At 64.9% G+C, this 56,518-nt stretch carries 55 protein-coding genes and 1 riboswitch (2 of these 56 running past the window's edge); of the genes, 25 read left to right on the top strand and 30 right to left on the bottom strand.

The annotated features are described in order from the left end of the window. The 4 genes in view from ABZ677_RS09790 to uraD are tightly spaced (at most 10 nt apart) and all read right to left on the bottom strand, a layout consistent with a single transcriptional unit that may run on beyond the window. On the bottom strand, positions 1-961 hold the 5' portion of the coding sequence (locus ABZ677_RS09790) for a nucleobase:cation symporter-2 family protein (protein ID WP_230596477.1). Its footprint begins 443 nt before the window's first position; 961 of the gene's 1,404 nt are visible here — the first part of the coding sequence; it begins with the start codon at positions 959-961; the stop codon falls past the left edge of the window. Between the two features lie 10 nt (positions 962-971). Continuing rightward, positions 972-1,862: a factor-independent urate hydroxylase gene (gene pucL / locus ABZ677_RS09785; RefSeq protein WP_094635000.1), complete on the bottom strand. Its 891-nt coding sequence runs from the start codon at positions 1,860-1,862 to the stop codon at positions 972-974. A gap of 5 nt (positions 1,863-1,867) precedes the next feature. Then, positions 1,868-2,206 carry a hydroxyisourate hydrolase gene (gene uraH, locus ABZ677_RS09780; protein WP_358368783.1) on the bottom strand — a complete coding sequence of 113 codons (339 nt, stop codon included), beginning with the start codon at positions 2,204-2,206 and terminating at the stop codon, positions 1,868-1,870. Next, positions 2,199-2,693 carry a 2-oxo-4-hydroxy-4-carboxy-5-ureidoimidazoline decarboxylase gene (uraD, locus tag ABZ677_RS09775; RefSeq protein ID WP_358368779.1) on the bottom strand — a complete coding sequence of 165 codons (495 nt, stop codon included), beginning with the start codon at positions 2,691-2,693 and terminating at the stop codon, positions 2,199-2,201. The genes uraH and uraD overlap by 8 nt, the downstream gene beginning before the upstream one ends. 278 nt (positions 2,694-2,971) lie before the next feature. Here uraD and ABZ677_RS09770 point away from each other — a divergent pair, with 278 nt between their 5' ends. Genes ABZ677_RS09770 through allB form a run of 7 tightly spaced genes read left to right on the top strand, consistent with a single transcriptional unit; the run spans position 2,972 to position 10,411 of the window. Continuing rightward, the gene (locus tag ABZ677_RS09770) at positions 2,972-3,367 is read left to right on the top strand and encodes a gamma-glutamylcyclotransferase (protein WP_032385160.1); all 396 of its coding nucleotides are present in this window, start codon (positions 2,972-2,974) and stop codon (positions 3,365-3,367) included. Positions 3,368-3,379: 12 nt separating this feature from the next. Continuing rightward, entirely contained in the window at positions 3,380-4,204 is an 825-nt protein-coding gene (locus tag ABZ677_RS09765; RefSeq protein ID WP_358368775.1) for a TIM barrel protein, read from the top strand. Between the two features lie 9 nt (positions 4,205-4,213). Further along, positions 4,214-5,110, top strand: a complete 897-nt coding sequence (locus tag ABZ677_RS09760) for a 2-hydroxy-3-oxopropionate reductase (RefSeq protein WP_094740392.1) — start codon at positions 4,214-4,216, stop codon at positions 5,108-5,110. A gap of 1 nt (position 5,111) precedes the next feature. Next, positions 5,112-6,911 (top strand): glyoxylate carboligase, encoded by a 1,800-nt coding sequence (gene gcl / locus ABZ677_RS09755; RefSeq protein WP_358368772.1) that lies wholly within the window; start codon positions 5,112-5,114, stop codon positions 6,909-6,911. A gap of 2 nt (positions 6,912-6,913) precedes the next feature. Then, a complete protein-coding gene (locus tag ABZ677_RS09750; RefSeq protein WP_358368770.1) occupies positions 6,914-8,065 on the top strand; it encodes a glycerate kinase in 1,152 nt (383 codons plus the stop codon). After that, positions 8,062-9,105: an allantoicase gene (gene alc / locus ABZ677_RS09745; RefSeq protein ID WP_358368767.1), complete on the top strand. Its 1,044-nt coding sequence runs from the start codon at positions 8,062-8,064 to the stop codon at positions 9,103-9,105. The genes ABZ677_RS09750 and alc overlap by 4 nt, the downstream gene beginning before the upstream one ends. Next, on the top strand, positions 9,056-10,411 hold the full coding sequence (allB, locus tag ABZ677_RS09740) for an allantoinase AllB (RefSeq protein WP_358368765.1): 1,356 nt from the start codon (positions 9,056-9,058) through the stop codon (positions 10,409-10,411). Before alc ends, allB begins: the two co-directional genes overlap by 50 nt. On the opposite strand, the gene ABZ677_RS09735 is transcribed toward allB, so the two are convergent. The 7 genes from ABZ677_RS09735 to ABZ677_RS09705 form a co-directional block, all read right to left on the bottom strand. Beyond that, positions 10,408-12,717 carry a DUF222 domain-containing protein gene (locus tag ABZ677_RS09735; protein ID WP_358368762.1) on the bottom strand — a complete coding sequence of 770 codons (2,310 nt, stop codon included), beginning with the start codon at positions 12,715-12,717 and terminating at the stop codon, positions 10,408-10,410. The genes allB and ABZ677_RS09735 overlap by 4 nt on opposite strands. A 288-nt stretch (positions 12,718-13,005) precedes the next feature. After that, positions 13,006-14,082, bottom strand: coding sequence for an XdhC family protein (locus ABZ677_RS09730; RefSeq protein ID WP_358368759.1), 1,077 nt, complete (start codon positions 14,080-14,082; stop codon positions 13,006-13,008). Position 14,083: 1 nt separating this feature from the next. Then, a complete protein-coding gene (locus tag ABZ677_RS09725; protein WP_358368756.1) occupies positions 14,084-15,526 on the bottom strand; it encodes an NCS2 family permease in 1,443 nt (480 codons plus the stop codon). Positions 15,527-15,648: 122 nt separating this feature from the next. Next, positions 15,649-17,973 carry a molybdopterin cofactor-binding domain-containing protein gene (locus tag ABZ677_RS09720; RefSeq protein WP_358368753.1) on the bottom strand — a complete coding sequence of 775 codons (2,325 nt, stop codon included), beginning with the start codon at positions 17,971-17,973 and terminating at the stop codon, positions 15,649-15,651. Beyond that, positions 17,970-19,322, bottom strand: a complete 1,353-nt coding sequence (locus ABZ677_RS09715) for an 8-oxoguanine deaminase (protein ID WP_170945817.1) — start codon at positions 19,320-19,322, stop codon at positions 17,970-17,972. Before ABZ677_RS09715 ends, ABZ677_RS09720 begins: the two co-directional genes overlap by 4 nt. Beyond that, positions 19,319-19,792, bottom strand: a complete 474-nt coding sequence (locus ABZ677_RS09710) for a (2Fe-2S)-binding protein (protein WP_037194935.1) — start codon at positions 19,790-19,792, stop codon at positions 19,319-19,321. Before ABZ677_RS09710 ends, ABZ677_RS09715 begins: the two co-directional genes overlap by 4 nt. A 2-nt stretch (positions 19,793-19,794) precedes the next feature. Next, the gene (locus tag ABZ677_RS09705; protein WP_358368749.1) at positions 19,795-20,691 is read right to left on the bottom strand and encodes an FAD binding domain-containing protein; all 897 of its coding nucleotides are present in this window, start codon (positions 20,689-20,691) and stop codon (positions 19,795-19,797) included. Between the two features lie 149 nt (positions 20,692-20,840). Here ABZ677_RS09705 and ABZ677_RS09700 point away from each other — a divergent pair, with 149 nt between their 5' ends. Together ABZ677_RS09700 and ABZ677_RS09695 are read left to right on the top strand one after the other, a co-directional pair. Continuing rightward, complete coding sequence (locus ABZ677_RS09700; RefSeq protein ID WP_358368746.1) at positions 20,841-22,346, top strand: helix-turn-helix domain-containing protein; 1,506 nt, start codon at positions 20,841-20,843, stop codon at positions 22,344-22,346. Positions 22,347-22,359: 13 nt separating this feature from the next. After that, positions 22,360-22,656: an antibiotic biosynthesis monooxygenase gene (locus ABZ677_RS09695; protein WP_094635013.1), complete on the top strand. Its 297-nt coding sequence runs from the start codon at positions 22,360-22,362 to the stop codon at positions 22,654-22,656. A gap of 27 nt (positions 22,657-22,683) precedes the next feature. On the opposite strand, the gene ABZ677_RS09690 is transcribed toward ABZ677_RS09695, so the two are convergent. The 5 genes from ABZ677_RS09690 to ABZ677_RS09670 all read right to left on the bottom strand — a co-directional run bounded on the left by ABZ677_RS09690 (position 22,684) and on the right by ABZ677_RS09670 (position 28,838). Further along, on the bottom strand, positions 22,684-23,496 hold the full coding sequence (locus tag ABZ677_RS09690; protein ID WP_358368743.1) for an EAL domain-containing protein: 813 nt from the start codon (positions 23,494-23,496) through the stop codon (positions 22,684-22,686). Between the two features lie 26 nt (positions 23,497-23,522). Next, entirely contained in the window at positions 23,523-24,527 is a 1,005-nt protein-coding gene (locus ABZ677_RS09685; protein WP_358368740.1) for a GGDEF domain-containing protein, read from the bottom strand. Between the two features lie 92 nt (positions 24,528-24,619). Further along, a complete protein-coding gene (locus ABZ677_RS09680; protein ID WP_037194916.1) occupies positions 24,620-26,989 on the bottom strand; it encodes a lysylphosphatidylglycerol synthase transmembrane domain-containing protein in 2,370 nt (789 codons plus the stop codon). 9 nt (positions 26,990-26,998) lie between these two features. Then, on the bottom strand, positions 26,999-27,586 hold the full coding sequence (locus ABZ677_RS09675; RefSeq protein WP_037194914.1) for a GNAT family protein: 588 nt from the start codon (positions 27,584-27,586) through the stop codon (positions 26,999-27,001). Continuing rightward, positions 27,555-28,838, bottom strand: a complete 1,284-nt coding sequence (locus ABZ677_RS09670; RefSeq protein ID WP_358368736.1) for an MFS transporter — start codon at positions 28,836-28,838, stop codon at positions 27,555-27,557. Before ABZ677_RS09670 ends, ABZ677_RS09675 begins: the two co-directional genes overlap by 32 nt. A gap of 90 nt (positions 28,839-28,928) precedes the next feature. Between ABZ677_RS09670 and ABZ677_RS09665 the strand changes: the two genes are divergently transcribed. Next, positions 28,929-29,243, top strand: a complete 315-nt coding sequence (locus ABZ677_RS09665) for a winged helix-turn-helix domain-containing protein (protein ID WP_037194912.1) — start codon at positions 28,929-28,931, stop codon at positions 29,241-29,243. 33 nt (positions 29,244-29,276) lie between these two features. Continuing rightward, a complete protein-coding gene (locus ABZ677_RS09660; protein WP_358368733.1) occupies positions 29,277-30,425 on the top strand; it encodes a macrolide family glycosyltransferase in 1,149 nt (382 codons plus the stop codon). Between the two features lies 1 nt (position 30,426). On the opposite strand, the gene ABZ677_RS09655 is transcribed toward ABZ677_RS09660, so the two are convergent. The 6 genes from ABZ677_RS09655 to ABZ677_RS09630 form a co-directional block, all read right to left on the bottom strand. Further along, positions 30,427-30,948 (bottom strand): hypothetical protein, encoded by a 522-nt coding sequence (locus tag ABZ677_RS09655; RefSeq protein WP_358368730.1) that lies wholly within the window; start codon positions 30,946-30,948, stop codon positions 30,427-30,429. 257 nt (positions 30,949-31,205) lie between these two features. Next, on the bottom strand, positions 31,206-31,532 hold the full coding sequence (locus ABZ677_RS09650) for a hypothetical protein (RefSeq protein WP_037194906.1): 327 nt from the start codon (positions 31,530-31,532) through the stop codon (positions 31,206-31,208). A gap of 85 nt (positions 31,533-31,617) precedes the next feature. After that, on the bottom strand, positions 31,618-32,361 hold the full coding sequence (locus ABZ677_RS09645) for an AIM24 family protein (RefSeq protein WP_037194905.1): 744 nt from the start codon (positions 32,359-32,361) through the stop codon (positions 31,618-31,620). A 12-nt stretch (positions 32,362-32,373) separates the two neighbouring features. Then, the gene (locus ABZ677_RS09640) at positions 32,374-33,051 is read right to left on the bottom strand and encodes an AIM24 family protein (protein WP_037194904.1); all 678 of its coding nucleotides are present in this window, start codon (positions 33,049-33,051) and stop codon (positions 32,374-32,376) included. 1 nt (position 33,052) lies between these two features. Next, on the bottom strand, positions 33,053-33,661 hold the full coding sequence (locus ABZ677_RS09635; RefSeq protein WP_037194903.1) for an AIM24 family protein: 609 nt from the start codon (positions 33,659-33,661) through the stop codon (positions 33,053-33,055). Between the two features lie 67 nt (positions 33,662-33,728). Then, entirely contained in the window at positions 33,729-34,706 is a 978-nt protein-coding gene (locus tag ABZ677_RS09630; protein WP_179274782.1) for an LLM class F420-dependent oxidoreductase, read from the bottom strand. Positions 34,707-34,765: 59 nt separating this feature from the next. On the opposite strand from ABZ677_RS09630, the gene ABZ677_RS09625 reads away from it, so the two are divergent. Further along, positions 34,766-35,179 (top strand): VOC family protein, encoded by a 414-nt coding sequence (locus ABZ677_RS09625; RefSeq protein WP_358368724.1) that lies wholly within the window; start codon positions 34,766-34,768, stop codon positions 35,177-35,179. Between the two features lie 6 nt (positions 35,180-35,185). On the opposite strand, the gene ABZ677_RS09620 is transcribed toward ABZ677_RS09625, so the two are convergent. Continuing rightward, positions 35,186-36,286 (bottom strand): trypsin-like peptidase domain-containing protein, encoded by a 1,101-nt coding sequence (locus ABZ677_RS09620; protein ID WP_358368721.1) that lies wholly within the window; start codon positions 36,284-36,286, stop codon positions 35,186-35,188. Positions 36,287-36,380: 94 nt separating this feature from the next. Between ABZ677_RS09620 and ABZ677_RS09615 the strand changes: the two genes are divergently transcribed. Then, positions 36,381-37,214: a DUF72 domain-containing protein gene (locus ABZ677_RS09615; RefSeq protein ID WP_358368718.1), complete on the top strand. Its 834-nt coding sequence runs from the start codon at positions 36,381-36,383 to the stop codon at positions 37,212-37,214. A 41-nt stretch (positions 37,215-37,255) separates the two neighbouring features. On the opposite strand, the gene ABZ677_RS09610 is transcribed toward ABZ677_RS09615, so the two are convergent. Continuing rightward, positions 37,256-38,062: an IclR family transcriptional regulator gene (locus ABZ677_RS09610; RefSeq protein WP_037195521.1), complete on the bottom strand. Its 807-nt coding sequence runs from the start codon at positions 38,060-38,062 to the stop codon at positions 37,256-37,258. Positions 38,063-38,180: 118 nt separating this feature from the next. On the opposite strand from ABZ677_RS09610, the gene ABZ677_RS09605 reads away from it, so the two are divergent. The 5 genes from ABZ677_RS09605 (at position 38,181) to ABZ677_RS09585 (ending at position 43,241) form a co-directional block, all read left to right on the top strand. Then, positions 38,181-39,047, top strand: coding sequence for an isocitrate lyase/PEP mutase family protein (locus tag ABZ677_RS09605; protein WP_094635019.1), 867 nt, complete (start codon positions 38,181-38,183; stop codon positions 39,045-39,047). 26 nt (positions 39,048-39,073) lie between these two features. Further along, positions 39,074-40,318: an aconitase family protein gene (locus ABZ677_RS09600; protein ID WP_037195519.1), complete on the top strand. Its 1,245-nt coding sequence runs from the start codon at positions 39,074-39,076 to the stop codon at positions 40,316-40,318. Then, the gene (locus ABZ677_RS09595; RefSeq protein WP_094635020.1) at positions 40,315-40,863 is read left to right on the top strand and encodes a 3-isopropylmalate dehydratase; all 549 of its coding nucleotides are present in this window, start codon (positions 40,315-40,317) and stop codon (positions 40,861-40,863) included. The genes ABZ677_RS09600 and ABZ677_RS09595 overlap by 4 nt, the downstream gene beginning before the upstream one ends. Beyond that, complete coding sequence (locus ABZ677_RS09590) at positions 40,860-42,179, top strand: MFS transporter (RefSeq protein WP_094635021.1); 1,320 nt, start codon at positions 40,860-40,862, stop codon at positions 42,177-42,179. The genes ABZ677_RS09595 and ABZ677_RS09590 overlap by 4 nt, the downstream gene beginning before the upstream one ends. A gap of 81 nt (positions 42,180-42,260) precedes the next feature. Further along, positions 42,261-43,241 carry an NAD-dependent epimerase/dehydratase family protein gene (locus tag ABZ677_RS09585; protein ID WP_358368712.1) on the top strand — a complete coding sequence of 327 codons (981 nt, stop codon included), beginning with the start codon at positions 42,261-42,263 and terminating at the stop codon, positions 43,239-43,241. Positions 43,242-43,421: 180 nt separating this feature from the next. Here the strand turns inward: ABZ677_RS09585 and ABZ677_RS09580 are convergent, their stop codons facing one another. Next, positions 43,422-43,988 (bottom strand): TetR/AcrR family transcriptional regulator, encoded by a 567-nt coding sequence (locus ABZ677_RS09580; protein ID WP_037195517.1) that lies wholly within the window; start codon positions 43,986-43,988, stop codon positions 43,422-43,424. An 81-nt stretch (positions 43,989-44,069) separates the two neighbouring features. Here ABZ677_RS09580 and ABZ677_RS09575 point away from each other — a divergent pair, with 81 nt between their 5' ends. Beyond that, complete coding sequence (locus ABZ677_RS09575) at positions 44,070-45,689, top strand: MFS transporter (RefSeq protein ID WP_252341963.1); 1,620 nt, start codon at positions 44,070-44,072, stop codon at positions 45,687-45,689. A 66-nt stretch (positions 45,690-45,755) separates the two neighbouring features. On the opposite strand, the gene ABZ677_RS09570 is transcribed toward ABZ677_RS09575, so the two are convergent. From ABZ677_RS09570 to ABZ677_RS09560, 3 genes are all read right to left on the bottom strand, one after another. After that, positions 45,756-46,508 carry a GTP pyrophosphokinase family protein gene (locus ABZ677_RS09570; protein WP_037195511.1) on the bottom strand — a complete coding sequence of 251 codons (753 nt, stop codon included), beginning with the start codon at positions 46,506-46,508 and terminating at the stop codon, positions 45,756-45,758. 426 nt (positions 46,509-46,934) lie between these two features. Next, positions 46,935-47,090, bottom strand: a complete 156-nt coding sequence (locus tag ABZ677_RS09565; RefSeq protein WP_094608853.1) for a DUF6131 family protein — start codon at positions 47,088-47,090, stop codon at positions 46,935-46,937. Between the two features lie 93 nt (positions 47,091-47,183). Next, the gene (locus tag ABZ677_RS09560) at positions 47,184-49,133 is read right to left on the bottom strand and encodes a helicase-related protein (protein ID WP_358368708.1); all 1,950 of its coding nucleotides are present in this window, start codon (positions 49,131-49,133) and stop codon (positions 47,184-47,186) included. A 48-nt stretch (positions 49,134-49,181) separates the two neighbouring features. Here ABZ677_RS09560 and ABZ677_RS09555 point away from each other — a divergent pair, with 48 nt between their 5' ends. Genes ABZ677_RS09555 through ABZ677_RS09545 form a run of 3 tightly spaced genes read left to right on the top strand, consistent with a single transcriptional unit; the run spans position 49,182 to position 52,378 of the window. Then, positions 49,182-49,895: a type 1 glutamine amidotransferase gene (locus tag ABZ677_RS09555; protein WP_358368706.1), complete on the top strand. Its 714-nt coding sequence runs from the start codon at positions 49,182-49,184 to the stop codon at positions 49,893-49,895. A 9-nt stretch (positions 49,896-49,904) separates the two neighbouring features. Further along, the gene (locus tag ABZ677_RS09550; protein ID WP_358368703.1) at positions 49,905-51,083 is read left to right on the top strand and encodes an alpha-hydroxy-acid oxidizing protein; all 1,179 of its coding nucleotides are present in this window, start codon (positions 49,905-49,907) and stop codon (positions 51,081-51,083) included. Further along, positions 51,083-52,378, top strand: a complete 1,296-nt coding sequence (locus ABZ677_RS09545) for an alpha-amylase family protein (RefSeq protein ID WP_358368700.1) — start codon at positions 51,083-51,085, stop codon at positions 52,376-52,378. Before ABZ677_RS09550 ends, ABZ677_RS09545 begins: the two co-directional genes overlap by 1 nt. Here ABZ677_RS09545 and ABZ677_RS09540 read toward each other — a convergent pair. Next, positions 52,371-52,682 carry a hypothetical protein gene (locus ABZ677_RS09540; RefSeq protein ID WP_358368697.1) on the bottom strand — a complete coding sequence of 104 codons (312 nt, stop codon included), beginning with the start codon at positions 52,680-52,682 and terminating at the stop codon, positions 52,371-52,373. The genes ABZ677_RS09545 and ABZ677_RS09540 overlap by 8 nt on opposite strands. A 105-nt stretch (positions 52,683-52,787) precedes the next feature. After that, positions 52,788-52,880: riboswitch (TPP riboswitch) on the top strand. Positions 52,881-52,928: 48 nt separating this feature from the next. Here ABZ677_RS09540 and ABZ677_RS09535 point away from each other — a divergent pair. Both ABZ677_RS09535 and ABZ677_RS09530 read left to right on the top strand, forming a co-directional pair. Then, the gene (locus ABZ677_RS09535) at positions 52,929-53,690 is read left to right on the top strand and encodes a 3-oxoacyl-ACP reductase (protein ID WP_358368694.1); all 762 of its coding nucleotides are present in this window, start codon (positions 52,929-52,931) and stop codon (positions 53,688-53,690) included. 1 nt (position 53,691) lies between these two features. Then, positions 53,692-54,960 (top strand): LLM class flavin-dependent oxidoreductase, encoded by a 1,269-nt coding sequence (locus ABZ677_RS09530; RefSeq protein WP_358368691.1) that lies wholly within the window; start codon positions 53,692-53,694, stop codon positions 54,958-54,960. On the opposite strand, the gene ABZ677_RS09525 is transcribed toward ABZ677_RS09530, so the two are convergent. Then, positions 54,954-55,541, bottom strand: coding sequence for a TetR/AcrR family transcriptional regulator (locus ABZ677_RS09525; protein WP_358368688.1), 588 nt, complete (start codon positions 55,539-55,541; stop codon positions 54,954-54,956). The two genes, ABZ677_RS09530 and ABZ677_RS09525, sit on opposite strands and share 7 nt — an antisense overlap. A gap of 169 nt (positions 55,542-55,710) precedes the next feature. Between ABZ677_RS09525 and ABZ677_RS09520 the strand changes: the two genes are divergently transcribed. Then, a protein-coding gene (locus ABZ677_RS09520) for a zinc-binding dehydrogenase (RefSeq protein WP_358368685.1) crosses the window boundary here: on the top strand, positions 55,711-56,518 show its 5' portion. It continues 47 nt past the right edge of the window; only the first 808 of its 855 coding nucleotides appear in the window; its start codon is at positions 55,711-55,713; its stop codon lies beyond the right edge, outside the window.

The following is a 56,518-nucleotide window of genomic DNA, read 5'->3' as shown; positions in this document are numbered from 1 at the left end:
CGACGTTCTGGGCGAACGCACTGGCCGGGAAGGTGCCGAACACGGGAGCGATGGTGGTGGCCACCATGTCTGCGCGCAGCCCGTCGCCGACGCGTCGCGCATCGACGTCGGTGCCGACGATCTCGCCGACGGCCAGGATGTCCGCGGTGGTCTCGGTCATGATCACCAGGATGACAACGACCATCGACATGATGGCCGCCACCTGGAACGTCGGCGCTCCGAATGCGAACGGCTCGGGGAAGCTGAAGATGGCACCGTCGCTCACACCGGAGAAGTCGGCCTTGCCGACGAGGACCGCGAACAGGGTGCCGACGATGATGCCGATCAGAATCGACAGCCGCGAGAGCGTGCCCTGCACCAGTCGGCTGACGAGCAGCACCACCACGAGGCTGAACGCCGCGAGCCCGATGTTGGACATCGAGCCCCAGTCGGTGGCCTGCTGATCACCGCCCATCGCCCACCGAACCGCAACGGGCAGTAGCGAGATGCCGATGACGGTGATGATCGTGCCGGTCACCACCGGTGGGAAGAAGCGCACGATCTTGCTGAAGAACGGGGTGATGAGGATGCCGATGGCACCGGCGGCGATGATGGCACCGAACACCGAGTTCAGTCCGCCCGGCCCGCTCGCTATCGCCACCATCGTCGACACCGACGCGAACGAAATACCCTGCACCAAAGGAAGTTTTGCACCAAAATACGGCACTCCCAATGTTTGCAGCAGGGTGGCCGCTCCACTGACGAACAATGCGGCCGAGACCAACAGGGCGATCTCGGTGCCGGTCAGTCCCGCTGCGCCACCGACGATCAGGGGTGGTGCGATGACGCCGCCGTACATCGTCAGGATGTGCTGCAATCCATAGAGATACGACCTGCCGATCGACAACCGCTCGTCCTCGGGACGGGCGGGATCGTGCGGCGCATGAGTGCGTTTCGTCAGCTTCGGGGTCGTCAGTTTCACGGCGGCGCTCCTAGCAGAATCCGGGAACGGTATCCCAGGCGCGGCCTGCGTCCGGGGCATCGTCGCGCTGCACCGTGGCCTCGATCAGACCGTAGGGACGATCCGCGACGTAGAAGACCTCACCGGGGTTGTCGAGTCCGAACGGCTCGAGGTCGACGAGGAAGTGGTGGATGTTGGGCATCGAGAATTTGATCTCGCCGATCTCCGGGTGCGCTTCGAGAACCTGCTTGCCCATCTGGAACAGACTCTGCTGCAACGCAAGAGAATGCGTGGAGGCGAACGCGTCGAGCATGATGGAGCGGACGTCGTCGAAGGTCTTGTCGAAATCAAGCTCGGTGGTGAGGTACCGCCAGCGCGCGCTGACCGAGGTGGCGAGGATTCGGTCGGTGGTCTCCTTCAGCGTGGTGTACCGGTCCTTCGGGTATCCCCAGAACTCCGACGCCGTCGAATTGAGGACCACGAGGTCGCTGATTCCGGAGACGATGGAAATGTTCTCGCCATCGACGGTGACGATGGTGTTCCGCTTCTCGTCACTCGCCTTGACGAACGAGTGGTCGTAGCCGTCCTGACCGTTCGCGATCCGCGACCACTGGTACTGCTCGATTTCCCAGCGTCCGCCGGTGATCCAGTCGAAACTGCCGGTGAAGTGCGCCCCGAGACGAAGTGCGAAGCTCTCGATCGCGCCGATACCGTCCCGCGCGAACGCGTACACGGTGTTCTTCTGAGTGTCGGTCGCGACGACGTGGGCGTTGTCGCCCTCGGTGTGGACGGCCTCGAGGTCGCCGCGCAGCTGCGAGGTGACGCTGACGTCGGTGATGCGGTGGCGAGGAGTCTCGCGGTCGATGCGGACGAGTCTGCATTCGGCTTTGCCGTACTGGTTTGCTCCGAGCACGATGGTCATGGGTTCTAGCTCCCTCGATAGGTGGTGAAAGCGAACGGGCTCAACAGAAGTGGGATGTGGTAGTGCTGGTCGGGTGCGGTGATCTCGAAGGTGACGACGACCTCGGGGTGAAAGCATTCGGTGTGCTGGGCCGCGAAGTACGCACCGGTTGCGAAGGTGAGGCGGTAGGTGCCCGGTTCCAGTTCGGTGGGGCCGAGCGCTCCGACCCTGCCCTGCTCATCGGTGACGGCGTCGGCAACGTGGATACCGTGGTGATCGGCGAGGACGATCGAGACACCCCGCGCAGGAACGCCTCTCGCCGCATCGAGTACGTGGGCGGTCACATGGCTCTTCGGGTCAGACATCGCCGAGACTTCCTGTTGCGCGAATCTCGGCGATCTCCCGCAGTTCGTGTTCGACGACGACGGCCTCGGTCTCGGGGTCGTTGCCGAGCCTGCTGTGCAGAGCGTCGAGAACTGCGTCGGCATCCCGGCCGGCGGCCCTGATCAGAAACACCTGCCCGAAGCGGTTCTCGTAGGCCAGATTTCCTGCTCTCAGCCGCTGTTCGACGGTCGCGTCGGAGATGTCGACGCCGGATTGCTCGTTGCTCGCGTGCTGAGCGCTTGCGTCGTCGCCGTCTGGTCTCTCGCCGATGCGCGGATGCACGGCGAGTGCGCGGTGCACTTCATCGGTTGTCAATGGTGCGGCAGCGCGATGAATGGCGTGGCGCAGAGCCTGCACGTCGGTGAACGGCCGGGCGCTCAGAACTCCCTCGACCCAGCGAGGCACATCGAGGCAGAGCGAGAGCGTGCGTGCCGCTTCGGTCTCGGAGGCCGTGTTCAGATCGGCCACGACCCCGGCTGTCCCTAATTCCGCAATACGAAATGATGATTCCACTGAATGAGCGTGACACCGATCACATCCACTGTCAAGGGTTGATCCGAGGCTGCTCGCTTCGACCTCTGCAGCATTGCTGCACTGCGGTATTGGACGTTTCGCTCGAGCTGTCCGGGTGCCCGGGTATTGACAGATCCGCGTGGCGCACGCCACACTCGAACCACAGAACGGAATCAATATTCCGTATGGCGGAATTTCAGTCCGGACCGTTCGAGCCCGAGAGGAACGACTTCATGACGGAGCTTTTCTGCAACGGTGGTGCGATGCGCGGCGGCAGCCTGCACCACAACGTCTCGTCCCACCCGTTCGTGGGGACAGTGCGCACCACCCCGAACTACCGCTTCTTCTCGGTGCGTGACGAGTTCCCGGCACTGTTGCTCGACCACACCGCAGGAGCGGCCATCGAGGGTGAGCTGTACGACATTCCTCTCGACGACATCCGAACCGCATTCCTGCCGGACGAACCGCCGGAACTCGAACTCACCGTGGTGGCGCTCGAGGACGGGCGCTCGGTCCTGGGCGTCGGCCTACGCCCCGGGGTGCTCGATGCGCAACCGGACGAGCTGACCGACATCACCTACGCAGGCAGCTGGCGTAGATACCGCGGACTGCCTCAACCTCAGAACTGAAAGGCACTGTGCATGAATATCTTTGCTGATTCTCGACTCCGATACACCGTCAACTGTTCCATCCTCTTCACCGACGTGCCTCTGCTCGATCGACCGCAGCGTGCCCGGGACGCCGGCTTCGACGCCGTCGAATTCTGGTGGCCGTTCGGGGGCCCGGTGCCCTCGGACGCCGATGTCACCGCATTCGTGTCCGCCATTCGCGATGCCGGGGTACAGCTGACCGGACTGAACTTCGCGGCCGGCGACATGCCCGCAGGCGATCGTGGGATTCTGTCCGATCCAGCGCAGAAGCAGGCCTTCCGAGACAACATCGCCGCGACCGTCGGCATCGGCGAACAACTCGGCACCACAGCGTTCAACGCCCTGTACGGAAACCGCATCGACGGCGTCGATCCGCTCGACCAGGACGAGGTCGCGATCGAGAACTTGGCCGCCGCCGGGAAGGCCGCGGCGAACATCGGTGCGGTCGTGTTGATCGAGCCCGTGAGCGGCGCACCCGCCTACCCGTTGAAGTCTGCCGCCGGAGCCGTCGCGACCATTCGCCGCGTGGCCCGTGAACAGGACGTACACAACCTCCGCCTGCTCGCCGACCTCTACCACCTCGCCGTCAACGGAGAGGACGTTCCCGCAGCGCTCGAGGCACACCACGACCTGATCGCGCACGTACAGATCGCCGATTCCCCCGGCCGCGGAGAACCGGGCACCGGATCGCTCGACCTCGGCGGACAACTTGCCGGCCTCGCAGCGCGGGGTTACGACGGCTACGTCGGACTCGAATACAAAGCCACCCAGCCGGATCCGTTCGCGTGGCTCGAACTGGCCACCACTACCAAGTAGGGATTTCTCATGAGCACCATTGCATTCATCGGCCTCGGGATCATGGGCAGTCCCATGTCCGTTCATCTCGCCAAGGCAGGCCACCAGGTGGTCGGCTACAACCTGACCCCCGACCGCACGGGTCCATTGGTCGACGCCGGCGGCACCGCAGCCGACTCGATCGCCAAGGCCGTCCACGACGCCGACATCGTCGCGATCATGGTCCCCGACTCCCCGGATGTGCAGGACGTTCTCGCCGGTGAAGGCGGGGTGTTCGACAATGCTCGACGCGACGCGCTGATCATCGACTTCTCCAGCATCCGTCCCGACGTCACCGCCACGTTGGCTGCCGACGCGTCCTCACGCGGATTCCGGATCCTCGACGCCCCGGTCTCCGGTGGCCAGGCCGGTGCCGAGAACGCGACTCTGTCGATCATGGTCGGTGGCAGCGCGGACGACTTCGCCACGGCCAAGCCGATTCTCGACGTCGTCGGCAAGACCGTCGTGCACGTGGGTCCGAGCGGATCCGGGCAGACGGTCAAGGCGGCCAACCAGTTGATCGTGGCCGGCAACATCCAGGTGCTCGCCGAGGCGATCGCGTTCCTCGAGGCCTACGGCGTCGATCTGGCCGCGTCGGTGGAGGTTCTCGGCGGAGGCCTCGCCGGTTCGGCCGTGCTGAACCAGAAGGCCCAGAAGATGCTCGACCGCTCGTTCGAGCCCGGGTTCCGCATCGACCTGCACCACAAGGATCTCGGCATCGTCACCTCGGCCGCTCGCGAGGCGGGCGTCGTGATTCCCATGGGCGCAGTGCTGGCGCAGCTGATGGCCTCGGCCCGAGCCAACGGCGATGGCGGCCTGGATCATTCGGCGCTGTACCGCGGCGTCGCTCGGCTCTCGGGATCCCCGACCACAAGCAAGGACAACTGACATGGCCAGGATGCGTGCGGCCGATGCCGCAGTGAAGATCCTCGAACTCGAAGGTGCAACAACCGCATTCGGTCTCCCCGGTGCGGCCATCAACCCCTTCTACGCGGCGATGCGCAATCACGGTGGCATCCGCCACGTGCTGGCCCGCCACGTCGAGGGTGCCTCGCACATGGCGGAGGGCTTCACCCGGGCCGCACCGGGCAACATCGGAATCTGCATCGGAACCTCCGGCCCGGCCGGCACCGACATGATCACCGGGCTGTATTCGGCCATGGCCGACTCGATTCCGATCCTCGCCATCACCGGCCAGGCCCCGGTGGCGCGGCTGCACAAGGAGGACTTCCAGGCCGTCGACATCGCGTCGATCGCGGCACCCGTCACCAAGATGGCGATGACGGTGCTCGAGCCGGCTCAGGTTCCCGGTGCCTTCGCGCAGGCGTTCCATCTGATGCGCTCCGGTCGCCCCGGTCCGGTGCTGATCGATCTGCCCATCGACGTGCAGTTGGCCGAGATCGACTTCGATCCCGAGACGTACCTGTCGCTGCCCGTGCACAAGCCCGTCGCCTCGCGTGCTCAGGCCGAGAAGGCCATCGACATGCTGCTGGCTGCCGAGCGCCCGTTGATCGTGGCCGGCGGAGGCATCATCAACGCCGATGCCTCCGACTTGCTCGTGCAGCTCGCCGAGATCCTCGACGTGCCGGTCATCCCGACCCTGATGGGCTGGGGCACCATCCCGGACGATCACCGCCTCGCCGCAGGCATGGTCGGTTTGCAGACCGCACACCGGTACGGCAACGCAACCATGTTGGCCTCGGACTTCGTGCTCGGCATCGGAAACCGTTGGGCCAACAGGCATACCGGCGGCCTGGAGACCTACCGCAAGGGCCGGAAGTTCGTCCACGTCGACATCGAACCGACCCAGATCGGACGCGTCTTCGCACCGGACTACGGCATCATCTCCGACGCCAAGGCGGCTCTCGAGCAGTTCGTGGCCGTCGCCGAGGAGCGCCGTGCCGCAGGTACCCTCCGCGATCTCTCGGGTTGGGTGGAGGACTGTGCGACCCGCAAGCGCACGATGCATCGCCGCACTCACTTCGAGAACGTGCCGATCAAGCCGCAGCGTGTGTACGAGGAGATGAACAAGGTCTTCGATCGCGATACCCGCTACATCAGCACAATCGGCCTCTCCCAGATCGCGGGCGGTCAGTTCCTGCACGTCTACTCCCCGCGCAACTGGATCAACTGCGGGCAGGCCGGCCCGCTCGGCTGGACCATTCCCGCGGCGCTCGGTGCGGTGGCTGCCGATCCCAAGGCGAATGTCGTTGCACTGTCCGGAGATTACGACTTCCAGTTCATGATCGAAGAGCTGGCCGTCGGTGCGCAGTTCAATCTGCCGTACGTGCACGTGGTGGTGAACAACTCGTACCTCGGGCTGATCCGTCAGGCGCAGCGCGCGTTCGACATGGACTTCTGCGTGCAGTTGGGATTCGACAACATCAACCACCAGGACACCGTGGACACTCAGCCCGGTATCCCCAAGGGCTACGGCGTCGACCACGTGCAGGTGGCAGAAGGGCTGGGCTGCAAAGCGCTTCGCGTCACCGAGCCCGAGCTCATCGGTGAGGCGCTCGTGCGGGCCAGGACTCTGGCCAACGAGCACAAGGTTCCCGTCGTCGTCGAGATCATCCTCGAGCGGGTCACCAACATCTCGATGGGCACCGAGATCGACAACGTCGGTGAATTCGAGGAACTGGCCAACACCTCGGCGGACGCACCCACCGCGCTACTTCTGCTGGACTAGAGATGACACGAATTCTGCTCGCTCCGGACAAGTTCAAGGGCTCCCTGTCGGCAGCCGAGGTCGCTCGGGCATTGGCCGAGGGTCTGGTTGCGGTCGACCCGTCACTCGAGACGGTGTGCCTGCCCGTCGCCGACGGCGGTGACGGCACCGTCGATGCTGCCGTCGCCGCCGCGTGGGACCGAGTGGCAGTGACCTGTTCGGGACCGACCGGTGAACCAGTCGATACCTCGTACGCTCGCCGGGGTGATACCGCGGTCGTCGAACTGGCGTCAGCGGTCGGGCTCGAGCTCCTGCCCGACGGACGGATGGATGCTCTGGGATCCAGCACATTCGGGCTCGGCATCGTCATTGCACACGCACTCGAGGCAGGTGCAGGGTCTGTTTCAGGTGCGCGGCGAATCGTCGTCGGACTCGGGGGCAGCGCATCCACCGACGGCGGTGCCGGAATGCTCGTCGCACTCGGTGCGCGGATCCTCGATGCCGACGGCAACGACGTCGCGCTCGGCGGTGGTCCGCTGCGCGGTGCAGTCCACCTCGACTTGAGCGGCTTGTTGCCGTCGGCTCGGAATGCGGTGTTCGAGCTGGCCTGCGACGTCGACAATCCGTTGCTCGGTGTCACCGGAGCCGCGGCCGTCTACGGCCCGCAGAAAGGTGCCGGACCGCAGGAGTTGCTGTATCTGGAACACGGCATGCGGCAGTGGGCGCATCTGGTGCGCAACGCAATCGGCCGTGACCTCAGCGGTCTGGCGGGCACCGGGGCGGCCGGCGGAACCGCCTTCGGTGCCATGGCCGTACTCGGTGCTGCGGCCAAGCCGGGGATCGAGACCGTGCTCGAGTTGATCGACTTCGGCAGCGCTCTGGCGTCGGCCGATCTGGTCGTCACCGGCGAGGGGTCGCTGGACGAACAGAGCCTGCACGGCAAGGCACCGATCGGTGTCGCGCACGCTGCGCGTGCGGCCGGTGTTCCGGTGATCACCGTTGCGGGACGCAGCGTGGTCGGCATGGATCGATTGCGCCCCTACGGAATCACCGCCTCCTATGCACTGACCGACCTGGAGCCGGACGCGCAGATCTCGATGCGTGACGCGGCCAGGCTGTTGCACGAGGTCGGCCGAACCTTGGCCACCACACACATTTTGGAAGGAACTTCATGACCGGAACCGATTTCACCACGCTCACCGATCTGGCTTCCCGGGCGCTCGGCGGCAGCGTCTCGGCGGCGAACGACGAGCTGTTCGCCCAGCGCGAGAACCTGATCAAGCCCGATGCTCCGCTGTTCGATCCCGCGGACTTCGGCCACAAGGGAAAGGTGTACGACGGGTGGGAGACTCGGCGTCGTCGTGACGAAGGCGGTCACGACTGGGCGATCGTGCGACTGGGCTCCCCGGGCATCGTGCACGGCGTCGTCGTCGACACCGCTCACTTCACCGGTAACTACCCGCCGTTCGTCTCCGTGGAGGCGGCGTCGATCGAGGGCTATCCCTCCATCGAGGATGTGCAGAATGCGGAGTGGTACAGCATCGTCGACAAGTCCCCCGCAGTCGGTGACACTGCAAACACGTACGCGGTGGCCGATCGGCACCGGTGGACGCATGTGCGGCTGTCGATCTACCCCGACGGCGGCGTCGCCCGGTTCCGTGTCCACGGTCAGGTGGTGCAGGATCCGCGGTTCCTGGCAGGCACCGTCGACCTGCTCGCCGCAGAGAACGGCGCTCGGCTCACCGACTGCTCCGATGCGTTCTACTCCTCGCCGGCCAACATCATCCTGCCCGGGCGGGCTCGCAACATGGGCGAAGGCTGGGAGAATTCCCGACGACGCAACGGCGGCAACGACTTCGCAGTGTTCGCGCTCGCGTCGCCCGGCACCCCGCGCCACGTCGAGGTCGATACGAGTTACTACGTCGGCAACGCACCGGGGTGGATCCGGCTCAGCGCCATCGATTCTCGTCGTCGGCACATCACAGACCCGACGGCGTGGTGCGAGATTCTGCCCCGCACCGCGGTTCAACCGGATACGCGCCACCGGTTCCTGCTGAACGAGGCCGACGCGTACACGCACCTGCGACTGGACGTGTACCCCGACGGCGGACTGTCCCGATTGCGATTGTTCGGGGAGCTCGACGCCGAAGCCCTCGATGCGGCAGATGTCGCATGGAAGTCGTCCGAGCTCCAGAGTGTCTCCAGTGCAGTCTGATCTGGTTGTTCGCGCTTCGCGGGCGGTGATCGGCGGACGGGAGGTTGCGGCCTCGATCTCCGTGTCCGACGGGCGCATCGTGGCAATCGACTCCGTGGATGCGCGCGTATCTGCGGCGGCGGTGGTCGAGCTCGGGCCGGATGAGGTGCTGCTGCCGGGTTTGGTGGACACCCACGTACACGTGAACGAGCCAGGACGTACCGAATGGGAGGGGTTCGCCAGCGCCACCCGGGCTGCCGCGGCTGGTGGCATCACCACCATCGTCGACATGCCGCTCAACAGCATCCCCCCGACGGTTGACGTTGCGGCCTTGGATATCAAGCGTCGGGTGGCGGCGGATCAGTCGGTGGTGAACGTCGGATTCTGGGGCGGTGCCGTGCCGGGGAATGTCGACCAGCTGAGACCACTGCACGATGCGGGTGTCTTCGGCTTCAAGTGCTTCCTGCTCGCGTCGGGGGTGGACGAGTTTCCGCCGCTGACGATTCCGGAGCTCGAGAAGGCTCTGATCGAGATCGCGTCGTTCGACGGGCTGATGATCGTGCACGCCGAGAACGCCGAGGTGATCGCCGAGGCACCGTCGGCGGCGGGCCGTGAGTACTCGGGATTCCTCGAATCGCGTCCACGTGCGGCCGAGAACCGGGCCATCGAGCAGGTGATCGAGTTGTCTCGTCGGACGGGGTGTCGGGTGCATATTCTGCACCTGTCGAGTGCCGATGCGTTGCCGATGATCGCGGCGGCCAAGCGCGACGGGGTGCGGGTAACCGTCGAAACCTGTCCGCACTACCTGTGTTTCGACGCCGAGGCCGTGCCGGCGGGGGCTACCCAGTTCAAGTGCTGCCCGCCGATCCGCGAAGCCGGCAACCGAGAGTTGTTGTGGCAGGGTTTGTCCGATGGCACGATCGACACCATCGTGACCGACCACTCCCCCTGTACTCCCGATCTGAAGAGGTTCGACACCGGAGACTTCGGTGATGCCTGGGGTGGGATCGCGTCGTTGCAGGTGTCGCTGGCTGCGGTGTGGACGGAGGCGCGTGCCCGTGGGTTCGCGCTGACCGACATCGTGCGGTGGATGGCCACCAATACCACCGACCAGGTGGGCATGACAGATCGGGGGCGCATCGAAATCGGAAGCGCTGCAGACCTTGTGGCGTTCGCTCCCAACGAGAGGTTCACCGTCGACGTTGCGCAGCTGTACCACCGCAACCCGGTGACTGCCTACGATCGGCTGGGTCTGTCGGGTGTGGTGCGACGGTCGTGGATCGCGGGGTCGGAATCCTCGACCGGGCGATTGCTGGCGCGCAACTAGAACGGCGGTGTTGACGTGTCGTCGGTCTCGGGGTCCTGGTTGTCGGGTGGGTCGGGGTAGGCGATGATGCCGGATCGGGTCGGTCGGGTGGGGATGTGTGGTGTGAGGTCGTTGCCGAGGATGGGTACGGCTGTGCCGTTGGTGGGCAGGGTGATTCGGGTGGTCTTCGAGGTGGAGGTCCAGAGGATGGCTCCGCCGGGGAGCATGGTGGCGGTCCAGTAGCCGGCGGTTTTGACGGTGTGGTGGTATTCGCAGAGGCATTGGAGGTTGTTGACGGTGGTCCAGCCTCCGCCGAGTGGGTTGGTGTGGTCGAAGGGGGTGATGTGGTCGAGTTGGCAGCGTGCGGCGGGTCGGTGGCAGCCGGGGAATCGGCAGTGTTTGTCGCGTAGTCGGACGGCTGCGGTCGTGAGGGTGTCGGGTCGGTAGATCAGGGCGCGGTCGGTGAGCGGGTCGCGGGCGACGGATGTGCCGAGGGTGGGGTCGGCGGCGATCGCGGCTTCGAGTGCTGCGGCGAGGGAGGCGTTGCCGAGGTAGATGCCACTGGCTGTACAGCCGGTGCGGTTGCCCGAACGCCCGAGTCCCGACTGGTTCAGGGCGGCGTGGTTCAGGGCGGCGTGGTTCAGTGTCGGGAGGTCGAGGGCAGAGCTGTGCCGTGTGCCCCGGCCGACGGGGGTGTGGGTGCAGAACAGGGCTGCGGCGGAGGCCAGCGATCCCAGGCGGCGTTGGCGTGGGTTGTCGCTGGCGGCAGCGGCAGCCGAGCCTGTTCCCGGTGCTGGGCCGTCGGTTGACGTCGGACCGGATGTTGTGGAGCCGCATACGGTTGTGGGCGAACCGGATTCCGGACAGTTCGGTGCGATACCTGGTACCGGCGATGGCTGTTCCGCAGGTGAGCGTGAAGCTGACGCGGATTCGGACGATGCAACTGCCTCAGGGCCGGTGTGCGACGTCGCTTCCGCCAGCGGGTCGGTCAGCGGTGCAGTAGCTCGTGTTGCTGCGTGCTTCCGGACAGGATCGGCGACGCCTGGGTTGGGAGTCGTCGTCGGGTCGGCAGCAGGTGTAGGTGCGGACTCGTCGTTCTTCTCGGCATCGTGGCTCGCGTCGGTCTCATCTGCCGGTGCCTCTGGTGCTGCTGGTTCGGTTGCCGAGGTGCTCCCAGGTACAGCTGTAGGTGCAGGTGAACTGGCCGAATTTCGATCGGTCGAGGAATCAGCCTCCCTACCCGAGTCCGTCGCCGACTCAATTCCCGCATCAGCATCAGCATCCGCAGCCGAGTCTGCAGCCATGTCCGAGCCTGAGCCCGCGTCTCTGTCTTCGTCCGTCACAGTTCCCGTCTCGGGTTCTGTTGGGCTCCCGTCCTTTTCGCTGTCCGAGGTCTTTTCCCATTCCCCGGTCTCCGGGTTCTGCACCGCCAGGCCCAATTTCTCGGCAAGGGTGACTGCCTCGGTGAGCAGGATCTGCCAGTGACTGTTGCGTGCCAGCTCCTGCGCGAGGTCGGGGTCGATGGAACCGTGTCCGGCGAGGTAGGCGGGGTTGGCGAGTAGTCCGATGAGGGTGGCGATGTCGACGGTGATCATCGTCAACGGCACCCGCCTATCCGGCAACACGGTGTCGTTCTTCGGGCAGTCGGGGCGGTGGCACAGGCATGCCAGTCGGGGTTCGCCGTGCATGCGGGCCATGAATGCATCGCACAGGCGTTCTTTCTTCCCGCGCGGATCCTTGGGGCAGAGGGTGTCGGCCATTTCTTCGAGGAGTTGCCATGCGGCGGCGGCTTCGGGTGCGGTCAACTCGGCTCGGATGCGGGCGAGTTCGCCGGCGGGACTGTAGGTGACGGTGCGGAATTTCTTCGCGAACTCCCGCAGCGCTGCTGCTTCCTCGGGTGCGACGTGCAGCAGGATGTCCCATATCGCCTGCTCGAGCGGGCCCGGGGACGACCTCCGCGCCGCCTCGACGACCTCGGCTTCGACGCGCTTCACGATGGCGTCGGAGAGGTTGTCGAGGATCCGGCATGCGGTCCGCACTCGGGGGAGGTCGATCTCCCCTGTCTCGAACGCTGCTCGTAGCAGTGGGAGTCGGGTGTGCAGGGCTGCGCCGATGGATACATACGATTCGGCGACGGTCGCCGAGCAGCCCAACGCGACAGCCATTTCGGTGCGTCCGTATCGGCTGTAGTGCTTGTGTTCGGTGTCGCGGGTGATCCAGTCGCAGTGCACGGTGTAGCAGGCGGCGATTTTGCGGGCCGCATGCCGGTTCTCCTCACGCGCGGCAGCGGTCAACGCCTCCAGCGACACGGTCGGTATTGCACCCATTTTTTCACCCCCCGGTGAGCAACAATTCAGAACGTGCGTTCGAACTGAAAGAAGACTAACCCGGGCCACCGACAAGAACCGAAAGTGCCGATTCAGGCGACTCGAGCAGGCAATCTCGGGTGGAAGGGAGAGTGCCGGGGGGATGACCCCTGATCGGCGGTCCAGGTGGATTCACTAACCACGTCTTGCGCGGGGAGTCGAAGCGCAGGGGGTATAGATGTGGCGATCCGGCCGGGGTGCCGGGCAGAAGTGGAAGGTTGACGACGGGACGTTGTCTACATCGAAGGCTTACGCGTATTTCGCATTCGCCTCGTCGTGGTGGATCGGGCCCGCCGTACGTGTCAAAGGCAGCGCGCTACCCCCACGTCGCACGGCCACGAATTCCGCCGCGATGGCCAGCGCAGTTTCCTCCGGAGTTCTCGCACCCAAGTCCAAGCCGATCGGCGACTTCAGGCGTGCGAGCTCCTGCTCGGTCAAACCGACTTCGCGCAACCGGGCCGCGCGATCGTCGTTAGTCCTGCGCGATCCCATCGCCCCCACGAATGCAACGGGCAACCGTAGGGCCACTTCGAGCAGCGGCACATCGAATTTGGCATCGTGCGTCAGTACGCAGATCACCGTCCGGGCATCGACCATAGTTCGCGCCAGGTAGCTGTGCGGCCATTCGGTGACGACCTCGTCGGCGTCGGGAAACCGTGCAGCAGTGGCGAACACGGGGCGCGCATCGCACACCGTCACGTGATACCCGAGGAACTTGCCCACCCGGGCAAGTGCTCCGGCGTAGTCGATTGCCCCGAAGATCAGCAGCCGCGGTGCAGTGGCGTAGGACTGTACGAACACGTCGAGGTCAGGCCGGCACCGCACCGACCGGATGCCGGTACCGCCGGAGTCCAGCATCGCCAGCGCCTCACCGACGACCACCGCGTCGACGTCCGAAAAACCGGTCGTACCCATAGCGGCCGAGGACGAGACCGCGAGCGACTGCCCGGAGCCGTCGAGCATCGTGACCGTGGCCACCGCAGTGTCCGACGCGATGGCCGCGAGCACGGCCCGCGGAGGACCCAGGCGCACGAACACCTCGATCACTCCCCCGCAGGTCAAGCCGACCGCAAAGGCATCGATGTCGCTGTAGCCGAACGACTCTCGCTTGGACTCGCCGGTCTCGAGAACCTCGCGGCACAGCTCGTACACTGCGCCTTCGACGCAGCCACCGGAGACGCTGCCGACTGCCTCACCGTCGGCGCACACCGCCATCGCAGCACCCGGAAGCCGTGGAGCACTTCCGGATACCGCGATGACCGTCGCCACCGCGTAGGGAACGCCTGCGTGGTCCCAGGCGGACAGACGATCGACAATTTCTTTCACGTTACGAGATTCCCAACGCTTCTTCGATCGGGTGCAGGGCGAAGTAGACCAAGAAGATACCCGACATCAGGTACAGCAGCCAATGCGTCTGGCGTGCTTTGCCTTTGGCGAGGCGAACGAGGGTGTACGAGACGACACCTGCTGCAACACCGACGGTGATCGAGTAGGTGAAGGGCATCAGGACAATGGTCAGGAAGGCCGGGATCGCGATTTCGGTGTTCTCCCAGTCGATCTTGCGTACGTGCGTCATCATCAGCGCGCCCACCAGAACCAGGGCCGGAGCAGCGGCACCGACGGGGACCACGCCGGCCAGCGGGGTGAAGAAGATCAGGCTCGTCAGCAATCCGCCGGTGACAACGCTGGCAAGACCGGTCCGGGCACCTTCGGTGACTCCGGCCGCGGACTCCACGACGGCCGTGTTGGCCGATCCGTTGATCGCGCCTCCGACGATGGCACCGATGCCGTCGACGGTGAGGATGCGGCTCAATCCCGGCATCCTGCCCTGCTTGTCGACCAGGCCTGCTTCCTCGCCGACACCGAGGATGGTGCCCATGGCGTCGAAGAAGCCCGAGAGAACGAGAGTGAACAGGACGACCGACGCCGTGACGATTCCGGCCCGTGCGAAGCCGCCGAACAGGTCGACGTTGAACAGTAGGTCGAATTGTGGTGTGGCGACGATGGAATCGGGCACCTTCGGAACAACCGGTCCCCACGCCTCCGGTTCGATGTCGAACACCGAGTTCAGGATGATCGCCAGGTTGGTGGCCACGAAGATGCCGATGAGCATCGCGCCCGGCACCTTCCGCACGAACAGCATGATCATCAGGACCAGGCCGACGCAGAAGACGAACACGGGCCAGCCGGCGAGTTTGCCGAACGTGCCGAGGGTGACCGCGGTTGCTGCTGACTCGTGGTGCCCGACGAACCCTGCGTCGACCAGGCCGATGAGCGCGATGAATGCACCGATCCCGACGCCGATCGCCTGCTTGAGTACGAGCGGTATGGCATCCATGATGAGTTGCCGAATGCCGGTGAGAGCGAAGACGACGATGACGACGCCCTCGAGAACCACCAGCCCCATCGCCTGCGGCCAGGTCATGTACGGGGCCGCCTGGAACACCACGATCGGGGTCACCCCGAGGCCGGCCGCCATGGCGAGGGGCGCGTTTCCGACGACGCCCATCAGGATGGTCGTCAGACCGGCGGACAACGCCACCATGGTCGACAGCTGCGCCGGATCGAGCGTGGCCCCGGTGACGTCGCGGGCGTCGCCGATTATCAGCGGGATGAGAACGATCAGGTAGGCCATGGCCACGAATGTGGTTACACCACCGCGTATTTCGCGGGAGAGCGTGGAGCCCCGGCCGGTGATGTCGAAGAACTTGTCGATCTGGGATCGACCTCGTCCACTTTGGCGAGTGCTGGATGTGCGTACGTCGGTCATGATCGGCCCTCCCAGGGCGTGATCAACCTCGTCGAGCGTGGGTCCGGGCCGACGTGCCGGGGGAGTTGGCGTCGGTGCGGTTGTGCCGGAGAAGGTTTCGTCGAATGGGGATGGAACTCGGATCAGCTGTTGATGATGTGTTCGGGTCGGACGGGCACGCGGGTCAACGCGAGCCCGGTGGCGTTGCGGATGGCCGCGACCACGGCGGGGGTCGAGGAGAGGGTGGGTGGCTCGCCCGCCCCGCGAAGACCGTACGGTGCCAGGGGATCCGGGTTCTCGAGGATGTCCAGCTTCATGGGCGGCATGTCGAGAATCGTCGGAATGAGGTAATCGGTGAACGACGGATTCTTCACGAGACCGTCGACGACGACGATCTCTTCCATCACCGCGAGACCGAGGCCCTGCGCTGTGCCGCCGTGGATCTGGCCTTCGAGAGACAGTCGGTTGAGAATCTTGCCGACGTCCTGCACGGCCGCCATCTCGACGACCTTGACCAGACCGAGTTCGACGTCGACGTCCACCACGGCGCGATGGACACACAGTGCGAGCTGGGTGTGGCTCGCTCCTTGTCCGGTGACCGGATCCATTCCGCTGGTGGGGCGATGGTGGAATTCACGTGTCTGCTCGATGACCCGCTCGCCGAGAACGTCCTCGATGGTCGCCAGCACACCGTCGGTGGCCGAGACGATCTTGCCGCCGTCGAGGCTCAGGTCGGCAACCGCGCGGCCCAGGTAGAGGCCGGCCAGGACGAACACTGCCTCGCGTACAGCCTCGCACGCGGTCTTGACTGCGCCGCCGGTCATGTACGACTGCCGCGACGCGGACGAGGAGCCGGCATTACCGACCTTGGTGTCGGCGGGATGGATGACGACCTTGGTGACGCCGAGCTCGGTGCGTGCGATCTGCGCCTCCAACGTCACCAGGCCCTGACCGACCTCGGCAGCGGCTGTGTGCACCAATGCTGTTGCCTCACCGCCGATCACCTCCAGTCGAACACGCGCGGTGGAGTAGTCGTCGTAGTTCTCGGAGAAGCAGATGTTCTTGATGCCGACGCCGTATCCGATTCCGCGTACGACGCCTTCGCCGTGGGTGGTCTGCGACGCCCCGCCCGGTAGATTACGGATGTCCGACGCGTCCACGGGGGCAGGCAGTTCCATCGCCTCGGCTCGGGCGAGCATCTCGGCCAGTGGGGCAGGTGCTTCGATGACCTGGCCGGTTGCGAGGATCGAACCCTGGCTGACCGCGTTGATCTGCCGGATGGCCACGGGGCCGATACCGCAGGCCTCGCCGAGCTTGTCCATCATCGACTCGTATGCGAAACATGCTTGCACTGCGCCGAATCCACGCATCGCGCCGCAGGGTGGATTGTTCGTGTACACGCCGTAGGCGTCGATCTCGATGTTGGGGATGACGTACGGTCCGACGCCCAGTGAGGCTGCGTTGCCGACGACGTTGAGGGTGGCCGAGGTGTACGCGCCACCGTCGAGGATGATCTCGACATCGGCGAACACAAGCTTGCCGTCGCGGGTCGCGCCGTACTCGTAGTGCATCTGCGCGGGGTGGCGGTGGACGTGTCCGAAGAACGACTCGTAGCGGTTGTAGACGATCTTGACGGGCTTGCCGGTGTGCATGGCGAGCATCGCCGCGTGGATCTGCATCGACAGGTCCTCGCGGCCACCGAATGCTCCGCCTACGCCGGCGAGCGTCATCCGGATCTTCTCTTCGGGGAGGCCGAGGCACGGCCCGATCTGGGCCAGATCGTTGTGCATCCACTGGGTTGCGACGTAGAGGTCGATGCCGCCGTCCTCGGCCGGAACAGCCAGTCCCGATTCGGGTCCCAGGAATGCCTGATCCTGGATCCCGACGGCGAAGTCGCTGCTGACGATCACGTCAGCGGTCGCGCGGGCGGCGGCGACGTTGCCGACACGCACCGGCTGATGGCGCGCCACCCCGCCGCGTTCCTGCACCTTCGGGTAGTCCGGGTCCAGTGCTGCGCGTCGGGCGTCGGTCAGAGGTTCGAGAACGTCGTACACCACAACGATCTTTTCCATTGCGCGCCGGGCGGTCTCGGGATGATCGGCCGCGATCAGCGCGATCGGTTCACCTTCGTGCCGGACCTCGTCGAAGGCCAGTACCGGCTGATCCCACGTGTGGTCGAGCCCGAAGCACTTGCGTCCCGGCACGTCGTCGTGGGTGAGTACCGCCTCGACGCCGGGTGTGGCGAGAGCCTGCGAGATGTCGACCGAGACGATCTTGGCGCGCGGATGCGGACTTCGGAGCGTTGCGCCCCAGAGCATGCCGTCGATGAACAGATCCGACGAATATGCGAACTCGCCCTTGACCTTCAGTGTTCCGTCGGGTCGCAGCGGGCTGTCGCCGACGCGGCCGCGTCCCGGTGCGGGGATGTCGGCGGGAGCTTGCCGGGGTGTGGTGGTCGGGGCGCTCACAGCACGTCCTCCGCGAGTTTCATCAGGCGACGGTGCGCGTCGGCTCCGGCGCGGCCGATTTCGTCCTGCGGTGCGCTGGTCAAGACATCGTTCTCGACGATCGTCCGTCCACCGACCATCAACCGCGCGAGCGGCGGTGTCTGCCCGTACGCGAACGCGACGACGGGATCGTCCACCGCCGAATAGAAGCCGTCGGTGCGCCAGATCGCGATGTCGGCGAGCTTGCCGACTTCGAGCGAACCGATCTCGCTCTGTCGGCCCAGTACCGTTGCACCGCCGAGCGTTCCGATCTCGAGTGCCTGACGCGCCGTCAGTGCTGTCGGTCCGTACTTGGCGCGCTGCATGTACATCGCCTGGCGGACCTCGCCGGCCAGCGGCACCATTTCGGCCGAGGCCGAGCCGTCGACTCCGAGGCCGACGGGTGCGCCGGCGGCGAGCAGGTCGGAAATACGGGCGATGCCCGCACCGAGCCGAGCGTTGGAACTCGGGCAATGGGCGGTACCGGTACCGGTGGCCGCCATCTTCGCGATATCGGAATCGTGCAGGTGTACCGCGTGGGCGAACCACACGTCGTCACCGAGCCAGCCGACCTGCTCCATGTATTCGACCGGGGTGCAGTTCATCTGAGCGAGGCAGTGCTCTTCTTCGTCCAGCGTCTCGGCCAGATGAGTATGCAGCCGAACACCTTTGGCGCGAGCGAGGGTGGCGGACTCGACGAGCAGCTCCTTGCTGATGGAGAACGGGGAGCACGGTGCGACCGCGATGCGGAGCATCGAACCGAAGGAGGCGTCGTGATAGGTGTCGATGGCCTCGGCCGTGGCGGTGAGGATGTCGTCGAGCGATTCGACCACCTCGTCCGGTGGCAGACCGCCGTCGGACACACCCCGGTCCATCGAGCCGCGGCACGGTTGGAACCGCACGCCGATTCGCTGTGCGGCGTCGATCTCGGCCGCGAACAGGTCGCCTCGGCCCTTGGGGAAGATGTAGTGGTGATCGGTGCTGGTGGTACAGCCCGATTTCGCGAGCCAACCGAGACCGGCAGCGGCGGCACCGCCGACGACCTCGGCGTCCATCTTGGACCACGGCTTGTATAGTGCGACAAGCCATTCGAAGAGCGTGTTGTCCTTGGCCAGGCCCTGGGACGCCCACTGGTACAGGTGGTGGTGGGTGTTCACCAGGCCTGGGGTGACGAGGCAGCCGGACGCGTCGATCGTCTCGGCTCCGGCGATCACCGGTGCCGGGCCCGAACCGATGGCGCTGATCGTGGTGCCCTCGACGACGAGGTATCCGGAGGGGATCTCGTCCCCGACGATGGGAGCGATGTAGGCGCCCGAGATCACCGTGGTCATTTGGCTTCGGCCTTTCGAGTTGCTGCGAGCCGTACGGCATCCAGGATCTTTTCGTATCCGGTGCAGCGGCAGAGGTTTCCGGCGAGAGATTCACGGATCTCGGCGTCGGACGGGTCGGGAACACGTTCGATCAGGTCGTGAGCCTGGACCACCAGTCCCGGCGTACAGAAGCCGCATTGGACGGCACCGCATTCGACGAACGCTTCTTGCATCGGGTCCAGCTTCTCGCCGTCGGCGAGGCCTTCGACGGTACGAATCTCGCGGCCCTCGACCTGACCGGCTGCCACCAGGCAAGCGCACGCCGGAATGCCGTCGAGATAGACGGTGCACGAACCGCATTCGCCTTGTTCGCACGCGTTCTTGGATCCGGGTAGTCCCATGCGTTCGCGCAACAGGTACAGCAGACTCTCGCCCTCCCAGACGTCGTCGGCTTCCATGTCTTTTCCGTTGATGGTGCAGTTGACTCGCATGTTCAGGCCACCTTCCGTGCGGCTGTGAGGTCTCGCCATGCCCAACCCAGTGTTCGCCGGGCCATCACGGACAGGGCGTGCTTGCGGTAATCGGCAGTGCCTCGTACGTCGTCGATGGGACTTGCTGCCGCACTGACCAATCGGCCGAATTCCTCCGACACCCCAGGATCGAGGGCACCGTCCCACTCGAGTTCGGCCGCGAGGTAGTTCTCGGCATCGTAAGCCCGGCGCGGCGTCGGCGCAGCGGAGCCGAGACCGGTACCGACGCGACCCTCCTGTGGAAACAGCGCGATCGAGAACGAGCAGACGGCGATGACCATGGCGTTGCGGGTGCCGATCTTCGAGAAGTACTGCGGTCCCGCTGCCGGTGCCACGTGGAAGGCGCGGATGAGTTCGTCCGGCCGGCAGGAATTGCGCTTGACGCCGAGGTAGAACTCGGTCGCGGGAATCATGCGTACACCGCGCTCGGCCGATTCGACCTCCACGGTCGCGCCCGCCGCGAGCAGAGGCGCGTGCAGATCGCCTGCGGGTGACGCGCCACCGAGGTTGCCGCCGACGGTGCCGCGATTGCGGATCTGCGGTGAACCGACGGTGCGGGAGGCCTGGGCGATGCCGGGAAGCATGTCTCCGAGCTCGGTGATGATGCGAACGTAGGGCACGCCTGCGCCCACCCGTAGCGTCCCGTCGGGAAGCTGTTCCCATTCGGTGAGTTCGGTGATCGGGTTCAGATCCAGCAATGCGCCCGGCCGGTGCAGGTCGAAGTTCATCTCGACCATGACGTCGGTGCCGCCCTGGATGGGCACCGCGTCGACATCGTCGGCCTTCGCGGCCAACGCGTCGCCCCAGGTCTGTGGTCGCAGAAAATCCATGTTCGGTACTCCGCTCGCTGTCTTCTTCATCGGGTCGTTCCTGCAGGCTCCACTCCTGCTTCGTGTTCACCCAGTACAGCGGCCTGGGGCGTTGGGAACGAGAGACAAGAACGACGAAGTATGACGCCGATCACAGTGTAGGTTTTGGAGGATCCTACGAAGAGGAGGTCGATGTCACCGTGAGGCTGCGTGATCTGGCTGGTCTCGCCGATCTGAAACTGCAGCCGATCGTCACTCCCGAGCACTTCGATCCGACCATCCGATGGGTCGTGACCACCGACATGCTCGATCCGAGCCGCTACCTCAGCGGGGGCGAACTGGTCTTGACCGGCCTGATGTGGCGGACGGGCCCCGAGGACTCGAGGACGTTCGTACGGGCGGTGTCCAAGGCCGGGATCTCGGCGCTGGCGGCATCCGACGACGGCGTCGTGCCCGACGATCTGGTCGACGCCTGCCTCGAGCACGGGCTGCCGCTCTTTCGTGTACCCGCCGACATCGCTTTCGCCACCGTCACCGAGAGCGTGGTCCGGCAACTGTCGACGGCGAGAGCCTCGGACCTGAGCCTCGTGCTCGACCGGCATCGACGCCTCGTGGCAAGTGCCGGCCCGGGCGGCGGGCTGGGTCCGCTGCTGGAGATGGTCAGCTCCGATCTGGGCATGAACTGCTGGGTCGTCACTGCGTCGGGACGGGTACTCGCCGGATCCGACAATCCGCCGGACACCGAAGCCGTGGCGCAGGAATTCATGTCGTCGGTGCGGCTGCCGCGGTACTGCCGAGAGCAGAGAGTCTCGGTGTTCGCCGTCGATGGAGAGTCCGCACCGCGGGTCGTGGATTGGTTCGTGGCCTTCGAAAGCGATTGGCAGACATGGGATGCGCCGAGGCTCTCCCTGGCCGGGCAGCTGGCGTCGATCGTGGCCGTGGAGCGCAGCCGCGTCGACGATCGCCTGTCGGGCTCGGGAATACTGGCGCAGGAATTCGTGCGTACGATCGTCGGGGGCGCGACGGCCGCCGACATCCTCGCCCAGATGCACGTCATCGGACTCGATATCGAAACACGTTACGCTGCAGTGGCTGTGGCCACATCCGGCGAGACCCTGCGCCTCGGTGAGCTACGCCCGCTGCTGCGAGAAGTGCTGGCACCGTTGGAGATCACGGTCGGAATCGTCGACGACGAGGCCATCGCGTTGGTGGAGGCGAGAACCGATCGAACCGATTCGGTTCGGCGGGCCGTCCACACGTTGGCGCCGGGGCTGATCGGTAGCGGCACCTCGATCGGTGTCAGCGCTCCCACCGCGCCCGCCGACATCCGAAGCGCGATCGAGGAAGCGCGCTACGCCCGCCGGCTCGCCGAGCGCCGTGGCTCGGACTGCTGCGTCGTCGGGCACGATGAATTGGCCACGTTGACAATACTTCTCGCCAACGTACCCGATGACGTGCGACGCATGTTCACCTCGAGGCTGCTGACTCCCCTGGTCGACTACGACGACCTGCACAACAGTGATCTCGTGGAGACATTGTCGGTGTACCTCGACACCAACGGTGCCTGGACGCGATGTGCCGAACAACTGCACATGCACGTCAATTCCGTCCGATATCGCATCCAGCGCATCGAGGAACTCACCGGCCGCGATCTGTCGCGACTGGAGGACAGAATCGAGTTCTACTTGGCACTTCGGCTGAGATGACTAGTGTGAAGCCATGGCACTCATCGCTCTGTTGGATCTGACGTTCAAGCCCGAGTCCGTGGCCGATGCCCGCGCGTTGCTGCGGACGGTGCTCGCCGATACTCGCGCATTCGAGGGTTGCCTCGGTGTCGAGGTGTGGGTCGACGAGGAGAACGAGGCACACGTGATCGCCTACGAGACGTGGGAGTCGGCCGAGGCCGATGCGAAGTACCGCGAGTTCCGCGCCGGACCGGGCAAGATCGCCGAGTTGCCGCCGCTGCTCGCCGCCGCGCCGACTCTGACTAAGTTCACCGTCGATTCGTCGATCTGAGTTCTCTGCGAGAGCGGCGGTGCAGCGCTACCTGCTGATGTCCGACAGCGGTAGAGGTCGTCCGGTGAGAAAGCCCTGCACCATGTCTGCTCCGAGTTCGACGGCCACCCGCAGTTCCGCTTCGGTTTCGACGCCTTCCATGATGACCGTCGAGCCGATCTCGTGTGCGAATCCGATCACCGATGCAGCGGCGGCCCGTCGAATCGGGTCGGTGTCGATTCCGTGCACCAGTGCGTAGTCGACCTTCAGGGTGTCGGGTCGCAATTCGACCACCTGGCGAAGTCCGGCGAAGCCTGCACCCACGTCGTCGACGGAGATGGAGATGCCTGCCCCGCGCAAGGATTCGATGGTTCGGGCGACCGCGCGGTAGTCGTGGACTCGCTCGTGTTCGGTGATTTCGATGTGGAACTGTCGGTTCTTCTGGAACGGCCGCAGTACGGCAGCCAGATCGGTGGAGCGAATGGTGTCGGCAGATGCGTTGAGTGAGATGAAGATGCCGCAGGGAAGTGATTCGGATGCGGCCAGCGCACGGTCGATGGCCGCGACTTCGAGAAGCGGTCCGATTCCCGCATCGGTGGCGTCGCGGAACCACATCGACGGCGGGCCGTAGCCGAAAGGAAAGCGAGAGAGCGCCTCGTACCCGACGACCGTCGTGGTGGCCGCGTCGCAGATAGGTTGGAACACCACGTCCGGCCCGCCTCGCGAGATCAGAGTCTCGATGCGCGTGCGGATGGCCGCTCGCGTTCCGGTGCCGCTGCCCCGTGCACTGCCGTCGTCCTCGGACAGTCGAGACTTGTTGCGATACATCTCGATATCGGCCAGTGCGATCAGTGTGCGCACGATGGTAGGGGTGACTGGTTCGCTCCCTAGGAGCTCCGAGGCCGAACCGACACTGGCGGTGAAGGGCGGCCCGGAGAAGCTCTCGTCGAGACCGGCCCGGATCCTGTGATCGGTCGATTCGATCTCGCCGGGCGAACCGACGTGCACGATGACGAACTCGTCGCCGCCAGACGCGAGACCACCGATGTCTTCGGAACCGCGGCGGTGAGTCGCGAGGCGACCTCGATCAGTACTGCGTCGCCGGTGGGGTGCCCGAATCTGTCGTTGATGTCCTTGAACCGATCGATGTCGAGAACGGTGACCCCGAGGGTTCGATCCGAGGCGCAGTCGGTGGACGCGGTACCGACGTCGTCGATCGCCTCGAGCAATCCGCGCCGGTTGTACAGGCCGGTCAGCGAATCGACGACGGCACCCGATGCCCGAGAACGTAGATGTCGGATGTACGCCCGCATCATCAGGGGGGTGAGGTACAACGTGGCGACTGTGACTGCGGTTGCTGCCACCAGCCACGGGTTCTTTCCCTGACCGACCGCGAGTACGCCGAGCGCAAGTACGGTCGCCACCGAGACTGCCAGGTGAGCCCACATGACTCGGAACGAGCTGGCGATGACGGTGAAGACGGCCACGATCGTGAACATCATGCACCCGGCCAGCGGTACGTAATGGTCGGTGCTGCTGAACAGGATGCCAACGATGCCGACGTCCGCGTAGAACACGAAGGCATTGGCCAGACGTGTCGACGGCCATGGTCTGACGAACCACGCGATCGCGACCGGAATCGTTGTCAACGCCCCGATGAGGACGAATACCGCCAAGCCGTCGTAGTGGATGCCGGTGGGAACCATCAGGATCCCGGACAGGCCGAACAACAGTGTCAGGGTCCCGATGAAATACCGCACCCAACGCTCGCGAGCTGTGTTCGCGAAATACGTGTAGTCGTCGTCGACACTCGAGTGTGTGGCGTCGAGGCCAGGTCTGTACCGTGTTCGGCCCTCGGCCGTCACCGCAGTCCCCGGTCTGGAAATGGGCATACCTCTCATGGGCAGATCCCCGGCCGACTGAACGCTACCAGCGCCACCTGGAGCTGGGCCGGAATCGGGCGTACTCGCTGGCTACCGGTGCGTCAGACCATGTCTCGCTTGGTGAGCCACCGTAATGTCGGCCACCCGAGAAACACCGGCAACCAGCAGGTCAGGACACGGTAGAGCAACACCGACGGTACGGCGATGGAGGCGGGCACGCCGAAGGCGGCCAGACCGCCGATGAGTGCGGCCTCCACGGCACCCACACCGCCCGGCGTCGGCGCGGCGGAGGCAAGAGTTCCGCCGATCATCGTCACCACCGTCACGGTGACGAACGTGGTGCCGCCGCCGAAGGCCTCGATGCTCGCCCACAGTGCAAGCGCGGCACCCAACGTCGTCGCCGCGCAGCCGAGAATGATGATCGAGAAGCGTTTGGGGTCGCGGGCGAGCTCGCCCAGTTCGCCGAGGACCTCCTTGATCTGCGGCCGGACGGCGACCCGCAGCCAGCGGCGCAGCTTCGGGACGAACATGAACGTCCCGACGACGCCGAAAGCAGCACCGGCGATGAGATACAGAACAGTGTTGCCCGGCACCATGTTCGACAGTCCGGACGAGGTGCCTGCGACGACGCTGAAGAAGATCAGCAGGCTCACGTGCGTGATCACCTGGACGGATTGTTGCAGCGCCACAGCGGCCGTCGCGCGAACCGTTCCCAGCCCACCCTTCTGCAGGAAGCGCACGCTCAGGGCCAGTCCGCCGACGCCCGCTGGTGTCGTCGTCGCCGCGAAGGTGTTGGCGACCTGCATCACCGTCAGATTCCAGAAGCTGACCTTGCCCAGCGCGCACGCCCACAACGCAGCTCCGGCACCGATGTACGTCAGTGCGGACACCGCCAGACCGAGCAGAGCCCACCACCAGTTGGCCGACCCGAGTTCGGTGACGAACGCGGGCACCGCACTGATGAACGGGTATGCGACATAGACCAATCCGATCAACAGCACGAGCGAGATGATCTGGTTGCGGCTGAATCGGGTGACCTGTTCGGCCTCGATCTTCGCGGTGCCGGTCTGCTCGAGAACTTCGAGCCGGACGGCCTTCATCGTCTTGTCGGCGTCGCGCACCGACTGGCGAATGCGAGGCGGGATGGCGGACTTGGTCAATCGACCCGAGGCCGCGACCACGGTCTCGAAGCCGAGTACGTCGATGGCGGTCGCGACGGCGCGCTGGGAGCCGAACAGGTCCGCCGTTGTGAGCAACAACTGCGCGACGTCGGATTGCATCTGGGAAGCCGAGGCACCGAGTTCGGCGTGGCCGAAACCGCAGAACAGGGCATTGCCGTCGTGGATCCTCAGTTCGCCGCGGTGCAGATCGCCGTGCGAGATCTGGTTCTCGTGCAGGGTGTTCAGGGCCGTCCACAGGGCACCGAGGGTGGCGTCGTCGTGCTCCGCCTCGACCGGATCACCGATGGGCAGGCTGTGCGCGTACAGGGTCCATCCCCTGTCCAGCGCTGCCACCGCCAGCGGGTGACTGCCCGCCGCACCCAACCCCTTGATGGCCAGACCCATCAGGGCGCGATGCTCGACGGCCCGGCGCATCGACGCGTGCAGTGGCGCAGTTTCGCTGCCACGCAGCGTGAACCACCGCCAGGACTGGCGCAGTGCGCCGCCGCTGCGCTGATTCTGCCCGTACAACTCGACCACCACATCGGCGTCGGGAGTGTGCGCGTTCAACACCAACGGGCCGGGGCCGGCCGGACGGACGACAGTGAAGCTGCGAACGGTGACACCGCGACTGTGGAACAGGCGAACAGCCGCGTCGAGTGGAACCTCCAGTGCCGGTGTACCGACGAGCAACACGATGACGGCTCCGACGAGCCAGCCGACCGCCAGTCCGAGCATCGAGCGAGCCGGGACCACGGTGGAGACGACCAGGTGTATCGGTACGAACGCGAGCAACAACGTCCACCATGCCCGACGCCATCGTGCGGGCAGGCCGGGGCCGGACACCGTCAGGGCCGCGGCCAACATGGCGATCCAGCGCGAATCGTCGAGGAATTGCGAGAGGAAGGTGTCGAGTCGCTCGGGAACGTCGAGGTCCCACGTGGGAGTGGAGATCCCGGTTCCGGTGATCGACAGCGCCAAGGCGGCCAGCAGTGCCGCCGCCGCGTACCCGGCGAGCAGTTTCCATTTGCGGCCGGCGATCAGTCCGATCAGGACGCCGAACGGGAGCGCGAGAATGGCGACGCCGTAGACGATGTAGACGGCATTGGACTGGTCGGGACTGAGCACGCCGACGATGTTCGAGACCGATTGCTCGAGCGCATCCCACTGATTTCTGGTGATCAGCGAACCGGCGATCACCACGCCCAGCAGTGCCGCGGCCGATACGACCCGAATGATGTCGCTGGTTCTCCGCACCAGCGGCTGAAGCAGGTTTCCCGCTACGGGAATGTCCCGCCCATCCACACGCATGGGGTCAACCTACCGTGAGGTACGCCTGCGGAGTTCGTTGCGGACGGTGGGCCATTCGGATTCTATGATCGAGAACACGACGGTGTCACGCAACGAACCGTCGGACATGCGTTGATGATTGCGCAGAATTCCGTCCTGCTTCGCACCCAGTTTCGCGATCGCCGTCCGCGACTGCAGGTTCATCCAGTGGGTACGAAATTCGACGGCGATGCATCCCAGTTCCTCGAATGCATGCGTCAACAGCAGCAGTTTGCTCGCGGGATTGGTGCCGGTTCCGTGCGCGGAGCGGGCATTCCAGGTGTATCCGATTTCGACGCGACGGTTGGTGGCGTCGGCGTTGCAGAATGTCGTCGCTCCGATGATCTGCCCGGTGTCGTTGCGGCGCAGCGTGAACGGAAGCATGGTGCCTGCGTCGAGCAGTCCGAGTCGACGGTCGATCTCGGCGGCCATCTCCTCGGGCTTCGGCACGCTGGTGTACCAGAGATTCCACAGCTCTCCGTCGCGGGCGGCGTCGCACAGACCTTCGAGATGATCGTGGCTCAGCGGCTCGAGGGTCACGAGATCGTCAGTGAGGGTCACCGGTTGCAGAAAGGACATTCGCCGACGATACGTCGGACCTGCCCGTCCGGGAAAGCACGACGATCAGCGCTGCGGTGACGGCCACGGCGACCACCACCAGGGCGATGACTTCGGTGAAGGCGTGGGCGTAGGCGTCGGCGAACCCCGGTTGCCCGGCCGCCGCTGCCTCGGCGTCGGCCTCGCCGGGCACACGTCCGCGGACGAGGATCGTCAGCAGCCAGGCGTAGCCGGCGACCATCACGGCCTCGCTACCGATGCGGAAGAGATTGAGTACTCCTGCTGCGGTGCCGCTGCTGTGCGGCGGAACCGCAGCGAGTGCTTCGCCGTCGACCAGCCCGATCGGGAGCCCGAATCCGAGCCCCAACAGAATCATCGGGACCACGACGGCGGCGAGCGAGACGCCTGGTTGCAGGGCCAGCATGCCGAGATTCCCGAGAACCAGGAAGCCGAGACTCGTGCCGATCACACGGTTCGGGGTGACGGCTTGGAAGGCGGTGAGCGCTCTGGCGACCGTCAACGGAGCGATCAGTACCGGAATCGTCATCGCCAGCATGAACAGTCCGGCCCGTCCCGGCGTCAGAGACGCGACGGCGCTGAGCGCAGCGGGCAGATAGGTGAGCAGGGTGACGAATCCGATGGCTCCGGCGACCGGTACCAGGCACAGTGCGAGGAAACGACGGTTACGCAGTAGGCCGAAATCGAGCAGTGTCGATGGTGTGGTGGGGGTGCGTAGTGCCGGCAGGGCCAGGGTGCCGACGGCCGCGACCAGAAGGACGAGTGCCTGAGCGGCGAACACTCCACGCCAATCGAGCACGGCGATCAGCAGTCCGGAGATGGTCGGCCCGAGTGCCAACCCCAGTCCGTTCACGGTGCCGAACAGGGCGAACGCCTTCGCTCGTTCGGTCCCCTCGAAATGCAGCGAAAGAATGGACGTCGAGCCCACCAGTACTGCTGCGGCACCGATGCCGGCGAGGACTCTCGCGGCGTCGAGCAGGAGCAAGGAGGGTGCCAGTGCACTGGCCAGGCTGGCGACAGCCGTGAGCACGACGCCGATGCGGAACGACGTGCGGTGGCCGATGCGATCCGAGACCGCACCCCAGACGACGGTGAACAACGCGAAGGCAACGTTGAAGCCGTTGACGACCCATTGCAGCGGTGTCGGATCGGAGCCGAGATCTGCGGCGATCACCGGGAGCGCGATGGCGGTGCCCGAGATGGACATCGGTACGACGAACTGTGCTGCGAGTACGACCGGCAGAACTGCTCTCATGGATCCCCCTTGGCTTAGGTACGATGGTTTTCGTACTAGACCAGGTTTGAAGGTACGGCGCAAGTCGTACCTTGTTGTGGGGAGGAGCTCATGGCAGACGAGAACGGGCATCCGGAGCCCGAGGAAATGCAACTCGGCGCGGTGATGTCTGCACTGGCGGATCCACTGCGGCGCAAAGTGGTCACCGAACTCGTCGGCGACGACGACGGTGCCGAGCGAACCTGCATGTCGTTCGAGCTCGGCGTCACCAAATCGACTCTGACACATCACTTTCGAGTGCTGCGGGAAGCCGGACTGGTGTTCCAGGTCGATCGCGGAAACAGCCGCAAAGTGACGCTGCGACGCCAGGAGCTGAACGATCGATTTCCCGGCTTGCTGGATCTGATCGCCAACGAAATCCACTAGCTCTCCGCACGCGATGCGCCTTACGGTGGCACCATGCACATCGCCATGATCGGCACGACGGCCCCGAGTCATATCTATCCATCGCTGGCCGTGATAGCCGAGCTGGTCCGGCGCGGGCATCGCGTCACCTATGCCGTCGGTGATTCTCTGCGACACGTGGTCGAACCCGCAGGAGTCGAAGTGGTGCCGTTCACCTCGATACTTCCCGACGGAGAGGCGTCGTGGCCGGACGATCCGGCGGCGGCGATGCAGGTCTTCCTCGACGAGGCAATTGCGTCGTTACCCGTGCTCACGGGGTTCTACGACGACGATCAGCCGGATCTGTTCCTGTACGACATCGGCGGAATGACGGCACCCGTCCTCGGTGTGCGCTACGGGGTGACGGCAGTGCAACTGTCGCCGACGTACGTGGCTTGGGATGGATACGCCGAGGATCTCGGTGATGGGATGACCTCCATTCGAGAGTCGCCGACCGGCGTTGCGTATCGCGAAAACTATGCAGCCTGGTTGCGAGAGAACGACATCGACGCCGATCCGTGGGAGTGGATCACCTACCCGCAGCACTGTCTGTCGCTGATCCCGAAAGTGATGCAGCCCCATGCGGATCGGGTACCGGATTCGGTGCAGTTCGTCGGGCCGTGCCTCGATCCGGTACGCCTGCAGGACCGCAGCTGGACCGCACCCGACGCGCCGATCCTGTACATCTCGTTCGGCACGGGCTACAACGAACGACCCGAGTTCTACCGACTGTGCATCGAGACCTTCGCGAACACCGAGTGGCACGTGGTGATCTCCATCGGCCGACGCGTCGACCCGGCCGTGCTCGGAGAGCTACCCGCGAATATCGAAGTACACGAACATGTTCCACAGCTCGCGGTGCTGGACGCGGCCACCGTCTTCATCACCCACGCCGGAATGGGCGGCTGCACCGAGGCGCTGTGGTTCGGCGTCCCGACCGTTGCCATCCCCCAGGCAGTCGATCAATTCGGCAACGCCGCGATGCTCGCCGAACTGGGGGTAGGAGTGCACCTGGAATTCGAGAAGGTCACGGCTGCGGTCCTGGCCGACGCCGTTGCCAAAGCTCGCGAATTCGCACCGCGCGCAACGGGGATCAGTGCAGAGGTGCGGGCGCACGGTGGCGTCGACCAGGCAGCGGATGCGGTAGTCGCGTTTCTTGCGTGATTCAGTTGGCGGCGCTACCGCTGTCCAGTATGGATCCGAGATCGGGGGCCGGCGTACTCGGCTCGACGGTGACGACAGTGGAGGACTGCTCCACCTTGTATGAAGTCCAGGGAAGCCCGTTCAGAAATTCGTCGAGTCCGGGGTAATCCGAGATCCATGCGGTGGTGGTGTCCCCGTCGACGGAAGTGCACGATGCCAGCGCCACATAGGAGCCGGCCGGGACGTCGGTAATCGTCTGGACCGTCGAACCCGGCTGGGTGTCTCCGTTGGTGTACAGGGACTGCCCGTTGCCGATCACCTCGAGGACCGGAGGAAGAACACCGTTCCGCGCAGGTGCGAGCGATGTTCCACAGCCGATAACCGTGCCCGAGGAATTGGTGATCGTATTGGTCACGCTGGTTCCGTCGACCGCGAACGAGAATGTGATGTCCCCGGGTTCGGCCGCGAGGGCCGACGCGGGTGCAACGAGGGCGAGGGTGGTGCAAGCCGAGGCAATGGTCAAGGTGCGCAATGTCGTTCGCATGAAGGTTCCTCGTCGTCGAGTGGCATCGTTCGCATCAGAGTCTGCCTCAAAATAGACCGTTTGGCACTTTTCGGGCGCGGCGCAGCAAAGCCATCGTGAAACCCGCGAATCTTCTGTTCGAGACCGACTCGCACTCCTGCATCGCGGTTTGCGGTACCGATCGGTACCCGTGAGGTCCGGGTATCGCCGCAGTCCGAGTCGAGCATGCACGAATCCGGTGCAGCCAGCCGCGCTGAGCGCGGTCCAGTGCACCCGATTCAGTCCTCCAGAACGCTGACGCTCACGCCGTAGGGCAGGAAGCGGACGCGTCGACGCGGGTCGGTGTTGTCCTTGTGCGCACGGAGAGCATCGAGTTCGGTGGCGTAGAGCTGGTCGATCTGGGGCGATCCGGCGTCGTCGACGCTGTAGATCGCCCAGACTCCGTCACCCTTCTGACCTGTGGTTTCGGGCTCAGGCGGAGCTTTGGGTGCCCCGGCGTTGGATGCGAACAGTGAGCCGACCACCTCACGCAGTCCCTCGGTTGCCTCACGAGCGAACTTGTCGAAGTCGTCGGATCCGAATCCGAAGGGTCCTTGGTTGGCCATGACGGTACCTCCTCAGGTGAAACTCCAGTATGCGCGTTTTCTCCGAACAGCCGCCGTGCATACCGTCGAGGTGCTGCGAGCCGCGCTACTGCTGTAGTCGGGCACCGATGGTGTTGTGCAGCGCTCGCAAGGAGTTCTGGCCCAGCGAGACCGTCTGCGACTCGATGTAGCGCAACAGATGCGAATCGTTGAGCACCTTTTCGCTGGACTGGATCAGCACTGTGCCGGCACCGGTGAAGTCGAACTGCCGCTCCTCGCCGCTGTTGGCACCGAGAAATCCGCGGGCCGCACCGAGGAAGTTCTGCATCCAGTCGGCGTCGAAGTGATGCGACGGTGACGGGCAATCTGCCCATCCCACAAGGGCTTCCGGGTCGATACGCAGCGGTGGCTCGGCGAACATGACGGGGCCGTTGGACGAGGCCAGGAACTTGCCCGTACCGAGCAGAGTGAGAAATCCCGGGACGATGGACTGCTTGAGATCCAGAGTCGGCTCGAACGCGAGCAGGTTCGCGGCCCGGATGGTGAGGTTGCCGTCGTCGAGGTCGTAGCTGTTGATGTTGAACCCGCGATCGCCGAGGATCAGCTTGCCCTGGCCCTGCGCGAGTACCCAGTCGTTCGAGTACAGCGGCGACGAGAACCGCGCCGCGACGATGGCGGGCATCGACGTCTGTCCGAGCGGTTCGAAGCGAACATTGCCGTAGTACGCGATCATCGCGCCCTTCGACGTGAACCACGGCTGGCCGGCGAGTTCGACGCAGAACGCGTAGTCGTTGCCGGGGACGTTGTCGTTGACCGGCAGCGTGTACGGGGTGTGAATGTCCAGACCCATGGGGTGTCCCTCCTAGAACTTCTGCTCGGACGCCTGCACCCACACGGTGCCCATGCCGGTCATCTTCAACTGGATCGCCTCGCCGCTGCCCTTGCCGACGGCGTCGCGCCACCCGACGTTCGCGGAGATGTCGACGTTGATGTTGCCGATGTGGCAGACGTACGCCTGCGGATCCACCACGACCTGGGGGTGATCGGGCCCGACCTGCAGCGGAGTCGCGCCGCCGTGCGAGAGAACCGCAACGCTGCCCTGGCCGGTGAGCTGCGTCGTGAACAGGCCCTGCCCGGTCATAGCGCCGCGCACTGCTCCACGGACGCCGCCCTGCGAGGTCAGAGCAACGATGGAACTCTGGAGGTAGCCGTCGTGCACCAGGAGTCGATCGGCTTCGACGGTGAGCATCGACGAACCGTCGAGGTGGATCACCTCGATGTACAACCCGGCATGACCGTAGAAGACCTCGCCCTGCCCCTCGGCTGCCATCATCGCCACGTGCTCGCCTGCCATCATCCGCCCGGCCATGCCTGCAACGCCGCCCATGCCCGGCATGGCACCGGCCGAGCCGCCCATCGAGTGCGGAACGAACCGGACGTCGCCGGTGTAGTAGAGCATCGCTCCACGACGCGCGAGCACGTTCTGATTCGGTGCCAGAACGGATTTCACGACTTTGCTGTTGACGAGTTCGAGCGGCACGTCAGCGCTCCTCGGGTTGGATGTAGACGACGCCCTGGCCGTCGAAGCGGAGGGAGAACGCCTCGCCGCTACCGCCGCCGATGGCGGAACGCCACGTGACGTCGGTGACGAAGCTCTGATTCAACTGGCCGCGATGGGCGACGAAGGCGTCGGGATCGACGACGAGTGGGTATTGCGGATCGACGGCGAGGGCGATGATCGGCCCACCCTTGGACAGCAATGCCACAGTGCCGGATCCGCTGACGACGGTGGTGAACAGTCCCTGGCCGGAACTCGCGCCGCGTAGACCGGAGAATTTGATGTCCGTCTTCAATTGCCCTGTGAGAGCGAGTAATTGGGACGACTCGACGTGAAGGTTGTCGCCTTGGACCTCGACGAGAGTGATGTCCTGAGCGTCGACGGCGAAGTACACGGTGCCCTTGCCGGACACGTCCATCAGAGACAGCGACTCGCCGGTCACCTTCTGTTTGAGTGCGGCGCGAAGTCCGCCGCCACCACCCATGCCGGCACTCTTGAAGGCGACATCACCCTCGTACGCCACCATCGAGCCCGACATTGCGCGCAGGGAGTCGCCGGTCAGGTCGGCGACCAAGACGCGGTGCCCGTTCATCCTCAGCTGAGCCACGGGGGAACTATGCCACTGCACGCGCCCCCGCGGCTACTGCTGGAGAAAATATCTAGACGAGCGGCTTCAGGGCTTTACCTGCCAGTTCGACGGCTCCCGGCTGGTGTCCGTTGGTGATCAGGTTGATGATGATGCCGTCGACGCCCTGATCGAGGACGCGCTTCTGCACCTGCTCGGCAACGTCGTCGGGGGTTCCGCAGAAGTGGCGATCGGTGGCCTTCGCCGCGTCCTCCTCCGACAGGTTCGTCAGATCGAGGCCCTGCTTCAGTACGAACTCGCGCTGCAACTCCTTGGCCTTGTCGCCGTCCTCGTCGATGATGACGAAGGCGAGGAAGCTCGTTTCGAGGTCCTTGGGGTCGCGGTCGACCTCCTCGCATCGGGCCTGCACGGCAGCCATCTTGCGCGGCAGTTCGTTTGCGTCGCAGATGATGTTGAGATGGTCGGCGAACTGGGCGGCCAAGCCGAACGTCTTCTTCTCGCCGCCACCGCCGAGCATGATCGGCAGATCGTCGCGGATGCGCGGCTCGTTCATCGCGTTCTCGACCTGGTACCAGAGGCCGTCGAACGTCGGACGCTGGCCGCGCAGCATGGGTTCGATGATCTGCAGTGCCTCGTCGAGTCGCTCGAAACGGTCGGTGAAGGTACCGAACTCGAGTCCGAAGCTCTGGTGCTCGAGTTCGTACCAGCCGGCTCCGATCCCGAGGATCGCGCGACCGCCGCTCACGACGTCGAGCGTGGTGACGGTCTTGGCCAGGATCGCCGGATTGCGGTAGGTGTTCCCGGTGACCAGGGCGGAGAGCTGAATGGTGTCGGTGGCCGTCGCAAGGGCGGACAGCGCGGAGTAGGCCTCGAGCATCGGCTCGTCGGGCTTGCCGATTCCGGGAAGTTGGTAGAAGTGATCCATCACGAATGCGGTGTCGAACCCGGCCGCTTCGGCCTCGCGCGCCTGCGCGATGACCTGGGGAAAGAGCTCTGCGACCGAACCGTCGTAGCTGAAGTTGGGCATCTGGTAACCGAGGCGAATAGTCACGAGATCCACGCTACTCGGATATCCGCCCGCGGCACGTGCGAGAGCGCGATAATTCGACGATGACAATTCTGGAGCTGACCAGGCAACCGTTCTCGGGGTTCGCCGTCGACGACCTGCAGGCGGCGCGCGCGTTCTACACCGAGACACTCGGACTGACGGTCACCGAGAACGAGATGGGCATGCTCGAGCTGCACCTCGGGACCGGGGCGATCGTGCTGATCTATCCGCGTCCCGGGCACGTGCCCGCGCAGTACACCATCCTCAACTTCCCGGTGACCGATATCGAGAGCGCAGTCGACGCTCTGACTGCGAAAGGGGTTGTGTTTGCACAGTATCCGGACATACAGGGTCGTTCCGCAGGCTCCACTCCTGCCATGGGCACCGACGAGAAGGGAATCTTTCGGCATGGTGGGCCGCTGATCGCCTGGTTCACGGACCCGGCGGGCAATGTGTTGTCGGTGCTGCAGGGTTGACGACCCCTACGCGGTCGGTGTTCCGGCGGCGAGTGTGACTGTGCCGGAGCTGGTCACGCCGGTGTCATCGACCCATTCGACGACGGCGGATTCGCCCGGGCGACGTCCGAGCAGCGCCTCCGCCAGGTCCGATGAGGATCCGATCTCGGTGCCGTCGAACGTCACGATCACGTCCCCCGCAGACAATCCCAGCACCTCCGCCGGGGAATCGAACGTCACCGTCACGACGGCCGCCCCCATCGCCGGCTTGTTCTCGAAGACCGACACATCGCGCACCGAGACTCCGAAATACGGTGTGGGGCCGACATGTACGGTGCCACCCGACCGGCCGGCGAGCACCTGATCGAGGACCGAGACCGCCTCGGCGATGGGAACGGCATACGCCTCGGGCGCCTGTGGGGGTGAGAACTCGGTGCCGTTGCGTGCCTCGTCGGACAGCCCCGCGGTGTTCACGCCCACCACACGGCCCCAGGCGTCGAAGAGAGGTCCGCCCGAATCCCCGGCTCGCACATCGGCATCGACGCGAATCATTCGTTCCAACGTATTTCCCGATCCGTCCACCGAACTGCGCGTACGCACCTGCTGATCGAGGGCGGTCACCGCACCGGGAGCAGGAACCAATACCCCCGCCCCCGAGGCATTCCCGACGGCGGTCACCGCATCACCCACCTCGGGAAGTGGGTCCGGGGCCAGCTCGACCACCGGCAGGTCGGCCGCGGTGATCAACTGCACGACCGCCACGTCACGAGATTTGTCGTAACCCAACACGGTGGCGTCGTAGATCAGTCCGTTGCCCATGTGTACTGCGCTGATCTCGGTGGCGTTCTCGACGACGTGGAAGTTGGTGAGCACGATTCCGTCGGGCGCGACGACGAAGCCGGTGCCCGCGACCCCCGAGAATCCTGCGGACGCCGAGAGGGTGACGACGGTGGGATCGACGCGAGTCGACAGCTCGTCGAGTGTCAGCGGCGGCGGTTCGACGACGGGTGCGACGGGTGCCGGGGTGGCGACGAAATCTGCGGTTCCGGGATCGAGCGGTGGCGTCGCGAAGAGCCACACGCCGGCAGCGACCAGCGTCAACACCACCGCTCGTCCACCCGACCGCATAGAAACCGATTATGGTCCGGTGACGATGGTGGTGCCAGCTAGTTGGCGATCACGGCCAGCGGTGCCTCTCCGTGCGTCCGTCTACAGTCTGTCCATGCCCGCGTCGCATCGACCCCGAGTCCTGATCGGCATCTCCGGTTGGACGTACGCGCCGTGGCGAGGTGATTTCTATCCGGCGGGCTTGGCCCACCGCAAGGAGCTCGGGTACGCGTCGGAACATCTGACGTCGATCGAGATCAACGGCACCTTCTACGCGATGCAGAAGCCGTCGAGCTTCACCAAGTGGCACGACGAGACGCCGGACGACTTCGTGTTCTCCATCAAAGGCGGTCGATACGTCACCCACATCAAGCGGCTCGTCGGTGTCGAGGCAGCCCTCGCGAACTTCTTCGCCACCGGGGTCTTGACGCTGGGCGACAAGCTCGGACCGTTCCTGTGGCAGTTGCCTCCGAACCTCGAATTCGACGCGCAGAAGATGTCGGACTTCTTCGCCGTGTTGCCCCGAACAGTCTCCGCTGCAGTCGCTCTGGCGCAGTCTCGCGATGACAAGCTGACCGAGGATCGGGTGTTGTTGCCGCCTCCGTCGTCTCGTGTCCTGCGGCACTGCGTGGAGGCCCGGCATCAAAGTTTCGCGACCGACGAGGCCGTGCACTTGTTGCGCGAGAACGACATTGCGTTCGTTGTCGCCGACACCGCCGGCAAGTATCCGTACGTCGACACTCCGACAGCCGATTTCATGTATGCCCGCCTGCACGGTGACGAGGAGCTGTATGCCAGCGGCTACACGGATGCGGCGCTCGATCGGTGGGCAGCGAAGATCTCGGACTGGACGGCCACGGGCCGAGCCGTCCACGTGTACTTCGACAACGACGTCAAAGGATATGCACCCTTCGACGCCATGAAACTGATCGAGCGAATCGGTAGATGAGTATTCGGCTCTCTAGCCCACCTGGTAGATGTACGTATAGTTCAATGTTCTCGCCCCGGCGCAGGTAGCGCCTCTGCCACCCGGGACAGGCCCTTTGCGGAGGCAAGAATCGTGGACACCTTCTCTCTCAGGGCATCGCCCTCGAATGTCTCCGCTCGGCCGCCCACGCTGATCGATGCAACGACCGCGCCGCCTCGTCCGAGGATCGGTGCTCCGACCGCCGCGACGCCGGTGAGGTAGTCCGAGTTGCTCAATGCGTACCCCTGCGCTCGGATCTGTTCGAGACGTGTCAGCAACTCGTCCGGCGCGGTCGGCGTTCGATCCGTGAACGCAGGTAGGTCTTCGGTGAGCCATCGGTCGCGAATCCGAGCGGAGAACGCCAGCATGGCCATCGGGCCTGCGGTGGCGTGATACGGGAGAACCGAACCGATCGAAATGCCAGCGACCACAAGAGGATTGCTTCCTTCATGGCGATCGATGCAGACGGCGCCCTCGTCCGCAGGTACCATGAGATACGCAGTGTCACCGAACTTTTCGGCTATCTCCGACAGGTACGGTTGCGCGGCACCGCGGATGTCGAGTTGCGTCAGTGCCGACGATCCGATCTCGAAAACGGGCATGGCAATTCGGTACGAGCCCTCGGGCGTTCGGTCCACCCAGCCGGCGTGGATCATCGTGGTCATCAACCGGTGCACGGTGGTCTTGTTCATTCGACTTGCTGTCGTCAAGTCGTTCAGTGTCCATACCGGATGCAAGGTGTCGAAGTGCTCGAGCAGCCTGCACGCCTTGACCACCGCTCCGACGATGTCGCGGCCGGCGTTGGCGTCGGACTCGATGGGCGATGCCACGTGTGCTCCTTCGATCGGACTGGGAAGTGCTGCCGCCATCCTACGAAACCCCCTTGACTTGTGATCGCCACCACTCTAGTTTCGGAATGCGTTCCGCAATACGAAATGGATGGTGTGTATGACTGCGACACTCAGAGAACTGACCGAACAGGGACTCGTGTACGCCCCCGGCGTGTGGGACGGGCTGACCGCCAAGCTCGCCGAGCAGGCCGGATTCTCGGCCCTGTGCGCCTCCGGATTCGCAGTGTCGGCTGCCCTCGGACTCCCCGACGCCGAGCTGTACACGATGACCGAGAACCTTCAGGCGGTACGCACCATCGGCGAAGCGTCTTCCCTCCCCCTCGTGGCGGACATCGATACCGGCTACGGCAACGCCGTCAACGCGGCGCGGACAGCAGCCCGGTTCGCCGCCGCAGGTGTTCAGGGCGTCTTCATGGAAGACCAGCTCTCGCCCAAGAAGTGCCCCATCTGCGTGGGCGAGCCGGTGGACCTCATCAGCATCGAGGAAGCGTCGGGCAAGGTGCGCGCGGTACGGGATTCGCTTCCGGACCACGTCCTGATGATCGCCCGCACCGATGCGCGTGGCGACGACGCGATCCGACGCGCCACCGCATACGTCGACGCCGGTGCCGACATGATCATGCCGGTCACGAAGACTTTCGAGACCGCCGACGAGTGGGCTCGCTGTCACGACGCCGTAGGCGTCCCGCTGATGGCGACGTTGACCGCGTCGACCTGGACCGAGCGCGAGTTCACCCCGGACGTGTTGCAGCAGATCGGCGTTCGACTCGCTCTCCTGCCCACACAGGTGCTGATGGCCGCCACCGGAGCCGCTCGTGAGGCTCTGCGCCGACTCGCCGGCGGCGAAGCGCCGGCCGACGTGAGCGCCGACGCGTTGCAGCACCACGAGTTCGTCGATCTGATCGGCTTTCCGGAAGTGGAAGCAGCGCAACGCAAGTACCTTCCCGCCGACGCGAAGGTGTGATCGGCATGAGCTCCGACGCACTGACGATGGTCGAGAAGATCCTCGGCCGAACCTGTGATGCCGATGTGGTGCATGCCGGAGAGAATCACGCCGTCAGGCCCGCTCGCATGATCGCGTACGACTTCCCCGGCTACACCGACGTGATGTTCCGGCAGATGCGCGAGGACTTCGGCATCACCGAACTCGTCGACCCCTCCCGGTACGTCGTCTTCATCGACCATATGCTCACCAAGAAGAACGCCAAAGAGCAAGAGGTGCATCAGGTCACGCGAGACTGGTGCGAGTTCTACGGCATCGAGCTGCACGAGGGGCGGGGCATCGGCCACCAGCTCACTGCCGAACTCGGACTCGCGACGCCAGGAGACTTCCTTGTCCACTTCGACGGGCACATCAGTGGAATCGGTGCTTTCGGCGCACTGGGTTGGGGCATCCGCCGCGATCTGATCGAGGCCTGGGTGACGGGTCAGCTGTACGTCGACATCCCGGCCACCACGCGGTTCGACCTCGTGGGTGAGTTCGGCGCCGGCGTCGACAGTCGCGATCTCGTTCACACGATCATCGACCTGGTCGGTGCCGACGGATGCGCCCACCAGGTCATGGAGTTCGGTGGCCCCGGAGCGCGGTCGATGAAGATCGACCACCGCCAGGGGCTGTGCGGAATGGCGATGTTCACCGGAGCGGTCTCGGCGATCTTCGAGCCCGACGAGCTGTCGCTCGCCTACGCCCATGACGTCGCCCGGCGGACGTTCACCCCCGTGCTTCCCGATGGGGGTGCCACCTACGCGGCGCACCACACCATCGACCTGTCGACCATCGTGCCGCAGGTGGTGCAGCCCGGTTCGGCCCGTGCTGCCAACACGCACACCGCTGCCGATCTGGCCGGAATCCCGATCACGAAGGCGTTCATCGGCTCCTGCGCCAGCGGCCGCATCGAGGACCTGCGCGCAGCGGCTCTGGTGCTCGACGGGCGAACCGTCGCTCCCGGCGTCGAGCTGAACGTCGTGCCGACCTCCCAGAAGGTGCACGATCAGGCCGAAAGCGAAGGGCTGCTGGACATCCTGCGATCGGCGGGTGCACACATCGCGGTGTCGAGCTGCGACTTCTGCTTCGGTTACCAGAAGCCCCTCGCGGCCGGCGAGAACTGCATTTCCACCGGGGTGCTCAACATCTCCGGGCGAATGGGTAGCTCCGACGCCAACATCTACATGGGTTCGCCCTTCACCGTCGCGGCCAGCGCCCTCGCCGGGACGATCGCGCAGGTGGGTTCATGAGCGCGTACCCGCCCCCGCCCGACGTCATCGACGGCGCGGTCGCGTGGATATTCGGTGACGACTTCGACATCGATCTCGTCGTGGGAGTGGCCAACATCAAGTCCTACGACCCCGACCACCTGCGGTCGGTCTGCATGACGGCGTACGACCCGGGCTTCGTCGATCGAGTCCGCCCCGGAGACATCATCGTCGGAGGACGCAACTTCGGTTATGGACATCCGCACTATCCGCCGATGGTGGCGCTTCGCAACCTGGGCATCAGTGCCGTTGTGGCGGAATCCTTCTCACCGGGATTCTGGCGTGGCGAGACCTTCAACGGTATGCCCTTGATCACCGTTCCCGGAATATCCGACGCGGTGGCCGTCGGTGACGATGTCAGACTCGACTGGCGGCGTGCGGAGGTGTCGAAGCAGGACGGCACCACGATCGCCGGCCGTCCACCGAACGCCCGAACCGTCGCTGTCATCGAAGCAGGCGGTTCGTACGAACTTCTTCTCTCCGAACACCGAAGCACGCAACCACTCACAGAAGGATCAGCGCGATGACGAACACCGAACACTCCCGCGCAGGAGTCGCTCCGCCCAAGGCGGACACCACGACTGCGCGTCGAGCTGCGATTGCCGGAGGTGTCGGTACGCTCATCGAGTACTACGACTTCGCGGTCTACGGCTTTCTCGCGGTGATCATCGCGCCGCTGTTCTTCCCATCCACCAGTCCCGGCGTGTCGATTCTCGCGACCTTGGCCGTATTCGGCGTCGCCTATGTCGCCCGTCCGCTCGGCGGAATTTTCTTCGGTCGGCTCGGGGACCGCAAGGGTCGTCGGCACGCTCTCGTCATCACCGTGGTGTGCATGGGTGTCGCGTGCGGAATTCTCGGCCTGCTGCCGACACACTCGAGTGTCGGGGTGCTGGCCCCCGTTCTGCTGGTCATCATCAGGCTCGCCCAGGGATTCTCTGCGGGCGGTGAGATCGGAGGTGCCGCAACGTACATCGCGGAGTCGGCACCGCCGAACCGTCGGGGATTCTTCGGGTCCTTCACGCCGGTGGGATCGACTCTCGGCTTTGCCGTCGCTGCGGCCGTCGTCGGGCTCGTGGCTCTGATCACGACCGACGAACAGATGTCGTCGTGGGGATGGCGCATCCCGTTCCTGCTGGCCCTGCCCCTGGCGTTCGTATGTCTCCGTGTGCGACTCAAGCTCGAGGACAGCCCGGAGTTCGAGGAAATGGCAGCCAAGAACGAGGTCGCCAAGAGCCCGTTGAGTGACGTGGTGAAGAAGCAACCGTGGTCGGTGCTCCGCGTCGTCGGCATCGCGATCGCCATGAACGGATCCGGATACATCGGACTGACCTACTTCAGCGTGTATCTGATCAACGACCTCGGCTTCTCGAAGGACTCGGTGTACTGGACGTCGGCCGTGGCAATTGCATTGGCCTGCGCCACATTCCCGCTGAGCGGGATGCTCACCGACAGGTTCGGCCGCAAACCCGTGCTGCTGTTCGGCTACGTGGCCTACGTGATCATCGCGCTGCCGGTGTTCATGATTCTCGGTGCGACGTCGAGCATTCTGATCGTCGGCGTCGTCTACTTCGTCTACATGGTGCTCAACGGTGTGGTGCAGGTCCCGGCTTTCCCGCTGTTCACCGAACTCTTTCCTCGGGCAGTTCGCTACACCGGAGTGTCGTTGGGCTTCAACATCGGAACGATCGCGGCCGGTGGAACGGCCCCCTACGTAGCGGCCCAGTTGGTCGAATCGACGGGCAATGCCATGTCACCGGCGTATTGGGTCATGGGCGTGTGCGTCATCGGTGTAGCGACGGTACTGACCATCAAGGAGACGGGACACAGCAAGCTTCCTGTGTAGCTCGAGCCGCGCTGCTGTCAGCAGAGATCCGAACCCGGCGTTCGGCAGAACAGACGGACTGCTCACCGGCACACTGGATGCATGAGGCTATTGGTCCTCGGCGGCAGCGATTTCGTGGGGCGAACTGCCGTCGAACATGCTCTCCAGCTGGAGTGGGATGTCGCGGTCCTGAACCGCGGCACAACCGCGTCGGATCCTCGTGTCACGCAACTTCGGGGCGACAGGCGCTCGTCCGACGGATTGGATGAGACCCGAGAAGGATACTGGGACATAGTCTTCGACACCTGGTCGTGGGAACCGGACGTGGTGGCGCAGTCGGCGACGATGCTCGACGGCCGAGTCGGCAGCTACGTCTACGTTTCGAGCCGATCGGTGTACGACGCGCCGCGAGCGGGAGCGACCGAGACGTGGCCGACAGTGCAGGGGCCCGGCGAGGACTATGCGCGGCAGAAGTTGGGCGGTGAGCGAGCGGCAGTTGCGGCTTTCGGCGATCGAACGCTGCTGGTCCGCGCCGGGCTGATTCTCGGGCCGTACGAAAATATCGGCCGACTTCCGTGGTGGCTGAACAGAATCGAGCGCGCCGGTGAGGTGCTGGCACCCGGTCCGGTCGATCTGGCGCTGCAGTACATCGACGTCCGCGATCTTGTTGCGTGGAGCCTTGATGCTGCCGCGCGAGGGCTGGGCGGTGCGTACGACGTGGTGAGCCGGCCCGGTCACGCGACCATCGGCGAGCTGTTGCAGTGCTGCCTCGCCGCCACCCGGTCCGACGCTCGCCTGTGTTGGGTGGAGCCGGACGTCCTCAGCGCTGCGGGGGTGCAGCCGTGGACGGAGCTCCCGATCTGGATTCCGCCCGGCGCGGATCATGATTCGCTGCATGCATCCGACGTTTCGAAGGCATGTGCCGCAGGTCTTCGGACGCGTCCGATTCAGGAGACCGTCGCGGATACGTGGACGTGGTTGCAGTCCCTGGGCGGGCGGACGCCGATGAGGGGTGATCGGCCGCCCGTCGGACTCCCGGCAGAGCGTGAGGCGGCAATTCTGGCGGGCCGCGGGCTCACGTGAGTCTGCGAGGTGCGCGAAGGGAACAGACGCGCGCGGAATCGTCAGACGCGTTCGGAATTGCCAACGGATCGGTGTCGAATTCGCGCGCGTATGGCAAACGCGCGCGCGTTTGCGGGAAAACCGGCCCGCTACCCCACTATTCGCAACTCTTGCCCGAAAGCTAGAGAGTGATAGACAACGCTACGGAGTGCAGAGCCGTCGCACCGCACCCTCGATGATCGACGCCCGACGCTGGTGTTCCGCGTCGTCGACGGGTCCGCAGTCGCTGCCGGGAGCCGTCATCCAGGACGAGGTGATGCCGAAGATCATGGTGAACAGGTCGTCGACGGTGAAGGCGTCGGATATCAGGCCGTCCTGCTGTGCAGCTGCCATAGCGCGTCGCCGTTCGGCGATCACTGTGTGGATGTCGTCGGCACCCGCGACCACCATGCCGCCTTGAAGCTGTGTCCACAGCAGCAGTCGGTGTTCCTCGGGATTGGCGGCGAGGTGCAGGTACTCGCGCGCGGCGTATCCGCCGAGATCGTCGACAGTGAACGGAACCGACTCCAGGAAGCGCGCGAATCCGTCTTCCACTACTGCCCGGAAGAGTGCTTCCTTGTCTCCGAAGTAGGCGTACAGGCGTTCCTTGCTCGCCTTTGCCGAAACCGCGATGCGATCCACCCGTGCTCCGGCCAGTCCGTGCTCGGAGAACTCCGTGCGTGCTGCGACGACGATGCGGGCGCGGGTTGCGCTGGCGTCAGGCTTCATGTCGGCCACCCTACCGCCAACCAACTAGTTCGTTTGACACGGCCGACAGAGTGGCCTACCTTTTCGGTCGGGACATTTTTCGTGCCCAGAATCAACGAGTACGAGTGGGGTAGAAACATGTCGCAGGTCTCCGAACACGGGGCGCTGGCCGAGAATCCGAATTACGAGCGCCGTTGGTTGGTGCTCTGCATCGTCGCCATCACACAGCTCACGATCGTGCTGGACGGCACCATCGTCAACATCGCCCTGCCGCAGGCGCAGATCGACCTCGGCATCAGCGACACCAGCCGCACCTGGGTGATCACCGCCTACGCGTTGGCGTTCGGTGCACTGCTGCTGCTCGGTGGCCGCATCGCCGACTACTGGGGACGCAAGCGGTCGTTCATCGTCGGCATGGCCGGCTTCGCCGTTGCCTCCGCAGTCGGCGGACTCGCCCAAGAGGGCTGGCAGCTGTTCATCGCACGCGCAGGTCAGGGCGTCTTCGCTGCATTGCTCGCACCTGCAGCACTGGCCATCCTGACGGTCACCTTCACCGACACCAAGGAACGAGCCAAGGCATTCGGCGTGTTCGGAGCGATCGCCGGTGGCGGCGCAGCCGTCGGCCTGCTCCTCGGCGGAGTGCTCACCGAATATGCGAACTGGCGCTGGTGCCTGCTCGTCAACATCCCTGTTGCCGTCATTGCCATCGCCGCCGCAGTCCCGCTGGTCAAGGAAAGCAAGGCGCACGGAGATACCCGCTACGACCTGCCCGGCGCGATCCTCGTCGCACTCGGACTGGCCTCACTGGTCTACGGCTTCACCGAAGCCGAAAACGGCTGGGCGACGGTACCCACCATCTCCTTCATCGCACTCGGCCTCGCGTTGCTCGCCGCGTTCGTCGTGGTCGAATCCAAGTCCGCCAACCCGCTGCTCCCCCTGAGTGTGTTGCTCGACCGCGACCGCGGTGCCGCATACATCGGGTCGGCCGTCATCGGTGCGGCATTGCTCGGTGGCACGTTGTACCTGACCTTCTACTTCCAGATCGTGCTCGAGATGAGCCCGGTGATCGCCGGTGTCGCGTCACTACCCATGACCGGCGGCATCCTGATCACCGCTGCGATCGCGTCGGCTCTCGTTCCGAAGATCGGGCCCAAGCCGATGATGGCCGTCGGCCCGGTGGTTTCCGCGATCGGCCTGCTGCTGCTCACGCAGATCGGCGTCGACACCTCGTACTGGACGCACGTGCTTCCCGGCGTCGTGCTGCTCGGACTCGGCCTCGGTCTGCTGATGGTGCCGATGCAGAACGTTGCGCTCATCGGCGTCCCCGATCACGACGCGGGTGCGGCATCCGCTCTGATCAACGCCACTCTGCAGGTCGGCGGCGCACTCGGCGCCGCGGTGTTCACCACGGTCTACACCTCGTCCAAGACGTCGTACCTGGCCGACAACCCGGCCCCGACTCCGCCCGCAGGAGTGCCTGCCGAGGCCCTCGCCGGCCAGGAAATTCCCAGCGACGAGGTACTGGCCGCGCTGCCGGAACCGATCCGCGACTTCGTGCTGGCCACCATCGATCACGCCTTCGCAGCCGAGGTATCGGGCTATGCGTGGGCCTTCGGAACCGCTGCGATCCTGGTCGCACTGGTGTGCCCGGTCGTGCTGGTGCTGGTCCGCGCGAAAAAGGACGACCTGCCCGTCGGCGACACTCCGGTCCACATCGGCTAGACGCACACGAGAAAGGAACCCCGCTGCTCACCGTCGAGCAGCGGGGTTCTTCGTTGTGGGTGACTTTCAAGCCCGGTCTGGGTCGATCGCCTCGGCCTGTGCAGTGAGAAGCATGTGCAGTAGCTCGGGAGGCAAGGCCATGGGAGGCAGAGCGCCGAGAGCGATGGAGTTCTCCGCCTCGCCGCCCAGCTCGACCACCTCGTCGTGCAGGCTTTCCATCTTCTCGTCGAGCTTGTTGGCGCTCTCGGCTGCCTCGGTCAGCTCCGCCAGCAGAGTGTCCGGGATCTGCCCGCGGTACTTGTAGAAGATCTTGTGCTCGAGGCTCGCCCAGAAATCCATCGCGATGGTTCTGATCTGCAGTTCGACGAGCACCGGCTGGACGCGGTCGGACATGAACACCGGGATCTCCACCAGCAGGTGCAAGCTCTTGTAGCCGTTGGGTTTCGGGTTCGCGATGTAGTCCTTGACCTCGACGACCCGAATGTCGGTCTGGCTACTGAGCATGTCCGCGATGCGGTAGGTGTCGGAAATGAAGCTGCAGGTGATGCGCACTCCGGCGACGTCGAAAATGTTCTCGCGAATCGCATCGAGAGTCAGGGCGCACTTCTTCCGTTGCGCCTTGTCGAAAATACTTTCCGGGGTCTTCAACCTCGACGAGACGTGCTCGATGGGGCTGTACCGGTGAATATGGGTGAATTCCTGCTTCAAGATGTTGATCTTCGTGATCAACTCGTCGATCCCGAACTTGTAGCTCATCATGAATCGCGTGAAATCTTGTCTCAGTCGACCCAGGTCGACCGCAGTCTCACCGTTCTTCATGACCTCGCTCATGACTCCGATTGTCCACGACGGCAGGCCGAGCGCGCGCGGCGCGGGAGTCGAAGCTCGCATCACTGCACGACGGGCCCAGCTCCGGTGTGAATCTCACGACGCCACAGGACTGGCACTGATGCGTGCGGTGATGCCCCAGCTCGCACGAACAGGCTCGTGACCCGACGAGAACCGAACCGGCGACGAGCCGATGACCGTTGCCACATCGCGTCGGTGCTCTCTCGGCCCACCGATCCCCGACGCGGTACAGAGAGCCGGCCGCGGGCTCGGGTTCGAGTGCCATCGCGCGCGCCCACTTTCGACGAATCCGCCGCATCCGATATGGACCGCCCGAAGTGGCTCCGCTGGCCGCATCGCCAACTCCGGGGGCGCGTTCACACTAGCAGAAATCGAACGTATGTTCTAACTCGTATGTCAGAACCACGTCTTGCGGCCACCGACTGCGCGCCCCATCGAACCGAGCACTGTCAGAACCGCGCCGACGACCACCAGAATGATGCCGACAGTCGTCAAGATCGAAATGCCGGCGAAATAGCCGATGAGGGCGAGGATGATTCCGAGAACGATCATGACTACTCCTGGTGCCACTGTGAGCCCGTTACCGGCGAATGCCGATGGGACCGAAGCTACGCCACCGAGATGAAGGAATGGTCACATTTGTCGCTATTTACCGGCATCCACTTTCGCTGCGAGGAATGCCTCGGGGTCGATCAGATCTGCCTGCCCCACGATCGACCCGAGATCCGCGATGCGTTCGATGCCGGTGAGCACCATCTCTTCTTCCACCGTGCCCTCGGCGTAACCGTAGTAACAGGTCGACGTCGTGTGGTTGTGGTCCTTGTCTATTCGGTTCGCCCGACCCTCGATCTGCCGGATGTCGATGGGTGTCCACCGAGGATCGTGGATCAGCGTCACGCGTGGTGCGAGGGTGGAGACCGTGCCCTCCGGGAGCAGTAACTCGTTGGTGTGCAGGTTGATCGCGCTGGTGGTGGTCGAGACGATGACCGACGCGTCGCCGGTCTGGAACCGTCTGATCGACGCCTCCTGATCGGGGCTGCTCATACTGCCGTCGACGACTGCGACGTCGAGGCCCTCGTCGCGCAGTGTCTGCGCCAGCGCCGCGACGGACTCGCGGTAGAACATCGAGACGAACACCTGATTGCCGGCCTTGACCCACGTCCGTACTTGATCGGCCGACGCGGGAATGCGCAAGTACGAACACTTCTGACGGAATCGCAGGGTCGCGGCGCGGGTGCTCGGGTTCTTCTGCAGTACTCGCTTACCGCCGACGGCCTTCCAGATCGGTAGGCCGACTTCCTTGCGATAGTCCACCCATGCCGAGTTGTACAGGCGCTTCTGCGCGGCGGTGAGTTCCTGGCCGAGTGGCTCGCGCGGAGTCGGCGGCGAGGGACGCGAAATGGACCACGGCACAGCACCTCCCGACAACCAGCCGTGCACGGACGCGATATCGCGGGCGCGTCGGGCAGAGTCCTCGGGCTCCCACCGCCACGTCGTCAGCCCCGTCGTCGCCTTGCCTGCCTTGACGGCGAACCCGGATTCGATGAGGAACTCGGCCCACTTCATCGTCACCGCGTAGCCGAGATACTCCTCCTCACCGAGGATCTCGACCCCGCGGCTGCGCTCGACCGCACGAGCCATGTACGCGAAGTGCAGGGGCTGATAGCCGGGCGTGGCAGACATCCACACCACCGAGCGCGCCGCCTCCTGATATCGCCAGAGGATCTGCGACTGCTGCGATTCGATGTTCATCAGCGCATGCGATTCGTCGGCGATCACCACATCGATGTCGAATCGAAGCTCGCCGAGCGAGATGGTCCGCTTGTTCTGTGTCCGTTTACGTTTGCCCAGGTCGGTCTCGGGAGGAACCGACAGCAGCTTCTTCGTCGACTGATAGGTGATCAGCAGCCAACGCTTGCGCTCGGACGGCTCGATGTCCGCCTCGCTGTCTGCAATGGTTCGACGCCACCCCGGCAACGCACCCTTGGGGGCCACCACCAGCACCGTGCCGATCTCGGCCGCCGACATCTGCCGAATGGCCTCGCACACCGCCAACGTCTTGCCCAGACCCGTCGAATCCATCTGCGCGAAGTAGGGGAACCCGGCCTCGAGCGCGGCGAGATGGCGTCGAACGGATTCGAGTTGAGTCTCACGCGGCTGCATCGCGCGCTCCCGGACCACCTCGTCACGCCAGTTCTCGTTGGCATCGTCCTCGAGCCACCGCTGCAGGCTGTACGGCATCGACTCGTACGGCTGCAGATACTCCGGCAGCTCGGTGCCGTAGTACGCGAACACCCGCGGTCCGGGATACCAGCGCGCCCCGGCCGCGCCCGCCGCCGACCGATCCTCGAACGGCACGTCCAGCACCCAGACGCGCTCACCGGGATCGGGAACCCGCAGATCAGGGGCAGCAGTCTTACGAGGCGACGTCTTGCGCGGCGCTGCCCGCTTGCGTGGTGCGGCCTTCTTCGGGGCAGCTTTCGTCGTTGCAGGCTCACCGTTCTTGGCGGCCGCAAACTTTCGGGCAGCGCTGCTCTGCCCGGCCTTGACGGTGCGGGCAGTGGTGGATCTGGCTGTGCGTCTACGAGGTGGCATCGGATCCAGTCTGTCGTACGGTGTGCACGAACACCGTAAAGGAGCCCTGTGACATACACGAACGACCCGCGCGCCGTAGTACTCGTCCACGATCAGGACCCGGCTCTCGCGCGACGCGACATCGGCACCCTCGACGCCGAATTGCGCACCAGGGGTTTCCAGTTGGACGTGCACTCGTTCGACCACAGCCCCGACCTCGCGCCGCCGCCGCTGTCCGACGCGCAGCTGCTGCTCGTCATGGGCTCGCCCGACGCCGCGTACGACGACACGCTGACCTGGCTCGCCCCGGAGATCGCCTACGTGCAGGACGCGGTCGACGCGCAGGTCCCGATCCTCGGTGTCTGCTTCGGTGGGCAGCTGCTCGCTCGGGTACTCGGCGGCACGGTTCGCAAGTCCGAGCATCCCGAGTACGGATTCGTAGACGTCGAGACGTCCGACCCCGAGCTCATCGCCCCCGGACCGTGGATGGAGTTCCACGGCGATACCTTCACCGCTCCTCCGCAGGCCACGGTGATCGCCCGCAACGAGGCCGCGCAACAGGCCTTCGTCCTCGGACCGCACCTCGGACTGCAGTTCCACCCCGAGATCGACCTCGACACCTATGACGCGTGGGCCGCTGCCTGGGACCGCGACGGCGTCGAACACGGTGTGGACGTGCACGAGATTCGCCGGGCCATCGCCGACGCCGAACCTGCCGCTCGGGTGCGTTGCTCGGCTCTGCTCGACGCATTTCTCGCCCGATCCTCGGCGGTGCCCCGGTAGGGTCGAACGATGACCGAGGCCAGGCCCAGCAACTTCAGCGATCACCAACTCGGCATCTACGCCGCCGGGATGTTCGCCCAGCAGACACCGTCGATCACCACCAACCTGGCGAGGCTGGAGGACCAGGCTGCCGAGAAGCTCTCACCCGAGGCTCTCGGCTACATCGTCGCCAGCGCGGGCAGTGGCTCGACGGCCCGTGCGAACCGTGCGGCTTTCGACAGATGGGCCATCACGCCGCGGATGCTGCGCAGCTCGGCTGCCCGCGACCACGCGTGCACCGTGCTCGGCACCGACATGCCTGCACCGCTGCTGATCGCTCCGGTGGGTATTCAGACTCTCGCGCACCCCGACGGAGAGCTCGCCACCGTCCGTGCAGCCGCGGAACTCGGTGTGCCGTACATCCATTCGACGCAGGCCTCGCACTCGTTCGAGCAGATCGCCGAGGCGGGCGGCGACGCGCCCCGCTGGTATCAGTTGTACTGGCCGACGGACGAATCGGTCCTACTGAGCTTCCTGCAGCGCGCGAAGGACACCGGGTTCACCACACTGGTGCTGACGCTCGACACGACCTTGCTGGGCTGGCGGCCCGCCGATCTCGACCGCGGCTACCTTCCCTTCCTGGCCAACCTCGGCATCGAGAACTACCTGACCGATCCGGCGTTCCAGGCCGGCCTGGGGCAGCCGGTCGAGGAGAATCCTGTTGCAGCGGCCATGCATTGGGCGCAGATGTTCCCCAACCCCGGTCTCTCGTGGAAGAACCTGGCGTTCCTACGGGAGCACTGGAGCGGCCCGATCGTGCTCAAGGGAATCTGCACCGTGGGCGACGCCAGGGAGGCGGCCGCACACGGAGTCGACGGCATCGTCGTCTCCAATCACGGCGGTCGTCAGATCGACGGGGCCAGAGCATCACTCGACGCGTTGCCGTCCATCGTCGAGGCTGTGGGCGACGAATTGACGATCCTGTTCGACTCCGGTGTGCGCACCGGTGCCGACATGGCCAAAGCGCTGGCGCTCGGGGCCGATGCGGTTCTGCTCGGCCGACCGTTCCTCTACGGCCTGGCACTCGGCGGGCAAGAGGGCGTTGCACACGTATTACGTTGCCTGCTCGCCGAATTCGATCTGGTGACGAGCCTCTCGGGCCACACCGGTGCGGACGAACTGGGCCTCGACTCGATCATGGAGTCCTGATGGAGTGGACGAAGCACGCCATCTGGTGGCACCTGTACCCGCTCGGCTTCACCGGAGCGCCGGTGCACGGCTGGGACGGTGAATCCCAGTCGGATCTGCACCGGCTGAACAGAATCGAGAAGTGGCTCGACTACGCGCTCGAGCTCGGTGCGTCGGGTATCGCCCTCGGTCCGATCTTCGAGTCCGAGAAGCACGGCTACGACACGATCGACTACTACCGTGTCGACGGCAGGCTCGGCACCGACGAGGACATCGACTCGCTGATCGCCGCTGCGCACTCGCGCGGCCTGAAGATCATGTTCGACGGCGTCTTCAACCATGTGGCGCAGAGCTTTCCGAAGTTCCGACAGGCTCTGGCCGAGGGCCCGGACTCCGAGGCCGCGCAGTGGTTCCATCTCGATTGGTCCGGTGACGAGCCGACGCATCGCAACTTCGAGGGCCACGACGAACTGGTGGCACTCAACCACGAGAGCCCGCATGTGCAGCAGTACGTCGTGGATGTGCTCTCGCACTGGCTCGGCCGTGGTGTCGACGCCTGGCGGCTCGACGCGGCTTACGCGGTACCGCCGCGCTTCTGGGCCGCGGTACTGCCGAAGGTCCGCGAGAAGCATTCGGAGGCATACTTTCTCGGCGAGGTCATTCACGGCGACTACGACAGGATCGTCTCGGCGTCCACATTGGACTCGGTCACCCAGTACGAGCTGTGGAAGGCGATCTGGAGCGGTCTGAGCGAGAAGAACTTCTTCGAGCTCTCCCATGCTCTGGAGCGCCACAACGGGTGGCTCGACGCCTTCGTGCCCGCCACGTTCGTCGGAAATCACGACGTCAATCGCATCGCCAGCGTCATCGAGGACGAGCGACATCTGGTGCACGCGTTGGTGGTTCTGTTCACCGTGGGCGGTATGCCGATGGTCTACTACGGCGACGAGCAGGCCTTCCGCGGTATCAAGGAGGATCGAGTCGGCGGCGACGACGAGGTGCGTCCGGAGTACCCCGACACGTCCGACGATCTCGCCCCGTACGGCTGGCCGGTCTTCCGTATTCATCAGGAGCTGATCGGTGTACGGCGTCGAAATCCGTGGTTGTACTCCGCGCGCACCGAAACGCTCGAACTGACGAACACCGCACTCGTCTTCCGAGCGTCTGCCGACGACGAATCCATCACCGTGGCACTGAATCTCGGCGACGACGCCATCGACTACGCGGTCGAGGGTAACGACGTGATCGCCGGCGAGGCACATCTGGACGGCGGCAGGATCACGGTGCCCGCGCACGGCTGGGCGATCGTCAGCTGAGTGCTCTGGCCGCCTTGGCGCGGTCGAAGAACGCCAGCAGGTGCGGCAACTGCTCGTCGGTGACGGTGAACTTCATTCGGTCGCCCGCGTAGCCGATGCTGCCGTCGGATGCTCGCAGACCGAGGACGATCTTGGTGCCGTCCCGGGTCGGCTTCGCGTCCACACCCAGATGATCGACGTGCCAGCGACAGTGCCCGCCCGATGCGATCCTCACGGCGGCGTCGAACACCTCGACAGTCCGGTGGTCGAGAACGAAGATGACGTTCTCGTCGAGGCGATACTCCAGGTAGACGCGTTCGGCCATGGCGGCACAGTAACTTGTCATCGTCGTATTCGGATATCTATCGACTGAGCTAGAGAGCCGTATCGACGGCAATGCAGCGCCATATCGAGGCCTGTGGGTACAGTCGAGCGCGACACGGGGTGCCCCCAGGGGCTGAGAACACACCCGTCGAACCTGATCTGGTTAGGACCAGCGAAGGGAATGTCGTGACGTTCGGTATTCCTGTCCCCTCGTGACGGTCCCGACCTCGAACGAGAGGCGAGGCGCATGAAATTCGACGAGCAGACAGTGTTGATCACCGGCGGTGGACGCGGACTTGGGGCATCGATCGCCGCGGCGTTCGCCGGTCAGGGTGCACGTGTGGTGATCGATTACCGCAACAGCAAAGATGCCGCCGAGGCGCTGGCAGACCGGCTCGGCGAGAACGCGATCGCAGTACAGGGTGACGTCACCGACGAGTCGGCCGTCGCCGCGCTGTTCGGCACTGCACGTGAGCACTTCGGCACCCCGATCACCACCGTCGTCAACAACGCGTTGGCCGATTTCTCGTTCGACGGAGATGCGCGGCCCAAGGCCGACACGATCACCTGGGAGCGCTTCGACGCCCAGTTGCGTGGCAGCGTCCGCGCGGCGTTGCTCACCACCCAGGCCGCGCTGCCGGGTATGCGCGAGGCGAGCTTCGGCCGAATCATCAACGTGGGCACCAACTTGTTCCAGAATCCAGTGGTGCCGTACCACGACTACACGGCCTCCAAGGCGGCGCTGCTCTCGCTGACCCGCACTCTGTCCGCGGACCTGGGCGCAGACAACATCACCGTCAACATGGTCTCGGGTGGGCTGCTGCGCACCACCGACGCCAGTGCCGCCACCCCGGTAGAGGTGTTCGACTTCATCGCGGCCTCGACCCCGCTGCAACGCGTCACCACCCCCGAGGAATTCGCCGACGCACTGCTGTTCTTCGCTTCGCCGTGGGCGCGGTCGGTGACCGGCCAGAATCTCGTCGTCGACGGCGGCCTGGTCAAGGACTGACATGCACCTCAACGCTTTTCTCTACGGTTGTGGCCACCACAGTGCGGCGTGGCGTCATCCCGAGTCGCGAGTGGAGGACCTGGGCGATATCTCGTACTACGAGGAACTCGCCCAGCTCGCCGAACGGGGAAAGTTCGACGCGGTGTTCTTCGCCGACGGACATTCGGTGCGCGACCCCGCCGGAGCCGGAACCTGGTTCCTCGAGCCGATCACCGCGCTGTCGGCCATGGCCAGGGCCACCACGCATATCGGTCTCGTCACCACGGTGTCGTCCACGTTTTACACCCCGTTCCATGCCGCGCGCATGCTGGCGTCGCTCGATCACATCAGCGGCGGCCGAGCCGGCTGGAACGTCGTCACCTCCATGTTCGACGCCGAGGCACGCAACCACGGGATGGACGTCATTCCGGCTCGCGAGGAGCGCTATGCTCGCGCCGAGGAGTTCGTCGATACGGCTCTGGCGCTGTGGGATTCGTGGGACGCCGACGCGTTGACGCTCGATCGCGCCGGAGCCTATGCGGACCCGACCAAGGTGCATGCCATCGACCACGACGGTAAGCACTTTCGGGTCGACGGCCCGCTGACGGTGCCGCGTTCACCGCAGGGGAGGCCGGTGTTGTTCCAGGCCGGGGCGTCGGGTCCGGGTCGTGATCTCGCTGCCGCGTACGCCGAGGCAATCTATGCCGTCGCCTACGATCTCGTTGCCGCGCAGAGCTATTACGAGGACGTGAAGACGCGAATCTGCCATGCGGGCCGCGACAGCGCGGCAGTGGGAATCATGCCGGGTCTGGTGACGTACATCGGGTCGACGATGGACGAGGCCCGACGCAAGAAGGCCGAACTCGATGAGCTGCTGCCCACCGAGCAGTCGCTGGCGATGCTGTCGACGTTCACCGGACAGGACTGCGCTGCATGGGAACTCGATGCTCCGGTGCCGCCCTTGCCGCCGGCGGCCGAGTTCACCGGACCGCAGGGCCGCTACGAGACGATCCTGCGGATCGTCGAGAAGGACGCCCCCACCGTGCGGGAGTTGCTCGGCACCCTCGCGGCCGGCGGCGGGCACGCCACGATGCTCGGCACACCGGAGTCCATCGCAGACGAGATGCAATCGTGGATCGGCCGCGGCGCCGACGGATTCAACCTGATGTGTCCGCGTTACCCGGACTCGCTCACCGACTTCGTCGATCAAGTGGTCCCTATTCTGCAGCAGCGCAGTCTCTTTCGTGCGGACTACACCTCGTCGACGCTTCGCGGGCACCTCGCTCACTGAGTGGCAGATCCGAAGACTCCCCGATCGACGAACGTCACCAGAGCGTCGAGACCGTCCTCGGGCGAGCCCTGCCACAGCCGGGCGAAATTCTCCGCCGCACCGCCGATCAGCACCGCAGTGGTGGCGGGGGACGCCGGTAGCTCGACTCCTGCCTTCTCGAAGGTGCCGAGGCGTTCGACCCAGGGCTCGAACTGGACCTGCGTGAATCTCTGTACCCGTTCGGCGAACTCGGGACTCACCAGTGCGGCGTCTCGAAGCGCATCGATCACGACCCGGTGCCGTGTGAGCAACTGCCAGAAGACCTCCAGATGCGGACGCATGGTGGGGTGATCGCGAGCGGAAGGATCCTGCGCCGCGACGATGACGTCGGCGTCCTCACCGATCTGCTCGGCGAGGGCCAACAGCAGCTCGTCCTTGCCGGAGTAGTGGTTGTAGAACGACCCTGCGGCCCGGCCTGCTTCGCGGGTGATGTCGACGATCTTGGTGTTGAGGTACCCGGACCGGGCGAAGACGGTGCGGGCGGCATTCTCGAGTTCGATTCGAGTCTGCTCGGCCTGTTGTGCGCGACCAGTGGTTGCCACCGCTGTCCCCTTTCCTGTTGACACCTCGGCAGTCACGCTACACACTGAATCATGATTCACTGAATAATCATTCGTCGAAAGGCCGGATATGAAGGCAGTAGTTCTGACCGAATTCGGGGTACCGACATACACAGACCACGACAAACCAGCAGCTGTAGAGGGTTCTGAGGTGATCGACGTGGCGGCTGCGACGCTCAATGCCGTCGACATCGTCATCGCCGCGGGCGCTCACTACCTCAGTCCACGGTCGCTGCCGACTGTGAGCGGCATCGAAGGCACGGGTACGACGCAGGACGGTCGCCGCGTCTATTTCTCCCTGCCGGTCTCGCCCTACGGTTCGATGGCTCAGCAGGCGTTGGTACGGACGTCGTCGCTTGTCGAACTACCGGACGGGTTGGACTTCTCGACCGCCGCGACGCTGGGCAATGCCGGCCTTGCGGCGCTGATGCCACTGACCCATGGGGGTCGCATGACGCCAGGGGAGAACGTGGTGATCCTCGGAGGTACCGGGGTGGTCGGCCGCCTCGCGGTTCAGGCTGCGCGGTTACTCGGCGCAGGATCGATCACGGTCGTGGGGCGCGATGAGGCCGCACTCGAATCCACCCGTGATCTCGGGGCCACGGCGACGGTTGCCATCGGTGAGAGGAGCGTCGACGAGCTGAGCACGGCCATTCGGCAGGCATCCTCCGGCGCGGATGTGATCGTCGATTACACCTGGGGCGCAGTCGCTCTGGCCGCACTACGTGCCGGCAACCGGCTCGTTCGTCTGGTACAGATCGGCGACCGAGCCGGTGCCGAGGTCACCGTTCCTGCGCAGCTGATGCGTTCGCTCGGGGCGAGCATCGTCGGATTCATGCCGATGCACTACGGACCCGACGCAACCTCGCAGGCGTATCGCACCCTCACCGACTGGGCCGTCAGCGGGCGGATCGCAGTGGAATACGAGAATGTGCCACTGGCAGAGGTCGCGAGTGCAT

This window comes from Rhodococcus sp. NPDC006774 (assembly GCF_040636045.1).
In the GTDB taxonomy this organism is placed as follows: domain Bacteria; phylum Actinomycetota; class Actinomycetes; order Mycobacteriales; family Mycobacteriaceae; genus Rhodococcoides.
Note: the sequence above shows the minus strand (reverse complement) of the source record. Positions and strands in the feature narration are given on the sequence as shown.

What these genes read in the sequence shown, in the direction of transcription:
- pucL (WP_094635000.1), bottom strand. Translation starts at nt 1,862, where the DNA reads ATGACCATCGTGCTCGGAGCAAACCAGTACGGCAAAGCCGAATGCAGA.
- uraH (WP_358368783.1), bottom strand. Translation starts at nt 2,206, where the DNA reads ATGTCTGACCCGAAGAGCCATGTGACCGCCCACGTACTCGATGCGGCG.
- ABZ677_RS09770 (WP_032385160.1), top strand. Translation starts at nt 2,972, where the DNA reads ATGACGGAGCTTTTCTGCAACGGTGGTGCGATGCGCGGCGGCAGCCTG.
- ABZ677_RS09765 (WP_358368775.1), top strand. Translation starts at nt 3,380, where the DNA reads ATGAATATCTTTGCTGATTCTCGACTCCGATACACCGTCAACTGTTCC.
- ABZ677_RS09760 (WP_094740392.1), top strand. Translation starts at nt 4,214, where the DNA reads ATGAGCACCATTGCATTCATCGGCCTCGGGATCATGGGCAGTCCCATG.
- gcl (WP_358368772.1), top strand. Translation starts at nt 5,112, where the DNA reads ATGGCCAGGATGCGTGCGGCCGATGCCGCAGTGAAGATCCTCGAACTC.
- ABZ677_RS09750 (WP_358368770.1), top strand. Translation starts at nt 6,914, where the DNA reads ATGACACGAATTCTGCTCGCTCCGGACAAGTTCAAGGGCTCCCTGTCG.
- alc (WP_358368767.1), top strand. Translation starts at nt 8,062, where the DNA reads ATGACCGGAACCGATTTCACCACGCTCACCGATCTGGCTTCCCGGGCG.
- allB (WP_358368765.1), top strand. Translation starts at nt 9,056, where the DNA reads ATGTCGCATGGAAGTCGTCCGAGCTCCAGAGTGTCTCCAGTGCAGTCT.
- ABZ677_RS09735 (WP_358368762.1), bottom strand. Translation starts at nt 12,717, where the DNA reads ATGGGTGCAATACCGACCGTGTCGCTGGAGGCGTTGACCGCTGCCGCG.
- ABZ677_RS09725 (WP_358368756.1), bottom strand. Translation starts at nt 15,526, where the DNA reads ATGACCGACGTACGCACATCCAGCACTCGCCAAAGTGGACGAGGTCGA.
- ABZ677_RS09715 (WP_170945817.1), bottom strand. Translation starts at nt 19,322, where the DNA reads ATGACCACGGTGATCTCGGGCGCCTACATCGCTCCCATCGTCGGGGAC.
- ABZ677_RS09710 (WP_037194935.1), bottom strand. Translation starts at nt 19,792, where the DNA reads ATGCGAGTCAACTGCACCATCAACGGAAAAGACATGGAAGCCGACGAC.
- ABZ677_RS09705 (WP_358368749.1), bottom strand. Translation starts at nt 20,691, where the DNA reads ATGAAGAAGACAGCGAGCGGAGTACCGAACATGGATTTTCTGCGACCA.
- ABZ677_RS09695 (WP_094635013.1), top strand. Translation starts at nt 22,360, where the DNA reads ATGGCACTCATCGCTCTGTTGGATCTGACGTTCAAGCCCGAGTCCGTG.
- ABZ677_RS09685 (WP_358368740.1), bottom strand. Translation starts at nt 24,527, where the DNA reads ATGCCCATTTCCAGACCGGGGACTGCGGTGACGGCCGAGGGCCGAACA.
- ABZ677_RS09680 (WP_037194916.1), bottom strand. Translation starts at nt 26,989, where the DNA reads ATGCGTGTGGATGGGCGGGACATTCCCGTAGCGGGAAACCTGCTTCAG.
- ABZ677_RS09675 (WP_037194914.1), bottom strand. Translation starts at nt 27,586, where the DNA reads ATGTCCTTTCTGCAACCGGTGACCCTCACTGACGATCTCGTGACCCTC.
- ABZ677_RS09670 (WP_358368736.1), bottom strand. Translation starts at nt 28,838, where the DNA reads ATGAGAGCAGTTCTGCCGGTCGTACTCGCAGCACAGTTCGTCGTACCG.
- ABZ677_RS09665 (WP_037194912.1), top strand. Translation starts at nt 28,929, where the DNA reads ATGGCAGACGAGAACGGGCATCCGGAGCCCGAGGAAATGCAACTCGGC.
- ABZ677_RS09660 (WP_358368733.1), top strand. Translation starts at nt 29,277, where the DNA reads ATGCACATCGCCATGATCGGCACGACGGCCCCGAGTCATATCTATCCA.
- ABZ677_RS09655 (WP_358368730.1), bottom strand. Translation starts at nt 30,948, where the DNA reads ATGCGAACGACATTGCGCACCTTGACCATTGCCTCGGCTTGCACCACC.
- ABZ677_RS09650 (WP_037194906.1), bottom strand. Translation starts at nt 31,532, where the DNA reads ATGGCCAACCAAGGACCCTTCGGATTCGGATCCGACGACTTCGACAAG.
- ABZ677_RS09645 (WP_037194905.1), bottom strand. Translation starts at nt 32,361, where the DNA reads ATGGGTCTGGACATTCACACCCCGTACACGCTGCCGGTCAACGACAAC.
- ABZ677_RS09635 (WP_037194903.1), bottom strand. Translation starts at nt 33,661, where the DNA reads ATGAACGGGCACCGCGTCTTGGTCGCCGACCTGACCGGCGACTCCCTG.
- ABZ677_RS09625 (WP_358368724.1), top strand. Translation starts at nt 34,766, where the DNA reads ATGACAATTCTGGAGCTGACCAGGCAACCGTTCTCGGGGTTCGCCGTC.
- ABZ677_RS09620 (WP_358368721.1), bottom strand. Translation starts at nt 36,286, where the DNA reads ATGCGGTCGGGTGGACGAGCGGTGGTGTTGACGCTGGTCGCTGCCGGC.
- ABZ677_RS09615 (WP_358368718.1), top strand. Translation starts at nt 36,381, where the DNA reads ATGCCCGCGTCGCATCGACCCCGAGTCCTGATCGGCATCTCCGGTTGG.
- ABZ677_RS09605 (WP_094635019.1), top strand. Translation starts at nt 38,181, where the DNA reads ATGACTGCGACACTCAGAGAACTGACCGAACAGGGACTCGTGTACGCC.
- ABZ677_RS09600 (WP_037195519.1), top strand. Translation starts at nt 39,074, where the DNA reads ATGGTCGAGAAGATCCTCGGCCGAACCTGTGATGCCGATGTGGTGCAT.
- ABZ677_RS09595 (WP_094635020.1), top strand. Translation starts at nt 40,315, where the DNA reads ATGAGCGCGTACCCGCCCCCGCCCGACGTCATCGACGGCGCGGTCGCG.
- ABZ677_RS09590 (WP_094635021.1), top strand. Translation starts at nt 40,860, where the DNA reads ATGACGAACACCGAACACTCCCGCGCAGGAGTCGCTCCGCCCAAGGCG.
- ABZ677_RS09585 (WP_358368712.1), top strand. Translation starts at nt 42,261, where the DNA reads ATGAGGCTATTGGTCCTCGGCGGCAGCGATTTCGTGGGGCGAACTGCC.
- ABZ677_RS09580 (WP_037195517.1), bottom strand. Translation starts at nt 43,988, where the DNA reads ATGAAGCCTGACGCCAGCGCAACCCGCGCCCGCATCGTCGTCGCAGCA.
- ABZ677_RS09570 (WP_037195511.1), bottom strand. Translation starts at nt 46,508, where the DNA reads ATGAAGAACGGTGAGACTGCGGTCGACCTGGGTCGACTGAGACAAGAT.
- ABZ677_RS09565 (WP_094608853.1), bottom strand. Translation starts at nt 47,090, where the DNA reads ATGATCGTTCTCGGAATCATCCTCGCCCTCATCGGCTATTTCGCCGGC.
- ABZ677_RS09560 (WP_358368708.1), bottom strand. Translation starts at nt 49,133, where the DNA reads ATGCCACCTCGTAGACGCACAGCCAGATCCACCACTGCCCGCACCGTC.
- ABZ677_RS09550 (WP_358368703.1), top strand. Translation starts at nt 49,905, where the DNA reads ATGACCGAGGCCAGGCCCAGCAACTTCAGCGATCACCAACTCGGCATC.
- ABZ677_RS09545 (WP_358368700.1), top strand. Translation starts at nt 51,083, where the DNA reads ATGGAGTGGACGAAGCACGCCATCTGGTGGCACCTGTACCCGCTCGGC.
- ABZ677_RS09540 (WP_358368697.1), bottom strand. Translation starts at nt 52,682, where the DNA reads ATGGCCGAACGCGTCTACCTGGAGTATCGCCTCGACGAGAACGTCATC.
- ABZ677_RS09535 (WP_358368694.1), top strand. Translation starts at nt 52,929, where the DNA reads ATGAAATTCGACGAGCAGACAGTGTTGATCACCGGCGGTGGACGCGGA.
- ABZ677_RS09530 (WP_358368691.1), top strand. Translation starts at nt 53,692, where the DNA reads ATGCACCTCAACGCTTTTCTCTACGGTTGTGGCCACCACAGTGCGGCG.